Source organism: Helicobacter sp. 23-1044, assembly GCF_053654695.1.
Window position 1 is genome coordinate 1 of sequence record NZ_JBSIUQ010000016.1, and the last position, 45,779, is coordinate 45,779.

The 45,779-nt window shown below is 41.6% G+C and carries 50 protein-coding genes and 1 pseudogene; 19 read left to right on the forward strand and 32 right to left on the reverse strand.

The window, feature by feature from the left end; all coding sequences use genetic code 11:
* Positions 1–79: 79 nt before the first annotated feature.
* The 23 genes and pseudogenes from ACWIUD_RS11020 to rpmH all read right to left on the reverse strand — a co-directional run bounded on the left by ACWIUD_RS11020 (position 80) and on the right by rpmH (position 24,060).
* Positions 80–2,362, reverse strand: a complete 2,283-nt coding sequence (locus ACWIUD_RS11020; RefSeq protein ID WP_454149067.1) for a DUF7494 domain-containing protein — start codon at positions 2,360–2,362, stop codon at positions 80–82.
* On the reverse strand, positions 2,363–3,802 hold the full coding sequence (gene nuoN, locus ACWIUD_RS11025) for an NADH-quinone oxidoreductase subunit NuoN (RefSeq protein WP_454149068.1): 1,440 nt from the start codon (positions 3,800–3,802) through the stop codon (positions 2,363–2,365).
* Entirely contained in the window at positions 3,802–5,316 is a 1,515-nt protein-coding gene (locus ACWIUD_RS11030; RefSeq protein WP_454149070.1) for an NADH-quinone oxidoreductase subunit M, read from the reverse strand. The genes nuoN and ACWIUD_RS11030 overlap by 1 nt, the downstream gene beginning before the upstream one ends.
* Positions 5,317–5,325: 9 nt before the next feature.
* Complete coding sequence (nuoL, locus tag ACWIUD_RS11035) at positions 5,326–7,227, reverse strand: NADH-quinone oxidoreductase subunit L (protein WP_454149072.1); 1,902 nt, start codon at positions 7,225–7,227, stop codon at positions 5,326–5,328.
* A 1-nt stretch (position 7,228) separates the two neighbouring features.
* Complete coding sequence (nuoK, locus tag ACWIUD_RS11040) at positions 7,229–7,531, reverse strand: NADH-quinone oxidoreductase subunit NuoK (RefSeq protein WP_454149074.1); 303 nt, start codon at positions 7,529–7,531, stop codon at positions 7,229–7,231.
* Positions 7,528–8,052, reverse strand: coding sequence for an NADH-quinone oxidoreductase subunit J (locus ACWIUD_RS11045; RefSeq protein ID WP_454149076.1), 525 nt, complete (start codon positions 8,050–8,052; stop codon positions 7,528–7,530). The genes nuoK and ACWIUD_RS11045 overlap by 4 nt, the downstream gene beginning before the upstream one ends.
* Positions 8,053–8,756: 704 nt before the next feature.
* A pseudogene (nuoI, locus tag ACWIUD_RS11050) lies at positions 8,757–9,320 on the reverse strand (NADH-quinone oxidoreductase subunit NuoI); the annotation flags it as partial.
* 9 nt (positions 9,321–9,329) lie between these two features.
* On the reverse strand, positions 9,330–10,304 hold the full coding sequence (nuoH, locus tag ACWIUD_RS11055; protein WP_454149078.1) for an NADH-quinone oxidoreductase subunit NuoH: 975 nt from the start codon (positions 10,302–10,304) through the stop codon (positions 9,330–9,332).
* A complete protein-coding gene (locus ACWIUD_RS11060; RefSeq protein ID WP_454149080.1) occupies positions 10,301–12,712 on the reverse strand; it encodes an NADH-quinone oxidoreductase subunit G in 2,412 nt (803 codons plus the stop codon). Before ACWIUD_RS11060 ends, nuoH begins: the two co-directional genes overlap by 4 nt.
* Entirely contained in the window at positions 12,633–13,403 is a 771-nt protein-coding gene (locus tag ACWIUD_RS11065; RefSeq protein WP_454149082.1) for a hypothetical protein, read from the reverse strand. The genes ACWIUD_RS11060 and ACWIUD_RS11065 overlap by 80 nt, the downstream gene beginning before the upstream one ends.
* The gene (locus tag ACWIUD_RS11070) at positions 13,400–13,828 is read right to left on the reverse strand and encodes an NADH-ubiquinone oxidoreductase subunit E family protein (RefSeq protein ID WP_454149084.1); all 429 of its coding nucleotides are present in this window, start codon (positions 13,826–13,828) and stop codon (positions 13,400–13,402) included. Before ACWIUD_RS11070 ends, ACWIUD_RS11065 begins: the two co-directional genes overlap by 4 nt.
* Positions 13,829–13,847: 19 nt before the next feature.
* On the reverse strand, positions 13,848–15,077 hold the full coding sequence (gene nuoD / locus ACWIUD_RS11075; protein WP_454149086.1) for an NADH dehydrogenase (quinone) subunit D: 1,230 nt from the start codon (positions 15,075–15,077) through the stop codon (positions 13,848–13,850).
* Position 15,078: 1 nt separating this feature from the next.
* A complete protein-coding gene (locus tag ACWIUD_RS11080; RefSeq protein ID WP_454149088.1) occupies positions 15,079–15,849 on the reverse strand; it encodes an NADH-quinone oxidoreductase subunit C in 771 nt (256 codons plus the stop codon).
* Positions 15,850–15,864: 15 nt separating this feature from the next.
* The gene (locus tag ACWIUD_RS11085) at positions 15,865–16,344 is read right to left on the reverse strand and encodes a NuoB/complex I 20 kDa subunit family protein (protein WP_454134481.1); all 480 of its coding nucleotides are present in this window, start codon (positions 16,342–16,344) and stop codon (positions 15,865–15,867) included.
* Positions 16,326–16,715 (reverse strand): NAD(P)H-quinone oxidoreductase subunit 3, encoded by a 390-nt coding sequence (locus tag ACWIUD_RS11090; RefSeq protein ID WP_454149090.1) that lies wholly within the window; start codon positions 16,713–16,715, stop codon positions 16,326–16,328. Before ACWIUD_RS11090 ends, ACWIUD_RS11085 begins: the two co-directional genes overlap by 19 nt.
* A 78-nt stretch (positions 16,716–16,793) precedes the next feature.
* Complete coding sequence (locus ACWIUD_RS11095) at positions 16,794–17,030, reverse strand: hypothetical protein (protein ID WP_454149092.1); 237 nt, start codon at positions 17,028–17,030, stop codon at positions 16,794–16,796.
* 9 nt (positions 17,031–17,039) lie between these two features.
* Positions 17,040–18,461, reverse strand: a complete 1,422-nt coding sequence (locus tag ACWIUD_RS11100) for a hypothetical protein (RefSeq protein ID WP_454149094.1) — start codon at positions 18,459–18,461, stop codon at positions 17,040–17,042.
* Positions 18,446–19,789, reverse strand: a complete 1,344-nt coding sequence (gene mnmE, locus ACWIUD_RS11105) for a tRNA uridine-5-carboxymethylaminomethyl(34) synthesis GTPase MnmE (RefSeq protein WP_454149095.1) — start codon at positions 19,787–19,789, stop codon at positions 18,446–18,448. Before mnmE ends, ACWIUD_RS11100 begins: the two co-directional genes overlap by 16 nt.
* Positions 19,761–20,684 (reverse strand): Jag N-terminal domain-containing protein, encoded by a 924-nt coding sequence (locus ACWIUD_RS11110; RefSeq protein WP_454149097.1) that lies wholly within the window; start codon positions 20,682–20,684, stop codon positions 19,761–19,763. The genes mnmE and ACWIUD_RS11110 overlap by 29 nt, the downstream gene beginning before the upstream one ends.
* The gene (yidC, locus tag ACWIUD_RS11115; protein WP_454149099.1) at positions 20,681–22,450 is read right to left on the reverse strand and encodes a membrane protein insertase YidC; all 1,770 of its coding nucleotides are present in this window, start codon (positions 22,448–22,450) and stop codon (positions 20,681–20,683) included. The genes ACWIUD_RS11110 and yidC overlap by 4 nt, the downstream gene beginning before the upstream one ends.
* 2 nt (positions 22,451–22,452) lie before the next feature.
* On the reverse strand, positions 22,453–22,767 hold the full coding sequence (gene yidD / locus ACWIUD_RS11120; protein WP_454149101.1) for a membrane protein insertion efficiency factor YidD: 315 nt from the start codon (positions 22,765–22,767) through the stop codon (positions 22,453–22,455).
* On the reverse strand, positions 22,764–23,876 hold the full coding sequence (rnpA, locus tag ACWIUD_RS11125; protein ID WP_454149155.1) for a ribonuclease P protein component: 1,113 nt from the start codon (positions 23,874–23,876) through the stop codon (positions 22,764–22,766). The genes yidD and rnpA overlap by 4 nt, the downstream gene beginning before the upstream one ends.
* A 49-nt stretch (positions 23,877–23,925) precedes the next feature.
* Positions 23,926–24,060 (reverse strand): 50S ribosomal protein L34, encoded by a 135-nt coding sequence (gene rpmH / locus ACWIUD_RS11130; protein WP_454134467.1) that lies wholly within the window; start codon positions 24,058–24,060, stop codon positions 23,926–23,928.
* A gap of 112 nt (positions 24,061–24,172) precedes the next feature.
* On the opposite strand from rpmH, the gene ACWIUD_RS11135 reads away from it, so the two are divergent.
* Positions 24,173–24,739 (forward strand): glycosyltransferase family 39 protein, encoded by a 567-nt coding sequence (locus tag ACWIUD_RS11135; RefSeq protein WP_454149103.1) that lies wholly within the window; start codon positions 24,173–24,175, stop codon positions 24,737–24,739.
* Between the two features lie 47 nt (positions 24,740–24,786).
* Entirely contained in the window at positions 24,787–25,704 is a 918-nt protein-coding gene (locus ACWIUD_RS11140) for a hypothetical protein (protein WP_454149105.1), read from the forward strand.
* A 9-nt stretch (positions 25,705–25,713) separates the two neighbouring features.
* On the opposite strand, the gene ACWIUD_RS11145 is transcribed toward ACWIUD_RS11140, so the two are convergent.
* The 8 genes from ACWIUD_RS11145 to napA all read right to left on the reverse strand — a co-directional run bounded on the left by ACWIUD_RS11145 (position 25,714) and on the right by napA (position 33,617).
* The gene (locus tag ACWIUD_RS11145) at positions 25,714–25,875 is read right to left on the reverse strand and encodes a hypothetical protein (RefSeq protein WP_454149107.1); all 162 of its coding nucleotides are present in this window, start codon (positions 25,873–25,875) and stop codon (positions 25,714–25,716) included.
* A gap of 43 nt (positions 25,876–25,918) precedes the next feature.
* Positions 25,919–27,058, reverse strand: coding sequence for a lipopolysaccharide heptosyltransferase I (gene waaC, locus ACWIUD_RS11150; RefSeq protein ID WP_454149109.1), 1,140 nt, complete (start codon positions 27,056–27,058; stop codon positions 25,919–25,921).
* Complete coding sequence (locus ACWIUD_RS11155; RefSeq protein ID WP_454149111.1) at positions 27,059–27,421, reverse strand: chaperone NapD; 363 nt, start codon at positions 27,419–27,421, stop codon at positions 27,059–27,061.
* Positions 27,422–27,431: 10 nt separating this feature from the next.
* Complete coding sequence (locus ACWIUD_RS11160; protein ID WP_454149113.1) at positions 27,432–28,421, reverse strand: hypothetical protein; 990 nt, start codon at positions 28,419–28,421, stop codon at positions 27,432–27,434.
* A 291-nt stretch (positions 28,422–28,712) separates the two neighbouring features.
* Positions 28,713–29,252: a nitrate reductase cytochrome c-type subunit gene (locus ACWIUD_RS11165; protein ID WP_454149115.1), complete on the reverse strand. Its 540-nt coding sequence runs from the start codon at positions 29,250–29,252 to the stop codon at positions 28,713–28,715.
* Positions 29,249–30,061, reverse strand: a complete 813-nt coding sequence (napH, locus tag ACWIUD_RS11170) for a quinol dehydrogenase ferredoxin subunit NapH (RefSeq protein ID WP_454149117.1) — start codon at positions 30,059–30,061, stop codon at positions 29,249–29,251. The genes ACWIUD_RS11165 and napH overlap by 4 nt, the downstream gene beginning before the upstream one ends.
* A gap of 1 nt (position 30,062) precedes the next feature.
* A complete protein-coding gene (napG, locus tag ACWIUD_RS11175; RefSeq protein WP_454149119.1) occupies positions 30,063–30,833 on the reverse strand; it encodes a ferredoxin-type protein NapG in 771 nt (256 codons plus the stop codon).
* Positions 30,834–30,860: 27 nt separating this feature from the next.
* The gene (gene napA / locus ACWIUD_RS11180) at positions 30,861–33,617 is read right to left on the reverse strand and encodes a nitrate reductase catalytic subunit NapA (protein WP_454149121.1); all 2,757 of its coding nucleotides are present in this window, start codon (positions 33,615–33,617) and stop codon (positions 30,861–30,863) included.
* A 219-nt stretch (positions 33,618–33,836) separates the two neighbouring features.
* On the opposite strand from napA, the gene ACWIUD_RS11185 reads away from it, so the two are divergent.
* The 7 genes from ACWIUD_RS11185 to ACWIUD_RS11215 all read left to right on the forward strand — a co-directional run bounded on the left by ACWIUD_RS11185 (position 33,837) and on the right by ACWIUD_RS11215 (position 36,354).
* Positions 33,837–34,205, forward strand: coding sequence for a hypothetical protein (locus ACWIUD_RS11185; RefSeq protein WP_454149123.1), 369 nt, complete (start codon positions 33,837–33,839; stop codon positions 34,203–34,205).
* Positions 34,202–34,921, forward strand: a complete 720-nt coding sequence (locus ACWIUD_RS11190) for a hypothetical protein (RefSeq protein WP_454149125.1) — start codon at positions 34,202–34,204, stop codon at positions 34,919–34,921. The genes ACWIUD_RS11185 and ACWIUD_RS11190 overlap by 4 nt, the downstream gene beginning before the upstream one ends.
* 48 nt (positions 34,922–34,969) lie before the next feature.
* On the forward strand, positions 34,970–35,311 hold the full coding sequence (locus ACWIUD_RS11195) for a hypothetical protein (protein WP_454149127.1): 342 nt from the start codon (positions 34,970–34,972) through the stop codon (positions 35,309–35,311).
* Positions 35,308–35,661, forward strand: a complete 354-nt coding sequence (locus ACWIUD_RS11200) for a hypothetical protein (RefSeq protein ID WP_454149129.1) — start codon at positions 35,308–35,310, stop codon at positions 35,659–35,661. The genes ACWIUD_RS11195 and ACWIUD_RS11200 overlap by 4 nt, the downstream gene beginning before the upstream one ends.
* Positions 35,645–36,028, forward strand: a complete 384-nt coding sequence (locus ACWIUD_RS11205; RefSeq protein ID WP_454149131.1) for a YtxH domain-containing protein — start codon at positions 35,645–35,647, stop codon at positions 36,026–36,028. Before ACWIUD_RS11200 ends, ACWIUD_RS11205 begins: the two co-directional genes overlap by 17 nt.
* A gap of 66 nt (positions 36,029–36,094) precedes the next feature.
* The gene (locus tag ACWIUD_RS11210) at positions 36,095–36,235 is read left to right on the forward strand and encodes a hypothetical protein (protein ID WP_454149133.1); all 141 of its coding nucleotides are present in this window, start codon (positions 36,095–36,097) and stop codon (positions 36,233–36,235) included.
* On the forward strand, positions 36,184–36,354 hold the full coding sequence (locus ACWIUD_RS11215; RefSeq protein WP_454149134.1) for a hypothetical protein: 171 nt from the start codon (positions 36,184–36,186) through the stop codon (positions 36,352–36,354). The genes ACWIUD_RS11210 and ACWIUD_RS11215 overlap by 52 nt, the downstream gene beginning before the upstream one ends.
* 167 nt (positions 36,355–36,521) lie before the next feature.
* Here the strand turns inward: ACWIUD_RS11215 and ACWIUD_RS11220 are convergent, their stop codons facing one another.
* Complete coding sequence (locus tag ACWIUD_RS11220) at positions 36,522–36,773, reverse strand: hypothetical protein (RefSeq protein ID WP_454149136.1); 252 nt, start codon at positions 36,771–36,773, stop codon at positions 36,522–36,524.
* 158 nt (positions 36,774–36,931) lie between these two features.
* Here ACWIUD_RS11220 and ACWIUD_RS11225 point away from each other — a divergent pair, with 158 nt between their 5' ends.
* From ACWIUD_RS11225 to ACWIUD_RS11270, 10 genes are all read left to right on the forward strand, one after another.
* Positions 36,932–37,468, forward strand: coding sequence for a hypothetical protein (locus tag ACWIUD_RS11225; RefSeq protein ID WP_454149138.1), 537 nt, complete (start codon positions 36,932–36,934; stop codon positions 37,466–37,468).
* Positions 37,465–37,983 carry a hypothetical protein gene (locus ACWIUD_RS11230; RefSeq protein WP_454149140.1) on the forward strand — a complete coding sequence of 173 codons (519 nt, stop codon included), beginning with the start codon at positions 37,465–37,467 and terminating at the stop codon, positions 37,981–37,983. The genes ACWIUD_RS11225 and ACWIUD_RS11230 overlap by 4 nt, the downstream gene beginning before the upstream one ends.
* A 98-nt stretch (positions 37,984–38,081) precedes the next feature.
* A complete protein-coding gene (locus ACWIUD_RS11235) occupies positions 38,082–38,768 on the forward strand; it encodes a tetratricopeptide repeat protein (protein WP_454149141.1) in 687 nt (228 codons plus the stop codon).
* Between the two features lie 249 nt (positions 38,769–39,017).
* Positions 39,018–41,129: a heavy metal translocating P-type ATPase gene (locus ACWIUD_RS11240; protein WP_454149143.1), complete on the forward strand. Its 2,112-nt coding sequence runs from the start codon at positions 39,018–39,020 to the stop codon at positions 41,127–41,129.
* A complete protein-coding gene (locus ACWIUD_RS11245) occupies positions 41,129–41,251 on the forward strand; it encodes a hypothetical protein (protein ID WP_454149145.1) in 123 nt (40 codons plus the stop codon). Before ACWIUD_RS11240 ends, ACWIUD_RS11245 begins: the two co-directional genes overlap by 1 nt.
* A complete protein-coding gene (locus ACWIUD_RS11250) occupies positions 41,248–41,580 on the forward strand; it encodes a hypothetical protein (protein ID WP_454149147.1) in 333 nt (110 codons plus the stop codon). The genes ACWIUD_RS11245 and ACWIUD_RS11250 overlap by 4 nt, the downstream gene beginning before the upstream one ends.
* Positions 41,581–41,732: 152 nt before the next feature.
* Positions 41,733–42,845 carry a GDP-mannose 4,6-dehydratase gene (gene gmd, locus ACWIUD_RS11255; RefSeq protein WP_454149157.1) on the forward strand — a complete coding sequence of 371 codons (1,113 nt, stop codon included), beginning with the start codon at positions 41,733–41,735 and terminating at the stop codon, positions 42,843–42,845.
* 121 nt (positions 42,846–42,966) lie between these two features.
* Positions 42,967–43,635, forward strand: coding sequence for a Crp/Fnr family transcriptional regulator (locus tag ACWIUD_RS11260; protein WP_454149149.1), 669 nt, complete (start codon positions 42,967–42,969; stop codon positions 43,633–43,635).
* A gap of 37 nt (positions 43,636–43,672) precedes the next feature.
* Positions 43,673–44,791 carry a tRNA guanosine(34) transglycosylase Tgt gene (gene tgt, locus ACWIUD_RS11265; RefSeq protein ID WP_454149151.1) on the forward strand — a complete coding sequence of 373 codons (1,119 nt, stop codon included), beginning with the start codon at positions 43,673–43,675 and terminating at the stop codon, positions 44,789–44,791.
* Between the two features lie 85 nt (positions 44,792–44,876).
* On the forward strand, positions 44,877–45,779 hold a 903-nt coding region (locus ACWIUD_RS11270), incomplete at its 3' end, for a hypothetical protein (protein WP_454149153.1).

Sequence of the window (45,779 nt, forward strand, 5' to 3'; positions counted from 1 at the left end):
TAAAAACTCCGCGCCGTTAAATCCTCCCATCATATACGGGAAAGTCCCACTGCTCGTGCTATCTATCATCCTCAATCCTTTAAAATTTTTCTAACGCCATTTTGCAAACGCCTTCAAACTCCCCCTTAATCTTGGCGCACTTCTCAAACTCCGCCTTTGCGCTTTTATTATCGCCTAGCTCATAATGCGCTGAGCCACGCAAATAATGCGCCTTTTGTGCTTCGGCACTATTTGCGTTATGCAAAATTGAGAGCACTTTTAGCGTTTCGCTAAATCGATTGTCGCTAAAAAGCACATCAGCATAGCTTAACTCCGCAAAGGGCGAAAATTCATAAGTTTTATGCGCCTTTTGCAAGGCAATCAAATCTTTTGCGTATTTTTCAATCGCGATATTATCATTATCATTTAGCGCAAAGTGCAACATTTCTTTATATAGCGGGATTAGAGCGCGATTTTTGGGGGAGAGATTTTGCAATATATTAAATGTGCTTTTTGCATCATTTTTTTGATTGAGCTGAGCTTGTGAGAAAAATAAAATTTCGCCCATTTTTAGCTTCGCTTGAATATTTTTTGCCAAACTCATCGCATCTCTACTCGCCGATTTTGAGCGTTCAAAGTCGCCAAGCGCAAAATGCACCCTTGCTTCATTATGCAACCACTGCGCTTTGTCGCCATCACGCATTTGCGCGTTTAAATCCCGCGCTTGTGTGAATGCCTTTGCGCGAAATAGGCACTCAAAGACAGATTCTGCGTTTTTGGTGACTAGTGGCATTTGCTCCCAAAGTGGGATAATTTTTTCACATAGTTTTTCACGCTCAATTAGCGCGGCGTAGGACTTTTTTAACGCGTCGCTATCTTTATCCAAATGCGCTTTTATCGCCACCACCTCCGCATACCGCCCTAAATCAAATAGATTCTGCGCTTTTTTGGCGTAGGCAAGTTTGGCATTTTGGCTATTTGGGTAAGTTTGGATAATGTAATCAAACTGCGCGATTTGCTTTTCTTTATCGCCTTCATTTGTGGCAAAGAGCAAATTATCAGCGCGAGTTTTTACGCTATCTTTTTGATTTGATTCAGCAAAGATTTTTAGAAACTCGCTATTTACGCGATATGCGTCATCTGGCATTTTCGCGCTCTCATACCACTGCGCGATTTGTAGCATTAAGTGCTCTTTAAAAGCGTCATTTTCTAAATTTGGTAGCATAAACTCTCCCGCCATAGCACTCAAATCATAAAATCCATAATTTGCCCACAGCTCGAAGTTTTTCACGCTTTTTTTTGTATCATCTAAAAAATATTTTGGATTTGCATTTAACACTTTGCTAATCAAATTTCTTGCATTTTTTTTATCATCATTTGCTAGTAAAAACTCCACCCAAGCAAGTGCCACAAAACTCGCTGAATCCAAATCCCTTGCATTTTGATATGCCTTTGCATACAAAATGGGCGGTTGGCGTTTATCGCCGTTTTGAGCGAGATTCTGCGCCAAACCTACAAGCGCGTATTGCGCGTATTTGGAGCTTTCATACTCATCTAAAATGCGGTTAAAATAATATTTTGCCTCCGCATAAATGCGAAGTTTGCTGTAATTGCTACCGATGATATAAAGCACTTCGGGCACATTTGTATCCGCGCCAAATGCCTTAATCCACGACTTTGCGAGAGTTATCACATCATCTGGCGGATTGTCTATTTTATCCATCGCGCGAATCTTATAAAGTAGCGCATCGCGTGAAAATATGCTCTCTGCGTAGTTTTGCGTAATATTATCGGCGAGATTGATTGCCTCTGCGTAGTTTTTGTTTTCAAAATTATTGCGAAGTGCCAAAAACGCGCTAAAATCCGCGCCCTCTTCAAACGCGAGCGGACTTGCATCAATATTCAACTCCCCGATGACAAAAGGCGCAGAATCTACGATATTTATGGGGAAATTTAGTCCGCTATATTTTTGATTCGACAAAAATGGGATTGCGTTTTCATACCCTATAATTTGCCAATTTTGCGCGGTTTGGGGACGCTCTTTTGGTAGCGCAATATCGCTTTTTAAATCAAAGGCATTTGCAAAAAGGCGCATTTTTTTAGTGGGTTTGATAAACAAATGAAATTGCTTATTTCTAACCTCGCTATAAATTTCAAAAAACTCTAATTTTTGCCTGTGCTGTGGCTTTGTGGGGACTTTGTTTATGGTGCATTGAATCAAAATCACATTGCCATTTATATCGCTAGATTCAGCGCAGGGGATTGCATTTGGCGACTTTATGGTGAGAATTGCAAAACGCGCATTTTGCTCCACGCCATAATCCACCTGCAAATCCACCGCAAAAATCGCGCTAAAAAGTCCCACCAAAAGCAACAAACGCATCTAAAACCCCAAAAACTGCCCCAAATGCGATAAAATCGTGCCAAGAAGCAAAAGCGAAACGAGACAAACGATGAATGAAAGTGCGATGATAGTGGTGATTGCAAGAGTGGATTTTGCGATTTGTGCGCTGTCTTTTGGCGATAAAATATTTGAATCTGAATCTTTTAAAAACATAAAAATTATTAACTTCATATAATAATAAATCGCAATCGCGCTATTTAGTAGCAAAATAATCGCAAGGGCGATGTGTCCGCTATTTATCGCACTTGAAATGACAAAGATTTTACCCCAAAATAATCCAAAAGGCGGTATCCCGCCCAAAGATAGCATAAACACCGCAAAGCAAATGGCAAGTAATGGCGCGGTTTTGATTAGTCCGCTAAATCGCTCAAAAGGCGCACCCTTTTTATTATGCACCACCCAAAGCAATCCAAACGCCCCCAAATTGCTAAACGCAAACAAAATCCAATACAAAAATAGCGCGCTAACGCTTTGCTCTGTGCCTACCACAATGCAGGCTAGTCCAAATCCCGCCTGTGAGATGGAGCTATACGCTAGCATTCTTTGCACATCGCTTTGCCGTAGGGCGATGATGTTTGGGATTGTCGTAGTTAGCGCAACGATGATAAATAAAATCACTTGCGCAAATGCAAACTCTAAAAATATCCCAAAAATACGCAACGCCACGATAAATGCGGCGATTTTAGTGGCAACTGACATATAAAACGCCAAAGGCGGATTTGAACCTTCATAAATATCTGGCACCCACGAGTGAAACGGGACAAATGATAGTTTAAACCCAAGCGCACCAAGCAAAAACACAAATCCAAGCAATAAAAACTTCGAATCGCCCCCCGCCGTGCTAACCGCAAATGCCAAATCCGCGATATCCAAACTCCCCACACTCGCATAAATAAACACCAATCCAAATGCGAATAATCCACTGCCAAATGCGCCAAGTGTGAAGTATTTTAACGCCGCTTCTAATCCTTTATCCGTGCGATTCAGCGCAATCATCGCATACAGCGCAAGAGATGACGCTTCAAGTGCGATGAAAATAAGCATTAGATTACTTGCGGCACTCATAAATTGATACCCCGCAATCACAAATAAAAATAGCGCGTAAAACTCCGCATAGCGAAACTCTCTATAATCGCCCTTGCTTAAAAGCACGAAAAATATGGAGGTTGAAAGAATGATAATTTGCGCCACCACGCTAAATCCATCAATCTCCACAAAGTCAAAAAATCCACTCCCATAACTATCCATATAAAGTAGCGAAAACAAACCAAGCGCGATAATTATCACACTCAAAGCAACATAAATCCCTTGATAAAATTTACCCAAAATCATATCAAGGCACAAAATCCCAAGCGCACCAAGCACAATTACAAGCATAGGCAAAATGCTAATAATATTTAGCGAAGCAAAATCTGGCATTATTTCACCTCCAAAAATTTACTTAAAAATGCTTTGTTTTCATCGATGAGTGCTTTTTCGCTCATAAAGGTGACGAGATTCTGCACGGAGGCGTCAATCTTGCTTAAAATGGGCTTTGGATAGACGCCAAGCCAAATCACAACGATGACAAGCGGGATTACAGCGCAAGATTCGCGCACATTTATGTCGCTTAAATTTGTATTGTGCGGTTTTAGCTCATTTAAAAACACATTGCGAAATAAATTTAGCATATAAATCGCGCCCAAAATTATCCCACTACCAGCCAAAAATGCGATAAATTTATTCACCCCAAAAAATCCTAATAAACTCAAAAATTCGCCTACAAATCCCATCGTAAGGGGCAATCCCACGCTTCCCATTAGCAAAATGCTAAAAATCAAAGTGTATTTTGGCATAACACGCGCGATACCCCCATAGTGCGCTATCATTTTGGTATGCGTCCTATCATAGAGCATTCCTACCATCATAAAGAGCGCACCGCTGATAATCCCGTGGCTTAGCATAAAAAACACACTTCCACTAATCCCCTCCACATTTAGCGCAAATGTGCCTAGCACGATAATCCCCATATGCGAGATTGAGCTATATGCGATAACTTGCTTCATATCATCTTGCGCAAATGCGATGAGTGCGGTATAAACTACCATTATCACACACAAAATCGAAATCGGCACGATAAAAGCCACACTTGCATCGGGGAATAGTGGCAAAGAAAAGCGCACAAACGCATAAGTCCCCATTTTCAGCAAAATCGCTGCGAGTATCACAGAGCCTGTGGTGGGGGCTTGTCCGTGTGCGTAAGGTAGCCAAGTGTGAAGCGGAAACATAGGCACTTTTACAGCAATGCCGATAAAAAACGCCACAAATAGCACTTTTTGCAAATCGACATTCAAAGGCAACGCATACCAATCAAGCAAGTCAAAGCTCCACACCCCAGCACTTTGCGCGTAAATATATGCAAAATACAAAATGCCAAAAAGCATCACAAGCGAGGCGCAAAATGTGTATAGAAAAAATTTGATAGAAGCATAGATTCTGCGTTCGCTCCCCCAAGCGCCGATAATATAAAGCATAGGCACGAGTGATAACTCCCAAAAAATATAAAACAAAATCATATTTAGCGATACAAACGCCCCAATCATAATGGTTTCTAAAAATAAAAGTGCGATTAAAAAATGCTTGATATTTTTGATATTATCTAAAAAAATGATACACAAAAGCGTGATAAACGCACTCAAAACCACCAAAAATAGCGAAATCCCATCCACGCCGATGAAATAATTTATGCCACTTGTGATTGGGATAATCGTCACAAACTGAAATCCCGCATCCGCCCCATCGAATAAAAACCAAAGCATTAGGCATAGTCCAAACTCGATGAGTGCGATGATTGTAGCGTAATATTTGAGTGCGACCTTATCCATCATATTGCTAAACATTAGCAAAGTTGAGAGTGCCGGTAAAAATAAAATGATATTTAACAAATGCTCCATTTTCTCCCCCTAAATCCCAGCGATAGCGAGAATCGCCAACATTACAAATATCCCAGCGCTAATTAGCATAAGACTTTGCGTCAAAATGCCACTTTGCAATTTTCTCGCACTCTCGCCACTTTGCAAAAAGATTTTTGCGATTAAATCCACCACAAAATCGATGATTTTTAAGTCGATTTCTTTCCATAAAAATTCCGCGATTGCTTTGTATGAGCGGACAAAAACTATGTCATAGATGTGCGGGATATAGTATTGATTTTTTAGCAATTTGTAGATGAAATTTTCTTGTATTTTTGCTTTGTCGATTCGCCACCATTTGCTTTGTGGGCGATAAACAAAAATGGCAAAAATAATCCCAGCGATTGCTACAAATAGCGCGACAGCGATTAGAATCGCAAAAGTTGTCGAATCTAAATGTGCTTCTTTTGGAGCGATGAATTTAGCAATAAAATCCATAAAACTATGCTCAAAAAATCCAGCGATGATGGCTAAAAATGCTAGTGGAGTCATAGAATAAAGCATAATTTTTGACGCTTCGTGTGGATTTGAATGTGCGTTGTCTTGTGCGTTAGATTCGTGCGAATTTACGCCAGATTCGGCATTTTCATAATTTTTCGGCGCAAAAAATACCAGCATTATTAGTCGAAAACTATAAAACGCCGTTAGAAACGCACTAAATATTAGCACAGCATAAATCCCAAAATTCCCCTCCACAAAGGCACTTTCCAAAATCTTATCTTTGGAGAAAAATCCTGCAAATGGGTAGATTCCAGCCAAAGCCACCGATGCGATTATCATTAAAATCGCACTGAATCGCAACGGCTTCCACAAAGCTCCCATTTTGCTTATGTCTAGCTTGTCATTCATCGCGTGCATTACATTTCCTGCGCCCAAAAATAGCAGTGATTTGAAAAATGCGTGAGTGGTGAGATGAAAAAGCGCGATTGCATAGTATCCCAAACCCCCAGCCACAAACATATAGCCAAGCTGTGATAGCGTCGAATAAGCGATAATGCGCTTTAAGTCGTTATTGACTAATGCCATACTTGCGGCAAAAATCGCCACAAACGCGCCCAAATACGCAATCATTAGCCCGATATGTGGGATTGCATCATAAATAGGATTTGCGCGAATCACCAAATAAACTCCCGCCGTTACCATTGTAGCAGCGTGGATTAGCGCAGATACAGGCGTAGGACCCTCCATCGCGTCTGCTAACCAAGTGTGGAGCGGAAATTGCGCAGATTTTCCCATCGCACCGATAAAAAGCAAGATTCCAATCCACATCAAAATCACGCCATCAATATCGCCCACACTCCCAAACACCACGCTATATTTCAAACTACCGCATACATAAAAGATTAGAAAAATGCCTAGCAACAGCCCCAAATCGGCAATGCGATTCATTATAAAGGCTTCATTTGCCGCAAAGGACGCACTTTTGCGATTATGCCAAAAGCCAATTAGCATCCAAGAGCAAAGCCCTACGCCCTCCCAGCCGATAAATAATCCCAAAAAATTATCGCTCATCACAAGAACTAGCATTGAAAACACAAACGCACTCAAAAACGCAAAAAATTTATTGAAACATTCATCGTGCGACATATACCCAACCGAATAAATATGCACAAACAGCGAGACAATCAGCACCACCAAAATCATCACACACGAAACGCCATCAATCACAAAGCCAAAGTCGATATTAAATCGCCCAGCCACAATCCACTCGCTTAAAATCGCGCTAATTGCGCCATTTTGCATCACTTCAAAAAGGGCGATAAATGCGCAAACTAGCGCAACTCCAAGCGCGAGTATCGGCACGAGCGCAGATAAAATATTTTTCTTGCTAAATGCAAAAAGTGTCGCAAATAGCGAGCCAAACAGCGGTGCAAAAAGTATAATTTCAACCATATTAACCCTTCATAGAATTTAGATTATCCAAATCTAAACTTTTCTTTTTTCGATATAGCAAAATCAGCAGTCCAAGTCCCACAGCGACTTCACTTGCGGCGATTGCGATGATGAAAAGCGCGAAAATCTGCCCATCCAAATTACCATAATATTTGCTAATCGCTACTAGCGCGATATTTGCGGCATTTAGCAGAATCTCCGTTGAGAAAAATAGCATTAGCAGATTTTTGCGTCGCATAATGCCAAGTGCGCCGATTGCAAACAAAATCGCACTTAAAAGTAAATAATGATTTAACCCTATCATAGATTGTCCTTTATATCGCCTGAATCGCTCAAATCTTTTTTAACTAAAATAATCCCCGCAACCATCGCAATTAAGAGCATTATTGCCGCTAGCTCAAAGGGCAAAAGATATTTTGTAAAAAGTAGTTGCCCTAGTGACTCAACATTGCCTAGATTTTGCGCACTAGCGGTGCTTTGCAAGATTAGCACTCGTGGCATTAAAATGATGATTGCCACAAGAAGCGCACTGCCTACGCTTAAAAAGGCGATTGTCTTTGTGTGCTTGCGGTATTCGCACACTTCTTTGCTACTATCAAAAAACATCATACCAAAGGCGTATAACGCCATCACCGCGCCCGTATAAACGGCGATTTGCACCACGCCTAAAAACTCCGCTCCAAGCGTGAAAAACAGCCCCGAGATAAAAATCATACCCGCCGCTAGCGCACTCATCGAATACAAAATATTCGCACTCAAAACGGCAACGCTAAATGACGCGATGACTAAAATCGCAAAAAGATAAAATGAGATGAATTCTAACATTACTCGCCCCCTTTTTGCGCGATGGTGCTTTGCGGATTAGATTCTGCGAATTTTGCAGATTCTGCGCTTTTTGTGCGATTCGCAGAATCTACCTCCATATTGTCATTCTGAGCCGTAGGCGAAGAATCTCTTTTTAGATTCGCAGAATCTACGATATTTTCGCCATTTTTAGCATTTGATTCGCTTATTTTTTCTCGCAAAAGGGCTGCACCCCCCTCCCCGCTCCCCCTACGCGCCAAAAGCTGCCGCTTTTCGCTTTTAGGGGGAGAGCCTCGCTTTTCCGCTTCTAGCAAAAAATCGGCGGACGCACTACTGCGTCCTTGCTCCCGATTTTTTGCACCACGAAGCGGGCGAGTTTTGGGTGCTTCGCACGATTGATTTTTATTAGATTCTGCATTCGCAGAATCTACCCACCCCCTAGCCCCCTCCGCAAGGGAGGGGGGATTTTGAGATTCTGCGAATTTTACAGATTCTGCGCTTTTTGTGCGATTCGCAGAATCTAGCGTAGAATCTGCATTTTTTTCATTAGATTCTGCGGACGCAGAATCTACAACGGAAGGAATCGCAGTAGTGCTTTCGTAGTTTTCGGCAAATTTTGGGTGTGAGACTAGACTAGCGGTCTGCGAATGCCCGAAATTTGCCGAATCTGCGGAATGATTACCCGAGAACGAATTGCGCGACTCCAAAGACGAATTGCCCGCAATATACCCCGTAGGCGTTTGTTTGACGCACTCATCCGCATTCTCACTCACAGCCCCATATCCAGCAAACTCGCAAATATCCCCACGCAGTGCCAAATCAAGGGGCGTTAGCATTACTTCTTTATTCGCAAAATGCGCCCTTTGCTCGCTTGAATTTTCATACCGCTCTCCGTGAATGATGGCAATCTCAGGGCACACCTCCGCGCAAAATCCGCAATAAATGCACCGCCCAAAATTTATCGTGTAGCTAGTGATTTTCTTGCGCGAATCTGCCCCGTAACTCGTCTCAATCTTTATGCAGTTGCTAATGCAGATTTTCTCGCACAGCCCACAGCCGATGCACCGCTCATTGCCACTTTCTAATAGTCGCATTAGCTTATGAATCGCGCGGTAGCGTGGGGATAGCGGGATTTTTTCTAATGGATATTTGATGGTGGCGATAGTTTTTGGGCTAAAAAACTCAACTAGCGTGATTTTTAGCCCTTTTAGCAAGTCAAGTCCAAATGTGCGCTTTACAAACCGCATAAAGCTTGGCTTTTCTGGCGAATTTATTAGTTTATAGCTCATTTTCTCCCCCTAAATTAGCACAAAGCCTGTGATTAGGATATTTGCGATGGCAAGGGGCATTAGCACCTTCCAGCACAAACTCATAAGCTGGTCAGGGCGAATGTGCGGGAAAGTCGCCCTAGTCCAGCAAAATAAAAATATAAAAAACGCCACTTTTAGCAAAATCGCAATGCCCCCCGGGATTATCCAAATGGGGTTAAATCCACCGCAAAATACGAGACTTACGATAAATGAGAGAGTGAACATATTTGCATACTCGCCGATGAAAAACATACCCCATTTTAATCCGCTGTATTCGGTGATGTATCCCGCGACAATCTCTGCTTCGTGCTCTAACAAATCAAAGGGCGTCCGATTTGTCTCTGCATATCCCGCGATTAAAAATAGCAAAAACGCCACAGGCTGGTAGCAAATAAGCCAAAGTCCATCTTTTTGATAGTTGTTTAAATCAATAAGCGAAAGTGAGCCAACCACCATAATGGGCGATAAAATCGCTAGTCCGCTTACTACTTCAAAGCTCAAAAGTTGCGAAACCGCCCTAGCTGCGCCGATGAGCGAGTATTTATTCGCCGAGCTTAACCCCGCAAGTAATGGTCCATACGCGCCCACCGCCCCCACGCTTAAAACAAACAAAATACCGACATTGATGTCCGCGACAATGGGGCGAATAGTCTCTCCAAAAAGCGTAAATTCTGGCAAAAACGGCACGGGAGCCATCGCTGTAAATGCCGTAGCGGCGGCGATTATCGGTGCTAGACAAAATAAAAAGGCATTTGCATTTTTGGGGATAATATCTTCTTTTAAAAAGAGCTTAATCCCATCTGCTGGGACTTGCAAAAGTCCAAAGGGTCCTACATAAGTGGGACCTAAACGCTTTTGCATAAATCCTAAAATCTTTCTATCCAAATATGTCCCATATCCCGCAAACGCCGAGAATACCGCCAAAATCACTAGGATTTTTATGATAATTTCTAAAAAGCTCATTTTGTATTATCCTTTTTTATACTCTCAATCTGCGCGAATTTCGCGCCTTTGAATGCCAAAATCGCGCCATCTATTTGTGGCGAGATGGCAAAAAAATCGCCCTCCATTTCAAAGTCAATGTAGATTTTTGCGCAAATCTCTGCGCCATTTATGGTTAGCGCAACTTCATCGCCTACGCTTGCGCCGATGCTTAATGCCAAATCTTGCATTTTAGATTTTGAGACATAGATTCCAAAAGGCGTGGTGAAGTGAGCGCAAAATCGTGTGTAGGGGTAAAAATGTGGCGTAATGTCGCGCAAATAGGCAATATGCGCACTTTGCGTCATTGCGAGATTTTGCGTAGCGAAATCGAAGCAATCTATTTTATCTGTTTTGAATTCTTCGCTATGCTGAAAATGACGGATTTTAGGTAGAATCTCTCCGCGTTTGTCCGCTCCGCTATTATCATAAAAATTTTGCAATTTTGGCACTCTCAAATCGCACTCCAAATTTAGCGATTCGCAAAGCATTTCCAAATATTTTGGCGCAGAAAATAGCGCGTTTATCGGCAAGATTCGATTATCCAAATTTACAATGCTATCATTTATCGCGCTAAAATAGGGCAAAACAAAGTCCGCATTTATGCTATCAAAGGTAAATTCGCCCTTTGTGCGCCATCCGATAATGCTTTGCGATTTGCCATTAGATTCGCCCAAATCGCCCAAAGATTCGCAAGATTGCGCCGAATCTAACGATAGATTCATATAAATCCCATTTGCATTGCTACTTGGTGGATTTAAAAGAATTTTGATTTTATTTTGCTTTGCTAAAATTGCCAAAAGATTCGCGATATAAGGTGCGTTTTTGTTGCTATAAAAATCACTGCCGATAATTAGCAAAGGCGCGGTATTTTCAAGCATTTTTTGCAACTCTAAAAATGCTTCATATTTTATATTTGCATTTTCAAAAATCTCATAATATTCATTTTCGCCAATTTGAATCTTTTTTAAATTATCCAAAATCGCAGAATCTAAAATCCCACAAATCGCCAAAATCACGGCAGATTCTGCGTTTGGCGTGTGGATTATCTCTAAAAATTTTTTGCTTAGATTTGCCATCAAATTATCGCGAATCGCACTTGCAAAAATAAACGCACAATCCTTTTGCATTTTTAGCGCGTTGTTGATTTTGTAGCGCACAAGGGGATTTTCGTATTTTGGATTTCCGCCTACGCTAATAATTAGCTTTTGTGTGGCAATCGATTCAAGCGTGGCAAGGGGCGAATCGCCAAAAATCTCCAAAATCTTAAAGTAATTTTCCAACTCATCATTTATCAGCTTCAACCCAAGCGCGTTTTTTAGGCTTTGCAAAAATTTTGCTTCGTTGTTTGTGGTGTTTCCGCCAACTTTGATTGCCTTTGCATTGTGAATTGCATTTATCGCACGGTGCAACGATTCATCGCTCAAATCTATGGGCAATTCGCCACTAATTTCTTGCCCAAATCGCCCACCCGCGCATATAGGATTGAAATTAAAATCATTTGTTACGCGATAAAGGCGCGTTTTGTTTTTGGCGTCCTTTTTGCCCTCTAACACTATTTTGCACCCCGCAGGGCATAGATTGCAGGTGCTATCCACTTTTTGCAACTCCCACGCGTTTGTGGTATATTGAAAAGATTTCACGCCAAGCGCACCCACAGGGCACACGCTCACGCACTCTACGCAGTCATTGCAGGGATTTTCGCCGACAAATCCTATCACGCCTTTTTGGGCGCGATTCCACACGCTAAATGCGTCTTTTGGCATTTTTTCTTTCCATTTTGCCGAATCTAATTGCGGGATTGAATCGCTTTTTATGACTTTTAGATTCGCTTCGCCCAAATTGTCCTTACACGCCGTTACGCACCGCTCACAAAGGATACAAAGGCTCGGGTCATACTTCACCTGCCCCCACGAATCAAGTTTTTGCAACGAATCTGCCACAAAATAGCTTTGATTATCCACGCCAAATAAAAGCGTAAAGTCCTGCAACTCGCACTCGCCACTTTTATCGCACACGCCACATTCTAACGGGTGATTGACACAATAGCTTTGCATTATCGCTTTGCGCTCAGCATTGATTTCAGGCGTGTTTGTGGTAATTGTCATACCATCTTTTACCTTCGCGTTGCACGAATACACGCGCTTTCCATCCGCCTCAACCATACATAGCTTACACGCCAAAGTGGGCGAACAGCCGCTCAAATAGCAAATCGCGGGGATAAAAATGCCATTTGCCCGAGCGACATTTAGCAAGTATTCGCCCTCGTTTGCGGTGATTTTTTGATTATTGATTGTGATTTCTGCCATTTTAATGCCTTTGTATTGCGATAGTTTTAAATGGATAGCTTTTAGATTCTGCGCCACCAAAAACGCCAATAACCCCGCCAAAATCCTTATCGATTTTGCAAGTAGCGCAAATCTCTTGCGAATCTAATGCAAATCTAATCTCTTGCAAATCGCTCAATCCCCACGCACGGGCAAATTCGCGTGAGATTTTTAGTGTGGGATTCGTATTTGATTCGTGCGAATCTTGCTTTGAATCCGCGCTTGATTCGCGTGAAACCGCATTTGAATCTTGCGCCACAAAAATCACGCAACCATTATATTCGGGGAGATTCGTAGGCAAATTTAGCACAAAATCGCTTGGCAAATTTTCAGCGCAAATCACTTCTAAATTTGAATGCGATTTTAGCGCGGATAGCATATTTAAAATATTGCTTTTTTGCGCGTGGTGCGAAATATCATCGCCTACCAAAAGCAAAGGTTTTTTGTGCGTGCGGATTTGATTTTTGATTTCGCTTAATTCCTCTTCGCTTACATTTGATTCCGCGCTCAAATAGCCGTAATCAAGGGCGTTTATAAACTCTCTCAACTTTGAATCCGCGCTAATGTCGGCAAATTCATATAGCAACAACGCCACAACGCCCTCTTCTGTGCCGACTTCATAGCGCACATACAAATCCGCTTCGCAATCTAAAAATGGATAAAAGCACACATTGCATTTTGAGAGTAGCGCGGGGCTGTAAAAGCCAAGTGTAATGATAAAATCATAATTTTTTAGCGCGGATTTGCTAATCATTTTTCACTCGCTTTTGGAGATTCTGCGGATTCTGCGTTAGATTCTGCGGATTTTTTGTCATTCTGAGGGAGCGAAGCGACCGAAGAATCTCTTTGAGATACTTCGCTACGCTCAGTATGACAATGTGGGGCGGATTCTGCGCTAGATTCTGCGATTTTTGCATTAGATTCTGCGCTAGATTCTACCGAAGAATCTTGCGGGGCTTTTTTCACCACAATACTCCAATCCACTTCATTAAAACGCAATGAATTCATCAGCGTCCAGCCATTTTGCGCCACTAAATTCGCGCTTTTTTCTACGCTACTAAAATCTCCAATTTCAAAAAGAAAAATCCCAATTTCGCCATTTTTTAGCTCTGCCTCCACAATCTCACACATTCTCACCCCAAAGTCCGCTCCCAAATGCCGTAAATCAAATCGTTTCATCGCTTCGCCCTACCTAATCTCACCTGTCAATCTCGCCAAATACGATATTTGTCGAGCCAATGATTGTCACCACATCAGCCAAATAATGCCCGGGCAATAAATCCTGCAACAATCCACAATGATAAAAGCTTGGCGCACGGACTTTTAGGCGATATGGATATGGCTCTCCATCGGAGTTTATGAAAAATCCTAACTCGCCTTTGGGCGATTCGGTGGGGGCGTAGGATTCGCCCTTTGGTGGGCGCATTCCTTGCGTGGTTAGCACGAAATGCTGCATTAGCGAGTAATTTTGCGTCATAATCTGCTCTTTTGGCGCGGAGATAAATTGTGGCGAATCTGCGATAATCTCTTTTGGCGATTTTGGATACATATCAATTAGTTGCCGTAAAATGCGCGAAGATTGGCGAATCTCTTCCATATACAGCAAATACCTTGCATAGCAATCGCCATCATTCGCATAAGGCACATCAAAATCCACTTCGCCATAAACTTCATAGGGCTCTTCTTTGCGAATATCCCACTTAAAGCCACTAGCACGGAGCATTACGCCACTTAACGCCCACTTTTTTGCCATCTCTGCGCTAACCTTGCCGACATTTTCTAATCTCGCTCGCCAAATGCGATTTTTATCTAGTAGATTTTCGATACGCCCGACTTCTTTTGGTAGTCTATCCAAAAATGCGCTTAAATTCTCGCACCAATTTTGCGGTAAATCAAGCGGGACACCGCCGATTCGAATGCTTGAATGCGTAAGTCTCGCCCCGCAATAATCTTCGATTAAATCTAGTCCATATTCTCGCTCTTTAAATCCATAAAGCATAATCGATAGTGCGCCCACATCCATCGCGTGCACGGAGATGAAAAATAAATGCGAAATAATGCGATTGACTTCTAAAAGCATTGTGCGGATTATTTGCGCGCGGAGCGGGATTTGCAAATCAAGCAGTTTCTCCACACTCGCGCAAAAGGCATAATTATTTGAAGTGGCGTTGATATAGTCCATTCTATCGGTGGTGGGGATAAATTCGCTATAAATCATATTTTCTGCCATTTTCTCCATACCCCGATGCAAATATCCAATATCAGGCGTGGCTTTGGTAACTAGCTCGCCATCTAATTCTAAAATCAGCCGCAACTGCCCGTGTGCGCTAGGGTGCTGGGGACCGAAGTTTAATATCATCTTATCATCATCGCGCTCAAAGGCGATATTTTCAAATTGCGGTTTTAGCTTCGTGTAAATTTGCTTCATCTTATCGCCTTTTGTCTAATTGCTTTTGCTTTGCTTTGTCAAATTTGGTAACGACAAAAACGCCATCTTTTTCTTGGTAGCGGATTTCTGTGGGCTCATCACTTGCGCTTTTTGCTTTTGCGCCCTTTGGCACTTCAAATCCCGCAAGGGCAAAATTCATCGTATCGCTTTCATCGACAAACGCAGAATCTCGATTTTCCGCGCCCACGCTATCCCTATGCTCCACGCCAAATATTTTGTCAATCTCATACCACTGCGCGTCTTCATCGCCTTGCAATGGATAATCCTTTCGCAAGGGGTGTCCGCTCCAATCATCAGGCATAATTAGTCGCTTTAAATGCGGGTGATTTAAAAAGCGAATGCCAAACATATCATAAGCTTCTCTCTCGCACCAAAGGGCGTTTCGATAGATTTTAGTCGCTGAATCTATTTCTTTATCAGTGATTGTTTTTACGCGCACACGGGCGACTTTATCCATCGATAAAAGTTGATAAAAAACTTCAAATCTATCATCGCTCAAATGAATTGCGCTTAACTCGCTCAAAATATCAAATCCATAATCCTTCAAAATCTCTAATGCCTCCAAAATATCGTGTCGCTCCACACGCACGACTAAATTGCCTAGCTCGATAAAGGATTCAATAATCTTTATGCGACTATCCATTAGCGCCAAAATGCCTTCAAATTTGCTATTTTTCACGCTTACTTTTGGCGTCTCGCAGGGCGTTTGAAAGCGATTTTTATGATAGACTTTTTTTTGTAGATTCTGCATTTTTATACCTTGAAATTAAATCATTCGCTTTTTTTGCGGGGTTTTCACCGCTTTTGTAGCGCGAATCTTTTGCTGTAAAATCATTAGCGCGTATTGCAAAGTCTCAGGGCGCGGAGCACAGCCGGGCAGGTAAATATCAACAGGGATAATCCTATCAACGCCCTGCACGGTGGCATAAGTATTAAACATACCGCCTGTATTTGCGCAGCTACCCATCGAAATCACCCATTTTGGCTCAGGCATTTGGTCATATAAACGGCGCACAAATTCGGCGTGCTTTTTGGTAACCGTCCCTGCGACAATCATCACATCGCTTTGACGCGGAGACGCCCTAAAAATAATGCCAAATCTATCGGTATCATAGCGAGATGCGCCTGTCGCCATCATCTCAATCGCACAGCACGCAAGCCCATAAGTCATCGCCCAAAGCGAGTTTGTAGTCGCCCAATTTATCAGTTTATCCACGCTAGTTAGCGTTATTTGAGACTCTGCCATAGTAATGCCCCCTTTCTCCACGCATAAATAAATCCAAGCGTTAAAAGTGCGATAAATAAAATCATCTCAACAAATCCAAACATCCCTAATGCCTTGAAATTCACCGCCCACGGAAACATAAAAATGATTTCTACATCAAAAAGTATGAAAAGCAAAGCGATTAAATAATAATGCGTGGATATGCGGTTTTGCTGGCGGTTTGCGATGACTCCGCATTCATAGGTGCTGACTTTTAGCTTCTCGCGGGATTTTGAAGCGAGTTTATTACTCAAATACCGCTGAATCCAAAGCGTAGCACTAAATGCCCCAATCGTAATCACAAATAGCATAAATGCCCCAAAATACGGGTGCGCGAATGTTGAATGTGTCATTTTTATCCTTTAAAATTAAACTTGCGATTGTAAAATAAAAAAACTTAAATATGCAAGGGATTTTCATAATTTTGCAGTTTAGATTCTGCGAAATTCGCAGAATCTTATATTTCGCAGAATCTGCTTTAAATTTTGGCGTAAGATTCTGCGATTTTTGCGTAAGATTCTGCGATTCGCAGAATCTAGTGCATTATTTTCAGTCATTGCGAGATTCTGCGATAGCAGAATCGTGGCAATCCATATAATTTGCGAGCGTAGCGAAGCAACCATCCATATTATTTTTTGGACTGCTTCGTTGTTTTCACTTCGCCCCAAATCCCATTTTTACACCCCAAGTTCTGAAAGAAATGGCGCAGTATCGTAATTTTTGATATGCTTTGCGAGTGCGTTTAAATAATCATCGATATTTTGCGGTGTCAAAATGTGCGATTTATCCGCAATCGCACGAATTTGCGCTAAGTTCATATCCACATTATAATGCGCCCAATCGCAGTAGTTTGCGAGATTATCGGCGTATTTCAAATCATCAAATCCGTAAATTTTCGCATTTTTAAGGTTTGCCACTTCGCCCACCAAATATCGCAGAATCTCCGCAGATTCTGCGAAAATTTCATTTCCATTTCGCCCTTTGTGATACATTTCCTGCATTGGAAAAAGTGCGTAAAAAATGCGCGGATAGGGCGGGAAAATGAGATGAAATTCACTCTGCGGATTTGCGCGAATGGTTTGCAAAATATTTTTTTGCAAATAGATTTTTTGTGCTTCAAAATTTAGTCGCGTTTTTTGCGTGCTTTGCGGATGAAAGTCATTTTTTAGATATTGCCTAATTGCGGTTTTAGCGGTATTTTTCTGCCACTCTCCCCACCGCGAAACTCCGCCAAAATGCGCTTTATTTGAGCGATAAATATCATTTGTTAGCGTCTCTAAATCCTTTTTATCGCCCACGCACTCGGCACTTTTACTCCAAAAAATCGCGCATTTTATGGATTTCATATTCAAATATTTGGAGATTCTGCGGTTATAAGTCGCAGAATCTAGGCGATTTTGCCCCTCAATATCGCCATTTAGCAGAGTGTAGATATCAAGCGAAAGTATAATCTGCCTAATTTTTTTGCGCTTCATCGCAGAATCTAGCACAATTTTTCGCTCCGCAAAATCGCTTCCTTGAATGCTTAAATTTACCCACTTTCCGCCAAGTATCGCCCCCGCCTCGCTAAGTGGGGTATTTTCTAGCATCGAACTTCCCAAAATAACGCTATCAAACTCCGCAAATTCAATTATGCCCCTTGCTTGCAGGCGAATGTCGCTATGAAAGGTCTGCGCGCGAAAAATGGGTCTGTGAAACATTTGCAGTGGGTCATAAAGATAAAGCAAAATAAGAATTAGGGCAAAGCACAAGCAGTTTGCGCCAAAAATCACGGCAAAGGAAAGTGCGAAAATTTTGTGATTTTTGTCATTTTGAGATATATTTTTGTCATTCTCGCGCGGAGGCAAAGCACAAAGCGAAGAATCTCTGTTTTTTTGAGATTTTTCGCTACGCTCAAAATGACAAAGTGAATAAAAATTCGCAGAATCCAAAGATTCCCCCTCCCTTGCGGAGGGGGTTAGGGGGTGGGTATTTTGCGAATTAGATTCTGCGAAAATATCGCAATTCGCAGAATCTCGCACGAAATTCGCAGAATCTAGCGCATTTTTATGTAATTCCCCCCCCCCCGATTTGCTAATGGCATTTATTTCCCCAAGCAAAAATTGCCAAACATTTTATCTAACATTTCATCGTAATTATAGGGCTTTGTGATAGATTGAAGTGCTTTAATCGCGCAATTTATGTGGAGTGAAAAAATCTCAAAATCACCCAAATTCTCCCGCGCTGATTGCAAGGCATTTATCGCACCCTCGACGCATTCTAACTGCCTTGCCGAACCTAAAATCACGCTTTCATCATTTTGTGGTTTTAGCGAAATCGCCTCTGCAATAACTTCGCGAATCTCAAAAACGCTATCATTTTTTGTGCTAACGAAAATGGGCTGATACACGCTAAAATGCGACATATCAAGCCGTCTATCCAAATCGCTTTTGTTAATCGCTACGATGATGATTTTTCCCGCATTTTCGCCTAAAATCTGCAATATTTCCCTATCATCAAAATCCTTGCTTCCATCAAATACCGCCAAAATGATACTTGCTTCCCTTGCGATTTCTTTGCTTTTTGCGATGCCCAATGCTTCGATTTCCTCGCTACTAGCGCGAATCCCAGCTGTGTCGATTATCGTTATGACTTGATTTTCGATAGTGATTTGCGCCTCAATGCTATCTCTCGTAGTCCCCGCAATCTCGCTAACAATGGCGCGATTTTTTAAAGTGAGTGCGTTTAAAATGGAGCTTTTGCCGACATTTGGTTTGCCGATGATTGCAAGTTTGTGCCCGTTTATAATGTGCTGCATTGATTTGGAGTGCGCGTGAATTGCGCGAAGTTTAGATTCAACTGCGTCTAGATTCGCGCCTAAATCTTGCGGAATCTCATCTTCGGCATAGTCGATTAACGCCTCGCTTTGGGCTAAAATGCCAAGTAATTGCTCCCTAAAATCATCGATGGCATCTTGCAAATCGCCTTTTAGATTTTGTGCGATGAGATTTAACGCGCTCTCATTTTGCGTGGCGATTAGGTTTGCGACATTTTCTAACTGCGATAAGTTCATTTTGCCATTTAGAAGCGCGATTTTGCTAAATTCGCCACTTCGCGCCTCCCTTGCGCCAAAGTGTTTGCAAAGTGCCACAATCTTTTTTTGCAATGCGATTCCGCCGTGGCACTGAAACTCTACAATATCCTCGCCATTAAAGCTATGCGGGGCTTTGAAATAAATCACAATGCCCCTCTCGATAACTGCGCCATTTTCATCGTAGAGATATTTCAAATGCGCGTATCGTGGGGCGATTTCTGGCGATTTTGTGATTTGCTTTGCTATGTTTAGCGCGTCTGCTCCGCTTATTCGCACAATGCCAATCGCGCTAACGCCGATTGCAGTGGAGATTGCGACTATTGTGTCAAGTGATGATGATGTAGTTTTCGCCATACTCGTTTGTGTGGAGCGTAATGCTTTTATTTCGCAATTTGCTTCGTAGCTCTTTTAGCGCGATGTAGGCAAGAATCCCATCAAATGTTTTGGTGGTAAAACTCTCATTTGAATAGCGCAAATCCTCGATGATGGGCGCAAGATAATTTGCCATTTTTGCCTCTTGCTCCACCAAAAAATGCTCAATCTCCAAGCGGACGCCAAAGTCGTATTTATTGCTTATCCAATTATGCAAAAGGTAAGAAATCGCCTTGTAGCGGTAGCCTCGCTCGCCAATTAAAAGCGCAGCGTCCCGCCCACCGAAAAAAACAAAGATTGTGTTTTTATTTAGCGCGGTAACTTGAATCTCATCGATATCAAGCGGTAGATGTGAAAAAAGCTCATTTATCTCATCTTTGATTTGCGTAATCAGCGCAGAATCTAGGGCGTTTGCAGAATCTGATATATTTGACGCAGAATCTAGGGCGAAATTTGTAGAATCTGTCGAGAAATTTATAGAATCGGGCGTAAAATCTATATTGTCGTTTTGAGAATGCGAAGTGGGCGAAAAATCTCTTTTATTTTTTTGAGATATTTCGCTACGCTCAATATGACAAAAATTGGAGGATGAAGAATCTCTTAGATTCTGCGAATTTGAGCGAGATTTTGCGTTTAGATTCTGCGAAAATGGGCGAGTTTTGGGTGCTTCGCACGGATTATTATTTGTTTTGAACGAATTATTTGCTCCATTCGCTTTCACACTTGCCACGATTACCGCATCTTTTTTGCCAATGCCTAAAAATCCCTTGCTTGGCTTCTCTACGATTTCATATTCTAAATCCACGCATTGGCAGTTTAGCTTTTTGCCGGCTTCTAATAATGCTAATTCAACGCTTGGGGCAGATATCTTTATCATTTTTTATCCTTTTTTTTGGATTTTGCGCTAGATTCAGCGGTAGATTTTACGCTAGATTCTGCGCTGTGCTCGGCAATTTCTAATGCCTTGCGCTTTGCCATCATTTTATTTATTATCATTTGTTGCAATATTGAAAAAATGTTATTCACCGTCCAATACAGCATAAGCCCCGCAGGGAATGTAATCAAAAAGATTGTAAAAACAAGTGGCAAAAATTTAAAGATTTTTTCTTGCATAGGGTCGTTAAATGTCGTGGGGGAGAGCTTTTGTTGCAGATACATACTGCCACCCATTAAAATAGGCAAAATAAAATATGGGTCCATCGCACTCAAATCCTTAACCCACAACAGCCACGCAGCGTCTTTTAGCTCAACGGCATTGTAAAGCACTCGGTAAATCGCAAAAAACACAGGGATTTGCAAAAGCAAGGGCAGACAGCCACCCATAGGATTGACTTTGTGCTTTTTATACAGCTCCATAATATGCAACTGCATTTTTTGTGCATCGCCTTTGTATTTCTCTTGAATCTCTTTCATTTTTGGCGTCAAATCTTTTAGCTTTTGCATTGATACCATACCTTTGTAAGTGAGCGGATACAGCACGATTCGCACAATCAGCGTTAGTCCAATAATCGCCCACCCCCAATTTGCAAAAATGCCAAAAAGCCACGCAAGTAGCAAAAATAGCGGTTTTGCAAAAAATGTGATGATGCCATACTCCACGACATCAGTGAGGCTAGGCGAAATCGCCTTTAAATCCTTGTAATTTTTAGGACCGATATACCCGCTAAACTCCGCGCTGTCCGTTAGATAAATGTATGATAAATGATTGCCATTGCTACCTGTATCGACTATCGCATTTACCGCTCCGCTTTTGTTAAAAAGAAGCGTGGTGTAATATCTATCCGCACTTGCGATAAAATGCGCGTTGCTAAATGCGGTATTTTCGCCCTTTATATCATCGCCCTCTTCGATTTTTTCAAGCGTTTCATCGCTTTTTTTGACAATCACACCTTTAAACACATACGCACTTGAATCTGCCACAGGGCGCGAACCATTCGCCACATAGTAATTTAGCGGTTTGCTTAACTCAATCTTTATGTCATAGCTAAAATCATCATAAAAAGTTAGGATTTTTTTGATAGTGATTGCGCCAAGTCCCTTAATTTCGCCTAAATTCTGTGTCAAAGTGATTGTTTTTGCTGAATCTCCGCTAAAATCCGTGCTTTTATCTAGCGAAACTTCCGCAATATCCGCGCTGTAAGGCGTAGAAAACGCTTTGGCATTCACTTCTTTGTTTTGAAAGCGCAGTTCTAAGGGCTTTATGCTTTTGTCATCAAACAAATTTAGTGGCGTCCCATCGTCATTTGCGAACTTATGCTCTTTTAAAAGTGCCTTGTGAATGCGCCCAAACTCATCGATGTGAAATTCAGCCTTATCGCTTTTCACCACGCTAATGATTTTTGTTGAATCATCGCTAATTGGGGCATTTGGCGCACTTGCATTTTGGATTTTAGAATCAGGCGCACTTGGCGCATTTGAATTGCTTGGTGCAGAAGTCGCTTCAAAATTTGGCGTATTCGTAGAATCTGTCGCATTTGGTGCAGAATCTAGCGCATTATTTATATTATTTACGCTTTTTATCGTGGCATTCGCATCGCCATCTAGCTCCGTCTGTGGCGCGAAAAAATACATATACGGGACGATAAAAATTAGCGACAAAATTATCGCCGTAAAAATGCGTGTATTGGGTGTTTTGTTATTCATTTTTATCCTTTGAGTGATTTGATGATGTAAAATTTTTGCTTGTCGCAGGGGACAAAATAAAATGCGATTTTATCCCTGTGGCACTGCCTTTGCCAAAAAATCGAGTGTGAAAAATCTACCTTTATTTTTGGATAGGCAATGCCACCTTTAAAAAGCTGATTGCACTTTAAAATCCGCGCAAACGACTTAAAGAGCGCGATTGCAGGACTTTCAAAGCGAAAGCAAAGTGCCGCATACTCCGAGCAGGTGGGATAAAACCTACACGCCGGTGGCAAAAATGGCGAAACAAAGCGTTTGTAAAATGCTAAAATTTTCATATTTTGCCCTTTTGTGCTTTGTGACGCAAAATCGCAGAATCTAATGCGATATTTTTTCGATTAGCAGAATCTCGCCTATTTTTGGGTAAATTCGCAGAATCTAGCGCATTTTTTGTTTGATAAGCATTGCGATTCATAAACAAAACTTGCCTTTTTAGCGTGGCAAAAATGCTCTCTTTTAGCGCACTAAAGGGCATTTGCAAAATCCCATTTTTTGCAATAAAAATGCAGATGAGATTCGTGCGATTTTTGTCATCGCAAAATTTGTTTTGCAAATCGTGGCAATTTGCACTCACTTCGTCATTGCGAGGCGATTTATCGCCGAAGCAATCCACAGGATTTGCGAACGCAGTGAAGCAACCATCCAAAACCCGCGAATCTGCATTATATGAATCGTAATTTTGCAATGATGAATCTGCATTAGATTCGCCATTTTGCCATTTTGATTCACTTGAATCTTCTCGCAAAAGGGCTGCACCCCGCTCCCGCTCCCCCCGACTATTAAATTGTGTCCCCAAAAGCTGCCGCTTTTCGCTTTTAGGGGGAGTGCCTCGCTTTTCCGCTTCTAGCAAAAAATCGGCACTCGCACTACTGCTCGTTTGCTCCCGATTTTTTGCACCACGAAGCGGGCGAGTTTTGGGTGCTTCGCACGATTGATTTTTATCATTTTTGCTATCGCAAAAATTTGTAGATTGCTTCGGCGAATCTATCGATTCGCCTCGCAATGACGAATCTTTTGAATCGTTCGCAATTCTAGTATCTTGCGTGAGATTCGTGGGTTGCGCCGAAAAATTCGATTGAGATAAGACTAGTCGCCTATCGAATGAGAATTTTTCAAGCTCCCGCGAAGGTCGCGCAAGAGACGAATTGCCATTATTAAAAAATTCTCTGCAAATAGCGCGTAATCGCCTTTTGATTAGATTCCTCTCCACCGCAATGCCCACTTTTTTACTCACACTAAATCCTACAAAATCACTAGAAATCCGCCCAAATTTCGCGCAAAATTGCGCCACCAAATTTGGCTTTAAGGCGCAAACATCAAGCGTTTCTGTGCGGAATTTATAGGAATTTTTATACACAAAGTCAAATTCTTTTGTAGTTTTTAGCATTTGCACGATTCGCCTTTATTTTAAGTCCAATTTTGCGCTAAATTGCGCCCTAAACTGCAAGTCGCTTTCTGCCTTTTGCGCGTCTTGCGCGAATCACTCGCTGTCCGTTTTTTGTTTTCATTCTAGCGCGGAAGCCGTGCGTGGTCTTGCGCGGTTTGTTGTGTGGCTGATAGGTTCGTTTCATCATTTTTCCTTAATTTTTGAAATAAAAGTCGCTATTGTAGCACAAAAAATAGCGCAAAAATCTTAAAGATGTTATAATTTCGCCTTTGATTTTTTGCAAAAAGGTGGATTAAATGCCGTATTTACTAGGTTTGGTGGCGATTATTTTAAGTGCGCTAATGCTTTATAATGGGCATAATTGGGGTGGCGATTTTTCGCAATATATCGCTCAAAGTATCGCACTTGTCGATGGAAATATCCCATTGCAGGTTCAAAACAACACTTACATTATAAAAAATAGTGCTAGTGGGTTTGGTCCATATATTTATCCGTGGGGGACTAGCTTGCTTCTTGCGCCGATTTATAAAATCTTTGGATTTAATTTGGTGGCGTTTAAGGTGCTATTTTGCGTGCTTTATGGGATTTTTATTGTGATTTTTTATAATTTTTGCAGACGATTTATGAGTGCTAAAATAAGTGCCATCGCAGTGCTGTTTTTCGCGCTAAATCCTATCTTTTTGGAGTTTAATAATAATATTTTAAGCGATATCCCTTTTATGCTTTTTAGTTTTATTTCTGTGATTTATTTTGGAAGTTTGCTAGATTCTACAAATCAAATTAAAACGCAGAATCTCGCGAATTTCGCAGAATCTACGCTAGATTCTGCGAAAATAGCAAATAGGGGGGGCAGAATAGAGTAAATTTTAAGTATGCGATTTTTGGTGGGATTTTTGCTTCATTTGCGTATTTGACGCGAAATAATGGCATTGTTATTATATTGGCGTTAATGCTTTGTCAAATCATCATTTTGCTTCGCTATAAAGGGCAGATTCTGCGTTTTATGCCAAAATCGCAGAATCTAGCGCAAAAAAATCTATTTTGCGTTTTTCCGCATATTTTGCCATATATCATTTTTGTGCTAATTGTGTGGATGGCAAATACTATGCTTGGCGTGGGCGGGAGTGGGCATATCGAGATTTTATCGCAAATTAGTGTAAAAAGCATTGTTAGGAATTTTATTTATTACATTTTTATTTTTGGTGATTTTTTTGCCCTGCCAAAGTTTGACTTTAAATACAGCTATTTAGTCCCGCAAATGGGGTTTATTTTTGTGATTTTTGGCATTTCATTATTTTTGCGTGGGATAAAATTGCAGTTTGAAAAGGCAGCAATGCAAACGATTTTTATCGCACTTTTTATGCTTGGAAGCATAGGAATGCTAATCCTTTGGCCCCCGCTGCAAGGGATTAGATTTGTATTTTGCGTGTTGCCATTTATGGTGTTTTTTAGTGCGATGGGATATGAGAATATACCAAAGTATAAAATGCTATTTTGTGTGGTGATTGCGTGGTTTGCGCTGAAAGATTGCGTTTATATCACGCAAAATATCAACAATAATTTTGCCTATAAAAAATATGACGCATTTAGCGAAAATGCGAAGGGTGCGTATGATTTTATCAAGCAAAGGACGCCAAAGGACGCTGTGATTGCATTTTTCAAACCTCGTGTGCTGTATTTAAATACAAATCGCATAAGTGTTTATCGAAGCGATGATTTTAGCGGGTGCGACTTTGCTTTGGCGTATAATGGGGATTTTTCAAAACAAGAAAATTTTGTTGAAATATATAAAAATGATGAATTTATTTTGTATAAGATTTTGCGCTAGATTTTGCAACTAAATCGCAGAATCTAAATTTAAAATGCGCTTAGATTCTGCGTTTTTAGTGCAATTCGCAGAATCTTGGATTTGCAAGTGTGGGTCGGTGCTTCGCACAGACGCCACGCTCTCTTCACTCGCTCGCAATGACGACATAGGAATTTCGCAGAATCTACTCAAAAATCGCAGAATCTACTCAAAAAATCACAAAAAATCGCAGAATCTACTCCATATTCCGCGCCACACACGCAAAAATCGCACTTGGCGCAATCGTGCCAATCTCAAAATCCCCGCTTTTGCTTAAAACATAAGGATTGCCAAGCAAAATGCGTTTTAGTCGCGTGTGGCGCATATTTTTGCCACTAGATTCCCCTGCATTGCCTAGCAGTGTGATGGTTTTTGCGCCAAGCACCCATCCTAAATGCGTAATCCCCGTATCTCCGCCAATCACCACATCCATATTTTTTAGCACAAATTTTATGTTATTAAAGTCAAGTTTTGGGAGTTTTGTGGCGTTGATATTTTGTGATTTTAGTTCGCAAACAAGGGCATTTGCGCCACTTTCATTTTCACTCCAAACTACATAAATATTTATGTTTTCAAAGTGCTTTTTTAGCATTTTTGCTAGGGCGATAAATTTGGCGATTGGATAGATTTTTTCCGTGATTGACGCCTCGATGATAAATAAAAATCTTTTTGCTTTGCTTGAAAAATCGCTACTTTTATTTTGCAATGCGAGTTTTTGGTGCATTAAAAATTCATCGCCAAAGTCCGCTAGATTCTGCGAATCTATCCCAAATCCATCGCTTTTTAAATGGCGCATTTTGCGAAATTTATCTAAATTCATAATGGCGTTTTCTTGCGACTCTGCGTCCTTATTTCGTAGAATCTCGCCTAAATCCCCCACTACTGCGCTAAAAATTAGCGCAAAATTTCTCGCCAAAATATTTGCATCATAGCAAATATCCACGCACTGCGAATATAGCGCGCTTGCCACACGCTCACGGCATCCACGAGCACCAAACCCCACAAATTTTTTGCTTTTTAGCATTCGCCCAATGAGTGCTGATTTTAGCAGTCCTTGCATATCAAGCACGGCGTCAAAATCCCCGCATTTGCGCATATAGCGATAGATTCTGCAAATGCCAAGCGGGGATTTTAGATATTTTTTAAATGGCAGTGCGTGGAGCACATCAATGCAAGGCGAATCGCGCAAAATCCCGCTAAATCGCTCATCGACAAACCACTCAATTTTCGCGCCTTCGCCCAAGCACTCGCGCAAAAGTCCAAGCACACTCGCTGAAATAACGACATCGCCTAGCGCACTTAATCGCACAATGGCGATTCTGCGGAGATTTTGCATTTATTTTTCTCTTTTTTCTCTACTTTTTTTCAAGAGTCGCTCGACACTCCCGCTGTAAGGCATTTGCTCGATTGGGATTGAATCATCGTTGAGTTTATCAGGCGCCTCCGTGCTATTCATCTGCGCTATTTCATCACGCAAATCGTCCTCAAAATAAGTGTAGTGCATAGCCGCACTTATCACGCCCTGCGTCTTTTCAATGCGCTCTAATAGGGCGATTTCGCCACTTGTATCCTCCGCTTCGATTGTGGCAATGATTGTATTGCCCTCCATTAACGCCACTTCTACGCCTTCGATTTTGCGCAGATTGTCCGCCGTGCGCTCCAAATCGTTTGCTTTTATGATAATGCTTGAAATATTCATATTTTGCTCCCTATTTTGCGCTAGATTCTGCGTTTAGATTCCAAAATAGCACTTCATTGCCACCAAAAATCGCCAAAACCATATTGCTACCGCTAAAAAGCACTTGATTTAGTGGCGCATTTCCGCCTGAAAGAAGCGCAATTTTATCTAGTGAATCTACGCCAAATACCAAAATATCGCCATTTTCGTTATATCCAACCGCCCCACGCAAAGGGTGCGCCCGACTAATCGCCACGCTATATGCCATAAATTCCGTTTCCACGCGCTTAAAATTGCCACTTATTAGATTATAAGCACCACAGATTTTATCGCGTCCTGCGGTAAGTGCCACGCCTTTTGCTGTGCTAAGCGCATAGATATAATCCAAATTCGCACCATTTAAAATGCGCTCCACTTTGCCGCTTTGCAAATCAATAATATAAATCGTCCCGCCCTCTGTGGATGACAGCACTTTGTCATCATAGATTTGTAAATCCGTGAAAACCTCAAAATCTGGCTTCACACTCCACACAACCGCGTTTGTGCGGACATTATAGCGCACAATCTCAAAGCTACGAAGCCCTAGCACCACCTCATCATCGCTCACAAAAAAGGCGTTTTTGATAATGCCGTTTCGTTCGCCCAAATCGATATTTTGCAATTTGCCGTTACTAAAAATATGCAGATTCGACTTATCGGCGGTGGCTTGACTGACAATCAAAATCTTTTTGCCATCAATTGTGTGCGTGTTAAAAACGCGTGGTGGGTTAGATTCGCCCCACAAATCCACAATATTTGGCAAACGAATCAAATCCACTTTTTTGCGCGAATTTAGATTGTAAATCTCTACTTCTCCGCTATTTGTGGAGGCGTAGAGATTGTTTTTATAGACGCTAATATAATTTACCGAATCTTTGGCAGTGATTTTGTGAGATGGATTTATTTTTGGCAAATCTTTTTTAGTTAAATCCTCGCCAAAAACCGCGCTTATTAGCGTTAGTAGAAGTATAAATCTTTTCATCTGTCGCTTCCTTTTAGTGAATGATTTTAGATTCTAGCGAAAAATTAAGCGCGAATCTAGGATTCGTGGATTGCTTCGTTGCACTCATTGCATTCGTGCGCCTCGCAATGACGAAATTACAGATTCACGCAAATTTTGCAAAATTGCGTGAAAAACAATCGAAGTAATGGCGGTATGGCTTTGCACGGCGTGAAAGCCCCTTGCAAGGAAATAAGACTAATAGTCTATTGACGAAGCAAGGGGTTTTACGCCGTGTGAATTGCATACCCCAGAACAAATTGCCAAACGCATTTATTTTATTTTCGCACCTTCGTTTAATACATCCAACAAATTCGACTTAGTCTTATCTGTCTCACTTCTAAAATCTGGCTTAAAAGTATTGCCAATCAGCGGTTTAGCGTTTGTCATAGGCGCGTGGCAAAGATTGCAATTATAGCGACTTGCCACAATTTCTTTGCCGACTTTTTTGCCTTTGCCAAATGTATCAAACAAATGCGAAGCTGGCACAGGTGTGGCTTTCATCGCCTTTGCATACTCTGGCGCGTGGCAAGTTACGCACATATTCATATCCTTTGTAATATCCATCATTCCCTCAACATCGTGAGAAATCATCGGTGGCGCATTCTCAAATGCGCGCTCAATGACTTGGCTCTCCCCCGCAGTGGGCGCATTGTAGGCAAAATCACCAAGCGTTACACTTTCATCATCCACAGGCGCGGAGCGAAAGCCAATCTCTTCATCACTAATCCCACTGCCACCGCAACCAATCGCAACAACTCCCAAAAATACCCCAAGCACCAAAGATAGCACTTTCATCACTATTTCTCTCATTTTTCCTCTCCTTTTTTATTAAAATCAAAAATCCCAAATTTCATCGCGCCTTCACTGCATACTTCTATGCAACGACCGCACTTTATACAATCAACGCCATTTATCGTCCCACTTTTTGTGCCGATTAAATCCAGCACTTGCGATTCAGGGCAAATCACTATGCACTTATCGCATTTGGTGCATTTTTTGGCATCGTGGCGAATCTTTAATAAGCTAAATTTCCCCACTAATCCATACGCCGCACCAAGCGGACAGATATACCCACAAAAGCCGTTTTTCACAAAAAACAAGTCAAATAAAAACACACACAAGATTCCAAACACGCCAAAGCCCATACCAAAGATAATGCCACGATGAAGCATTGCGATAGGGCTTATCAAATCAAATGCCGCTGTCCCTAAAATCGCACTCAAAACCAAACTCAACGCCAAAACGCCGTATTTTGCGCGTCTGCCGACATTTAGCTTTTTGGGTGCGGTTGTTTGCGAAAAGATTCGGCGCAAAAAGTTCGCCAAATCTGTGATTAGATTCATAGGGCAGACAAAGGCGCAATATCCGCGTCCCAAAATCGCCCCATAAATAAAAAGCACGATGACAAAGCCAATCACAGCTTCACTGCCTATAATGCCACCAGCTAAGAAAATCTGCGCGATTGATAGCAAATCGCTGAGTGGCACACTCCAAAAAATCGTGGATTGACTCAAATTGCCTTGAAAAAAGCGATATGAATAATGCGCACACACCGCAAACGCCACCAAAATCGCAATTTGGCACACGCGCCTAAGAATTAAAAAACGATATTTTTTCATTTTACAATTCCCCCTTGTTTAGGTAATCAATCGCGCCTTTTGCCTTTTCATCTACTGCTTTTGGGGCGGTTTGCTGAACTCGATTTTCATCATCAACCTCCCAGCCTTTTATGTAATGATTGCCAATGCTACCTAGCACTTGCGTTCTAGGCAACACCATAATCGCAGCTTTTTCTGTGATACAAGCCCGTTCACACTTTCCGCAACCCGTGCAAATATCGCTATCTACGATAGGTAGCAACATTGCGTGTTTGCTACTGCGCTCATTGCTTTTGTATTCCAATTTGATTGCCTCATCGATAAGCGGACAAGCACGATAACACGCATCGCATTGAATCCCCCAATACGCTACGCAATTTTTCTCATCGACAATCGCCACGCCTATTCTAGCCTTGCGAATATCCATTTTTTCTGCACTAGATTCGCCAAGCAAAGCCGAATCGAGCGCACCAGTAGGACACACAGGCACACAAGGCACATCTTCGCACATATAGCAGGGGACTTCTCGGGGGATAAAATACGGTGTCCCCGTAGGCAACGAATCTTGCGGCTTTGCAAGTTTTAGCGTATCATAAGGGCAAAATGTCGTGCATTTGCCACATTTTATACATAGCTTTATAAACTCAGATTCGGCTTTCGCACCCGGTGGGCGCAAAGCCAAAGGCGCGGATTTTGCCTTGCTTACATAGCTACTCCAAACAAGCCCACTAAAAGCAAAGATTCCAACGCCTTGCGCCGTTTTTAGTAAGAGACTTCGCCTATTTTTATCCATTTATTTTCCCCACTTTTGCGCTAAAAACTATGCTTTATAGATTTTTACCGCGCATTTTTTAAAGTCTGTTTCATTTGACAACGGACAAGTCGCATCAAGGCAGACTTTATTTATAAAGACATTCTCATCAAACCACGGCACATAAATTAGCCCTTTTGGTGGGCGATTTCGTCCGCGTGTATCGATTTTTGCCTTCACTCTGCCTCGCCTTGATTCAATCCAAATGGTATCGCCTTGTTTTAGATTCTGCGCTTTTGCATCCTCATCATTCATATAACAAAGCGCGTTTGGCACAGCACGATAAAGCTCAGGCACACGCATAGTCATTGTCCCACTATGCCAATGCTCCAAAACGCGCCCTGTGCATAGCCACAATGGATAGTTGCTATCTGGCATTTCCGCTGGGTCCATATATGGGCGGAAAAAGATTTTTGCTTTGTTATCAATAGCGACTTTTTTGTCTGCATTTGGTTTGCTTAAATCGCCCTCAGGGATTGCTTTGCCTTTATTGCCGTAGAATGCAAATGCTCTGCCTTCTTTTTTGGCATAAAAGTCATATTTTGCGTTGAATCGCCACAAAGTTTCTTTGCCATCAACCACAGGCCACCTAAGCCCACGCACTTTGTGATAAGTATCAAAGTCAGCCAAATCGTGCGCGTGTCCTACGCCAAATTTGCGATATTCCTCCCACAAATATTTTTGGACAAAGAATCCGCAACCTTTATAGACTTTGCCATCAGTGCCGACAACATTGCGTTCATCGCCAAAAACCTCCGTATTATCCACGCCTTTTAGCATTTTGTCATTAACGCTAAATTTTTTAGCGTCCGCATTTGCGTAAAGCACATCATAAAGTGTGTCAGTTTCTTTATATCCCATCGCTTTCGCAGAATCTAGCACGGATTTTAATTCTAGCGCAGGATATGCTTTGCCCCACACATCTTTTAGTGTGAATCGTTTCGCAAACTCCATATATTGCCAAGTGTCGCTCATCGCTTCACCCTGTGGCAAAACTTGCTGTCGCCAATGCTGCGTCCTGCGCTCTGCGTTACCATACGCGCCCCATTTTTCATAAATCATCGCCGTTGGCAAAATCAAATCCGCCACTTTTGCCGAAATGCCCGGATATGGCTCACTAACGACAATAAAATTATCCAAATCTCGCGCTGCATTTATCCAGTGATTCGCATTTGCGGAGTTGTGCCACGGGTTATTTACATGCACCCAAATCCACTTAATCGCCGAATCTTCCAAATCGCGCAAGATTTTCATATACGGCGCACCGACTTTGCCATTTAGCGTCCCAGCGGGGAGCTTCCAAATTTTCTCAGTGATTTCTCTATGCTTTGGATTTGCCACAACCATATCCGCAGGTAAGCGGTGGCAGAATGTCCCTACTTCACGCGCTGTCCCACACGCACTAGGCTGTCCTGTAAGTGAAAACGCACCACTACCGGGCAATGATTGTTTGCCTAGCAACAAATGCACCATATATGCTTGTTCATTTACCCAAGTCCCGCGCTGATGCTGATTCATACCCATAGTCCAAAAGCTAATAATTTTGCGATTTTTTTCAATGTAATAATCCGCAAGTTGTTTTAGCTTCGCTTTAAACGAATCTACGCTCTCACTCGGGTCGCCTTTGGCAAGATTCGCCACAAAATCAAGCGTATAAGGTTGCAGAGCCTTTTTGAAGTCCTCAAAGCTAATGCTCCAATGATTTCCGCCCTTTGTAGCGTTGTCATTTTTTAGTGTATCGCCCTCTTTTAGCCCCAAGTATTGCAAAGTTACGCCCTCATCTTTGCTTAAAACTTTGCTAACTTGCTTTGCAACGGTGTCTTTTTCGCTATCTTTGAATTTTGGGTGGTTTGGATTATTTCGCATACCATAGCCCAAATTCACAAATCCCGTAGCAAATACGCAGTTATCCTCTACGAATTTTTTGTCATAAGCATTGCGTTTGATAATCTCATTTGCGATATAGTTGAAAATCGCTAAATCCGTGTGTGGCTTAAAGATTATCTCAATGTCCGCCAAATCGGAGGTGCGATTCGTGTAAGTGGATAGATTTATGACTTTGACTTTTGGATTTGAAAGTTTGCGATTTGAAACGCGACTCCAAAGCACAGGGTGCATTTCAGCCATATTCGCGCCCCAAGTTACAATCGTATCGGTTAGCTCAATGTCATCATAGCACCCAGCAGGCTCATCGATTCCAAAAGTCTCCATAAACGCCACAACCGCACTTGCCATACAATGCCTTGCATTTGGGTCGATATTGTTGCTTCTAAAACCGCCTTTGATTAGCTTTACAATCGCATAGCCTTCCATAATCGTATATTGCCCAGAGCCAAACATACCAATGCCTGTGGGTCCAAGCTCATTGTAAGTTTTTCTAAACTGCTTTTCCATCTCATCAAAGGCTCTTTTCCACGAAACGGGCTGAAACTTGCCCTTTTTGTCAAACTCGCCTTTGCTATTTACACGCAAAAGTGGTTGCGTGATTCTGTCTGCACCATACATAATTTTGGCGCAAAAATAGCCTTTGATACAATTTAGCCCACGATTCACGGGCGATTCAGGGTCGCCTTTGACGGCTACGATTTGCTTATCTTTCGTAGCCACCATAATCCCGCAACCTGTCCCGCAAAATCTACACGCTGCTTTGTCCCATTTCCAGCCCTTTTCGCCGCTACTCGCGTCTAGGGTTTTTGGGATAGCAATCCCCGCAGTGGCTGCAGCACTAGCAACCGCCGCACTCTTTAAAAACTCTCGTCTTTGCATATTTTCTCCCTTCTTTAAATATTTTTAAAGTAGATTCTGCGCTAGATTCTGCGAATCCACTTTAAAACGCGCGAATCTTAACAAAAATCAAAAAAAATTTTTTGACGCAAATCAAAAAAAGTTATACAACTTTTTATATAACGCAATTTTGCCGTTTTCAAAAATCACATTTTTATGATAAAATCCGCAATTTTTTATAAGGATTTTCAAAGGACAAAAATGCAGGTTTCAACCAATGATATTTCGCAGGTGGCGGAGTTTTTTAGCATTGTTCATCATATACCCGGGCGCATTCGTATTCGCGTAAAAGTCGCAAAAATCCCCGCGATTAAAAAATGGGCGAAAGAGACGCCGTTGCGGGAGATTTTAGGCGGGAGTGAGAGTGAAAGCGTTATCATCGCATTTTTGCAGAATCTCCCTTTGGTGCGAAAGATTAAGGTAAATGCGCTAATTGGCAGTGCGACAATCGAGTATGATAAGACGCTTTTTGCGCCGAATTTGTGGGAGAGCTGGGTAAAAAAAGAGAGTTTAGATGAGATTGCGAAATGCCTTAATGAAATGCTAAAAAAGGTAGATTCTGCGCGATGACAAAGCAAAATGCCCAAGCAAAAATTTTATTTTTAGCAAAAATTGAGAGAGAAAAATCGCTTGAATTTTATGAGTTTTTTAGCGAAAAAAATGCGATTTTTGGCGTGATTGCTAAAAAAGAAAGGGCATTTTTAGATGAAATATTCGCAGAATCTAATGAAAATTTAAGCGAAAACGCAGAATCTAGTGAATTTTTGAACGCAGAATCTAATGATTTTTTGAATAAAAACGCAGAATCTACGCAGATTCTGCTCCCAAGTGCGTTACCGCAAAATATCGCAGAAGAGTTGCAAAATGAAATGGGTGCGGTGGATTTAAAATCGCTAAATATTTTGGCAATAGGCGTTGAATCGCATCATTTGAAAACCTGCGATTTTTTAATCAAAAAGGCGCAAGAGTTGGGAGCGAATCTAAAAATTATCGACATTCTTTATCAACTTCAAGCATTAAGCTACAATCATCATATCGCGCTTTTGCAGGGCGAATCGCCAAAAGAAAATACAAATCCCGCAAATCCAAATGCAAATCAAAATCCCGCAAATCCGCCCCAAATCACGGATTTGCTAAATCAAAGTCCGCTTTTTGCTGAAATAAAAACCGCATTTGATAGTTTTGAGCGTTTTTACGCCGAAACAAAGGGCATTGTGAGTAAATTAGAAAAGGGCGATTTGAGCAAAGAAGAGTTAGTGAAATTTTTGCAAAAATTGCGATTTTAAAATTTTATGCTAAAATTCGCGCCACATTTTAAAATAAAAGGAGAAAAAATGGCATTACCATTTGTTTTAGGACTAATCATCGGCGGCGGGGCAGTTTATGCGTATAACAACAGAGAGCAACTTGCAAAAAAGCTCAATAGCGCGGACTTAAAAGCGGGGCTAAAAAGTGGCGAAAAGAAATTGCGAAATGTTTCAAACGCGCTAAAAGCGGGAGCAAAAACAACACTTGCAAATCTTAAAAGCGAAGAGAATAAAGAAGCAAAACCAAAGCGCACAAGGGCAAAAAGCACAGGCATAAAGCGAGCTCGCCGAGCAAAAAACACACCAACCACGCAAACGCAGAATCTACCGCAGAATCCAACACAAAATCCTAGCGTGGATGCACAATGATATTAGATACAGGGGCACCTCGCTCGGTTGTAGGAAATGCGGTAAGCGGTGGCGTAGCGGGACTTTTGGTGGCGTCATATATGAATTACAAAGCATATAAAAATGGCGCGATTTCGCAGGATAGGGCATTAAGAGATACACTTGCGGTAAGCGCACAAGCGGCGGTGGCGACAGGGTGTGCGATTGGCGTGGCAAATGCGCTTGGCAATAATAAAGGTGCGTTTCAATCACTGCTTGAATCAAGTGCGTATATTTTGGCTGGAATCGCAGGTGTGTATGCGATTGACAAGCTAAGCGAAATGGGCGAAAATCAAAAATTATTAGGAGCAAAAAATGGCAAATCAAAATAGTGAAAATTTGGATACACTGCAAACTAATCCATATATAAATAACGGCGCACAATGCGAAAAATGTGCGACTTGTGGGGCGAATTTGGGGGCGAATCAGGGTGCAAATCAAAATAATTTTGGCGCGAATCAAAATACACAAAATACCACAACAAGCGCGATTAGCTCGTTTTTAAACTCTGGCAATTCGCAGACAGATTTTCTAAAAGGCGCGTTTATCGGCGCGGTGGCGACTTTTATTTTGACAAACAAGGACGCGCAAAAGGCGATTTTCAAAGGATTTGCCAAAATTTCAAGCCTTTTTGAGATGGGCATAGAAGAGATAAAAGAACGCTATGAGGACGCAAAAGCGGAAGTGGATTCAGAGTAAATTTTGCGTCCGCAACGCCCAAAATATCAAGCGTAAAATCGTGGCAATCCAAAATAAATTTTCATTATGAGCGAAGCGAAATCTCAAACTTTCCCCCTCCCTTGCGGAGGATTCACGCAAAACTTCCCCCTCCCTTGCGGAGGGGGATTAAGGGGGTGGGTTTTGTTTTTTATTGTAAGATTCTGCGAATCGCAGAATCGGGCGTGATTTTTCTCATCATTGCGAGAAGTCGCACTTTTGGGCGACTTCGTGGCAATCCAAAAATAAATTTCACAAGTTTCACGCCCATTTTTTCACAAAAATTTCAAATTTTCTTAAATCTTTAAGTTAAATTTAAATCAAAAACTACTAAAATCCGCAAATATTTTTTGAAAACAAATGGGAAAAATGGGGCAAAATTTGAAACGAACTGATTTTATAAAACCGCATAAAACCTCGCTGGGGGGGGGGATTTACACCTTCTAACTGACTTTTTACGCCTTTTATCCAAAACTCACACATTAAAACACAAAATATTTTTAGATTGCCAGAAATTTGCAAGAAAATCTCGCAATGACAGCAAAAATTCCCCCTCCCTTGCGGAGGGGGATAAAGGGGGTGGGTTAGATTCTGCGAATCGCAAAAATTTCGCAGAATCTAGTGCGAAAAATACCCACCCCCTAACCCCCTCCGCAAGGGAGGGGGAACAAAATACAAAATCCTCCGCAAGGGAGGGGGAATTTTTCACTTCTCTAACCTTACTCACAAAGGACACCAAATGATTACTTAAATCTATATTTCGCGCTTTTAGATTCGCGTGTCAAAAATGGCAAAGCAATCTTTTGGATTTTAAGTCGGCGGTTAGGACAGATTCGCCCCAAAATCAAAACAAAAGGGGCAAAATTTACATTTTAAGGAGTAAAAATGGAGCAAAACACAAAAAAACTCATAGACTATGCACTAAATTGCATAGAGGAAAATAATTGTCTGCCTACGACAAAGCAAAGCGCAGAGGCATTAGGCATAAGCGAGGGCGAAGTTGATAAAATCAAAGCAGACGCCAAATACAAAGATTTTGTCAAACTACGCAAGAGATTTAGCAGCTTTGATAAAGAGCGCAAAGATGATTTTGGCGGATTTAGGGCGTTTTATGAATGGTATAGCGCACAAGAGCCAAAGTGTCATTATTGTGGGACTACACAAGCGCAATTAGAGCAACTCTTTGACGATGAGCTGATTTCATCAACTAAATTTAATGCGACTTTGCACATCGAGCAAAAAACACCAAAGCAAGGCTATAAATCTACAAATCGCGTCCTAGCCTGTGCGCTATGTAATAACGCCAAAAGCGATATGATTAGCGATGAGAATTTTAAGGCGTATTTTGGGAAGCAAATGCGCGAATTTATCAGCGATTTGCTTAAAGGCAAAATCACAAATAACATAAGGGGGAGAGAATGAAAAATCTAATCAAATGCCTTTTATTAGGCTTTGTAATGGTAGGATTCGTAGGGTGTGATAAAGTAGCTGGAATGTTTGATAAATTTAGCTATGATGAGATATTTGAGTATGTGAGTGAAAATAAAAAGCATTTGTGTAGCGAATTAGGAACTGTAAGAGAATTTTATTCAGGACGAGTTATTGAATATAATTACGAATTTATCCCACCTAGTGAGCTGACAGATGAGGACAAAGGGCTTATCGGCGTTTGTATTTATACAAAAGAATCATCATCAGGTGGGGTATATGGTATGCAAGTTGTCGATAGATTTAAAGGAGAGTGTAAAACAGAAACGACAGAGAGTTACACAGGTTTTTCAAAGATAGACAAAAAAAGCGGTGCTTTGCTAATAGAAAATAAACACAAAGTAATTACCATAGTCGAATCTGCCGAGTTTAGTATGAAAAATAAATATAGAGGGCAATGTAAAAGGCGCGTAGTATATAAATTACAAAGAGGACAGCCAAACGAGTAAAATTTTATGTGCTTTGTTTGATTTGTGCGGATTGTGCGTGAAATTATATTTTGTTTGGTGGTGCAAATAGATTGTGATTGAAAATAGGGAGGATAAAAATGAAAAAGCTAATCTTTGCCCTTGTGGCGATAATGTGTGGCGTGTGTAGTGTAAATGCTGGTGAGGTGCAAGAAGCATTTTGTGGCGATAAAAGTTTGGGATATTGTATAAAGCACTATGATAGGCAATGCGAAGCTAAAAATTATCTTGCTTGTTTTGTTGTGGGAGCTTTGCACTTGAAGCAAGAGCAATATAGCGAATCTAAAAAATATCTTGAAATGGTTTGCGATAAGGCAAATAGCAAGGATAGCTATCAAGTAGAGTTTATAGATGGTAATTTGGGACCAAAAGTCCCTGCTATTAAAAATATGAAATCAGCTTGTGGCTATTTAGCAAAACACTATTACAATGGCTGGGGCGTTAGACAGGATTATGGCAAAGCATTGCACTATTTTAAAAAGGCTTGTGATTTTGGCAATGCAGTATTTTGCGCTTTGGCTGGGAATGCGTATGATTTTGGCAAAGGCACAAAAATAGATTATAAACTAGCAAAAAGCTATTATGAAAAATCCTGTGAAATGCAAAGTGGTTTGGGTTGCTTTTTGTTAGGTGGAATGTATTATGATGGTAATGGTGTCCCACAAAATCTATCCACAGCAAAAGAGCTATTTGGCAAAGCCTGTGATTTGGGAGACCAAAAAGGCTGTGATTTATATAAAGAGCTAAATGAAAAGGGTGTGAAGTAGGGTTTTGCGAATCTGTGTGGATTGTAAAAAAACTGCGTTTTGCTACAAATTGCAAGTGATGGCATTGGTGTTTCAATTCTCGCACAACAAAGCAAAGTCGCAATTTTTTAGTTTTGATAAAATATTTGAATCATTGTCTTGCGAAAAATTATTGGCGCAAAGAATGACATTTATTAGAAAATGTAAATTTGTCGCAAAATCTCGCTATAATTGCAAATCTTAAAAGCCAAAATTCTAAAAAGGTGATAAATGAAGCCCATTTACCTTAAACTCATTCATAGCACGGCGAATCGTGCGCGGTTTTCTTATATGTTTAAAAAAGGCGGGGCGATTCAAGCTGTGCCTTTGCGCCTAGCTGTGGAGGCAATCGATGGCGTGAAATCCGTGCGTGTCAATGATATTTTGCATAATATCATCATAACTTATGATGGCGATTTGGCGCACATTACACGCGAGATTTTTGCTGTGCTTACAAATCTGCTGACTACTTCAAAGCGCAAGGTTTCAACGGCTAGTATTTTCACTCTGCGTGATGAGATTCCTAGCTCTGCGGAGGTTGTCCGCTCTGCTACTGCGCTTATAAGCGAACCATTTTTAACGCCAAAGGCAAAAGCCGCATTTAGCACAATCGCGGCATTTCCATTGCTAAAAAGTGGGGTAAAAGAGGCATTTAGCGAAGGCGTAACTTCGCGTGTTTTGGAGGCTATGGCGGTGGCGATTTCGCTGTATCGCGCAGATTTTCGCACGGCAAATTCTACGAATTTTATGCTGACTTTGGGCGAATATATCGAAGAGATGACAATGTATAAAAGCGATGATTTGCTCCAAGAGCTTAGCAAACCACAAGGTGGCGAAGCGTGGGTAGAGAAGCAAATCGATGGCAAGGCAGATTTGGTGCTAACCAAAAGTGAAGATTTGCAAGTAGGCGATATTGTCGTGGTGGGCGCAGGTGATAGCATTTTAATTGATGGACATATCATCTCAGGCGAAGCAATGGTAAATCAAATCTCAATGACAGGCGAAGCCACGCCTATAAGGCGCACACGGGGCGATAGAGTGCTATCAGGCACGATTGTCCAAGAGGGCAAAATCAAAATCTGGGCAGAGAGCGTGGGCAGCCAAACTGCCACCGCGCGAATCAAAAGCTATATCCAAGAAACGCTCACCCAAAAATCCGCCATTCAGCTCTCCGCCTCTAAAATGGCTGATAAACTTGTCCCCATAACGCTAGGTTTGGCGATAATGTCATATATTTTTAACCGCGACTTAACGCGCGTGGCAAGTGTGTTGCAGGCGGATTATTCTTGCGCACTCAAACTTGCAACCCCTGTGGCGTTTAAGTCTGCCATTTCTAGTGCGGGGAAAAATGGCATTATTATAAAAGGCGCAAAGAGTTTGGAGCAACTAAACGAAGCCGAAATCTTTGTCTTTGATAAAACAGGGACACTTACTAAAGGCGAATTAGAAGTGGTGGAAGTGCATAGTTTCTCGCCAAGCTGGGACAAAGAGAGCATTTTAAATCTTTCAGCAAGTATTGAAGAGCATTATTTTCACCCCGTAGCAGAGGCAGTTGTCAAAGCGGCAAAAGAGCGCGAATTTAATCACATTTACCACGATGAAGTAACTTTCATAGTCGCGCACGGCGTGAAAAGTCAAATCGATGGCAAAAAGGTGCTAATGGGGAATCGCCACTTTTTAGAGGACGATGAGGGCATAGATTTGAGCGCACACGAGAGCAAAATAAAAAGCATTTTAGATTCAGGGCATACGCCGTTATTTATCGCATACAATGGGGAGTTGCTAGGGCTTATTTTGCTAAAAGATTCGCTTCGCCCAAATGCCAAAAAAGCGATAGAGCGACTTCGCAAAAGTGGCGTGAAACAAATCATAATGCTAACAGGCGATGAGGAAAACAAAGCGCGTGAAATCGCAAACGAGCTAGGAATCGATAGATTTTATGCCAAACTTTTGCCCACACAAAAGGCTGAAATACTTGAAACCATAATGAACGAGGGGCATAAAGTCGCCTTTGTAGGGGACGGCATCAATGACGCCCCCGCACTCATCAAAGCACATAGCGGAATCGGAATGTGCAAAGGGGCTGACATAGCCAAAGCAAGCGCAGACATTGTGCTACTAAAAGATGACATAGAATCCGTAGCAGACGCCAAAGAATACGCGCTAAATTGCCTAAGCAAAGTCAATAAAAATTTCAAAATCACCGTTGTGGTAAATAGTGCGATTTTAGCAGCAGCGACATTTGGGAAGCTAACGCCGATTCAAACGGCATTTTTGCATAATGGCACGACAATCGGGCTACTGCTAAATGCGCTTCGTGGCATAAATCTAAGGAAAAAATAATGCCACTTATGCCCTTAGCGTTGATTGGTTGCGTGGTGCTGTTTTACAAAACGGCAAATAAAAGTGCCAAAAAACTTAAAATTTGGCGACTTAAACAAAATAGAAAGGAAAGAGAAAAATGAGAAATTCTAAAAATAGCGCGATAAAAGTGCGCGAATCTGGGCGAGAATCTAATCGCAAAATGCGCAAATCTAGCGCATCTATCGCTGAATCCAAAAGCGAATCTACTTTGAGCCTAAAAACCTTGCAAATCAAAGAATTGCTTTCATCGGTCGAATCAAAGAGAGAATTTGCCAAATTAGGAATGAGTGCGTCCTTGCTTCTTTGCGTGGGGAGCGCGTTTTTTAAGAGCAACTTCGCACGAAATTTGCATATCGCCTCTGGCGTGGCGTTGGTTGGATTTAGCATTTGGCATCATAGTTTGTATGATAAAAAGCGGGGCGAAAAATAAGCGCAATTAGGCGCGAATCTTTAAATTAGGCAAAAAATTCTGTCATTTTTAAGTTTTTTTAAAGTAAATTTTAACTTATCTTTGCCTATAATTCGCAAATTTTTTTGATTTTTTGCATTTTTTTAAAAAAATATAAACAAGGTAGGATTTTTATTGTGAAAAAAGCACTTATCACAGGGATTACAGGGCAGGACGGCGCGTATTTGGCAGAATTTTTGCTAAATAAGGGCTATGAGATTCACGGCATAAAGCGCAGGGCATCGCTCTTTAACACCGATAGAATCGACCACATTTACCAAGACTACCACGAGCAAAATTGCAATTTTTTCCTGCATTACGGCGATTTGACAGATTCGATGAATCTAACGCGCATTATCCAAGAAGTGCAACCAGATGAGATTTATAACCTTGCGGCGATGAGCCATGTGGCAGTGTCCTTTGAGACGCCAGAATACACCGCAAACGCCGATGGCATAGGGACTTTGCGTATTTTAGAAGCGGTGCGACTTTTAGGACGAACGCAAAAAACCAAAATCTATCAAGCCTCCACAAGTGAGCTTTATGGGCTCATTCAAGGCTGTCCGCAAAATGAAAAAACGCCATTTTATCCACGCTCTCCCTATGCGTGTGCGAAGCTCTATGCGTATTGGATTACGATAAACTACCGCGAGGCGTATAATATTTTTGCAAGCAATGGCATTTTGTTTAACCACGAAAGCCCCATTCGAGGGGAAACATTCGTAACGCGTAAAATCACGCGCGCAGTGGCAAAAATCGCGCTTGGCTTGCAAGAAAAATTATACTTGGGGAATCTAAGCTCCAAACGCGATTGGGGACACGCGAAGGACTATATTGAGGCGATGTATTTGATTTTGCAGCAAGAAAAGCCAGAGGACTTTGTCATCGCCACAGGCGTTACTACTGAAGTGCGTGAATTTGTGCGAAAGGCATTTGATTTTGTGGGTATAGAGATAGAGTTTATCGGCGAGGGCGTGAATGAAAAAGGCATCATAAAGCAATGCAGTGGCGACTACAAGATAGAAAATGGCAAAGTCGTAGTCGAAGTGGATAGCGGATATTTCCGCCCCACAGAAGTGGATTTGTTGCTTGGCGACTCTACCAAAGCGCGTGAGAAACTAGGGTGGAAGCCAAAATATGACTTAGATTCGCTTATCAAAGATATGATGCAAAGTGATTTGAAGCTAATGCAAAAGGACAAATTTTTGCAAGACAATGGCTATAAAATTTTGAGATATTTTGAGTAAAGCGCAGAATCTAAACGCAGAATCTATGGAAATTTCGCGCCATCGCTTGAAAAATTCACTTAAAAATGACAAATTCGCAGAATCGCAGAATCTATAAAATTTCGCGCAATCTAGGGGCAAAATGAAGCATTTAAATCGCAAAATCGGCTTTTACCATCCGCAATATTCAAATTCCTGCAAGTTATTTTGCTCGCTTGATTTGCCCTTTGTCTTGCGCGAGATGGCGGACTTTGCGGAGATTAGCGAGGCGAGTTTTACGCAGATTTTAGAGACTTCACACATAAAAGATTACGATAAAGACAATATTATTTGCTACAAAGATGACAAAATCGATGCGCTTTTTTACCTACTGCACGGCTCAATTAAGGTGTATAAAACAAATAAATTCGACAAAGAAGCGGTGATTGGCATTTATGCAAGTGAGTGTGCGCTGAAAAATACGCCACCACTGCTTAATTACGACTCTTTTGATGGCACCGCAAAAAGCACTTTGCACGCACTTGAACCCTGCAAAATTTTAAGCATTCCAAGCAAAGTTTTGCACTCTTTAATGCAAAGCGATATCGCACTGCTGCATAGCATTCTAAATCGCGCAAACTCCGCACTATACGAGCTAAACAACTTCATAGAGATGAATTTGATGGATACGCAAAGCAAGGTGCAAATGCTAATGCAAAATAATCCAAGCATTTTCAAAAATGTCAGCAAAAGTCTCATCGCAAGTTTGCTAAATATCTCGCAAGAGACGCTTTCAAGGGCATTAAAGGAACTAAATTCGCAGAATCTATAAAATCCTCGCTAGATTCTGCGATATAAAAAGGCAAAATATGACTTTTTCACTTCAAGCTGCCGATGGAAACGCCCGCGCAGGGGAGATGACACTCGCTCATAGCATCGTGCAAACGCCCGCATTTATGCCTGTCGGCACACAAGGGTGCGTGAAGGCACTTGATTTTAGCGACTTGCACGCACTTGGCGCGAAAATCATCCTTGCAAACACATATCATTTGTATTTGCGCCCAAGCGCGGAGGTGGTGAGAAATTTGGGCGGATTGCATAAATTTAGCGGATTTAGCGGGAGTTTTCTAACCGATAGCGGCGGATTTCAGGCGTTTAGTTTGAAGGGCAAAGCGCAAAGTGAGGGCATTGCCTTTAAAAGTCATATCGATGGGAGTGCGCATTTTTTCACCCCGAAAAAGGTGCTAGATATTCAATACGCCCTAAATAGCGACATTATGATGATTTTAGATGACTTAATTGCGCTCCCTGCGAGTAAAAAGCGCATCGCAGAATCTATCGCAAGGACGCTTTCTTGGGCGAAAACTTCGCTTTTATACCACGCAAAAATGCGCGATTTGCACCCCACAAATCATATTTTTGCAATCATTCAAGGTGGCACAGACGCGAACGCAAGGGAGTTTTGCGCAAAAGAGTTAGTCGCTATGGAGTGCGAAAATGCTAGATTTGACGGATTTGCAATCGGCGGACTTGCCGTAGGCGAGGAAAAAAGCGCAATGTATGACACAATCGCGCTCACAACGGACTTTATGCCAAAGGATAAAGTCCGCTACCTTATGGGCGTGGGGACGCCACAGGATTTACTTGAAGGAATCTCGCGTGGCGTGGATATTTTTGACTGCGTGATGCCGACACGAAATGCGCGAAATGGGACGCTTTTCACGCGCAGTGGGCGGATAAATATCAAATCTATGCGCTTTAAAAATAGCGATTTTGCGCTAGATTCTGCGTGTGAATGCTATGTGTGTAAAAACTTCTCACTTGGGTATCTAAACCACCTATTTCGCGCGGGTGAGGTGCTGTATGCGCGACTTGCTAGTATTCATAATTTGGCGTTTTATTTGGGACTTATGCGTGGCGCGAGGGAGGCGATTTTGCAAGGGAGGTTTGAGATTTTTAAAAAAGAGCGATTGGAAGAGATGAGGTAGATTCTGCGAAAATTTAATATTTTTACGCAATAATGCGTTTTATTTTTGCGGAGGTGGGAAATGAAAAGATTGTTATTTATGCTGATTGCGGGGGGGGGGGGGATTTTGCTTATTAAATGCGATTGAGTTAAGTGAAATTTGCAAATCGCCAGATTTTGAGTGTAAGATTAGCGATGATTACACACAAATTCAAAACACCGCCCCATTTTCTACATATAAAATCACAATCCAAAGCACAATCACGACTTTTACAAACACAAGTGAAATTACTTCCACAGATAATCAAACCTTTAACATAGAAAATAATGGCAAAAATGGCGCAATCACGCATTTTATAAATCGTGGCAAGATTTCAGGTAGCATTTTTATAACCACAAATAACGCACTAAATACGCTTGAAAACTACGGCGAAATGCGTGGCGTGTGGGCGTATAAACCACAGCAAATCACAATCCAAAACTTTGGCACGATAAACACCGTCGAAGGCAGTTATTTTAACAGCGATACCAAATATGCCGCACATTTTATTTTTGAGGATAGTAGCTCAAAGTTGCTTATAAAAAATTACGCGATAAAAATCACTGAAAGCGCGAGTGAATTTAATGCTTTTCAAGGCTATGTTGATATGAGAGGCTCGAATAAAAACTCGCATTTGCTGATTTATTATGGAAATGTGGCGTTCAAAGATGGCGATTCGAAAATTATATTAGACTTTGGCGATGGCTTTGAGTTTGGCGGATTATATAAAACAAAAATGCTCGTAACAAAGCAAGACGGCAATACAATCGATGATTTAGGCGTGGATTTCTCTCGCCTTGCGCTAAAAGACGCTGATTTTTATGATATTTTGGAGAGTGGCGAGTATTTTATTGTGAAAGTGAAAGAAAAGAGTGGCGATAAAAATGGCGATTTTGCCCTGCATACGCCAATTACCGAACTTTACAAAAGCAATCTCCGCACGATGAATAATTTTCAAACGATGACTAAT

What these genes read in the sequence shown, in the direction of transcription:
- ACWIUD_RS11235 (WP_454149141.1), top strand. Translation starts at nt 38,082, where the DNA reads ATGAAAAAGCTAATCTTTGCCCTTGTGGCGATAATGTGTGGCGTGTGT.
- rnpA (WP_454149155.1), bottom strand. Translation starts at nt 23,876, where the DNA reads ATGCTAAAAACTACAAAAGAATTTGACTTTGTGTATAAAAATTCCTAT.
- ACWIUD_RS11260 (WP_454149149.1), top strand. Translation starts at nt 42,967, where the DNA reads ATGAAGCATTTAAATCGCAAAATCGGCTTTTACCATCCGCAATATTCA.
- ACWIUD_RS11210 (WP_454149133.1), top strand. Translation starts at nt 36,095, where the DNA reads ATGAGCGAAGCGAAATCTCAAACTTTCCCCCTCCCTTGCGGAGGATTC.
- ACWIUD_RS11070 (WP_454149084.1), bottom strand. Translation starts at nt 13,828, where the DNA reads ATGAAACGATTTGATTTACGGCATTTGGGAGCGGACTTTGGGGTGAGA.
- napA (WP_454149121.1), bottom strand. Translation starts at nt 33,617, where the DNA reads ATGCAAAGACGAGAGTTTTTAAAGAGTGCGGCGGTTGCTAGTGCTGCA.
- ACWIUD_RS11250 (WP_454149147.1), top strand. Translation starts at nt 41,248, where the DNA reads ATGAGAAATTCTAAAAATAGCGCGATAAAAGTGCGCGAATCTGGGCGA.
- ACWIUD_RS11245 (WP_454149145.1), top strand. Translation starts at nt 41,129, where the DNA reads ATGCCACTTATGCCCTTAGCGTTGATTGGTTGCGTGGTGCTGTTTTAC.
- ACWIUD_RS11020 (WP_454149067.1), bottom strand. Translation starts at nt 2,362, where the DNA reads ATGCGTTTGTTGCTTTTGGTGGGACTTTTTAGCGCGATTTTTGCGGTG.
- rpmH (WP_454134467.1), bottom strand. Translation starts at nt 24,060, where the DNA reads ATGAAACGAACCTATCAGCCACACAACAAACCGCGCAAGACCACGCAC.
- nuoK (WP_454149074.1), bottom strand. Translation starts at nt 7,531, where the DNA reads ATGATAGGGTTAAATCATTATTTACTTTTAAGTGCGATTTTGTTTGCA.
- ACWIUD_RS11190 (WP_454149125.1), top strand. Translation starts at nt 34,202, where the DNA reads ATGACAAAGCAAAATGCCCAAGCAAAAATTTTATTTTTAGCAAAAATT.
- ACWIUD_RS11200 (WP_454149129.1), top strand. Translation starts at nt 35,308, where the DNA reads ATGATATTAGATACAGGGGCACCTCGCTCGGTTGTAGGAAATGCGGTA.
- ACWIUD_RS11165 (WP_454149115.1), bottom strand. Translation starts at nt 29,252, where the DNA reads ATGAGAGAAATAGTGATGAAAGTGCTATCTTTGGTGCTTGGGGTATTT.
- nuoH (WP_454149078.1), bottom strand. Translation starts at nt 10,304, where the DNA reads ATGAGCTTTTTAGAAATTATCATAAAAATCCTAGTGATTTTGGCGGTA.
- mnmE (WP_454149095.1), bottom strand. Translation starts at nt 19,789, where the DNA reads ATGGCGAAAACTACATCATCATCACTTGACACAATAGTCGCAATCTCC.
- ACWIUD_RS11160 (WP_454149113.1), bottom strand. Translation starts at nt 28,421, where the DNA reads ATGAAAAGATTTATACTTCTACTAACGCTAATAAGCGCGGTTTTTGGC.
- ACWIUD_RS11240 (WP_454149143.1), top strand. Translation starts at nt 39,018, where the DNA reads ATGAAGCCCATTTACCTTAAACTCATTCATAGCACGGCGAATCGTGCG.
- ACWIUD_RS11080 (WP_454149088.1), bottom strand. Translation starts at nt 15,849, where the DNA reads ATGCAGAATCTACAAAAAAAAGTCTATCATAAAAATCGCTTTCAAACG.
- nuoD (WP_454149086.1), bottom strand. Translation starts at nt 15,077, where the DNA reads ATGAAGCAAATTTACACGAAGCTAAAACCGCAATTTGAAAATATCGCC.
- ACWIUD_RS11030 (WP_454149070.1), bottom strand. Translation starts at nt 5,316, where the DNA reads ATGGAGCATTTGTTAAATATCATTTTATTTTTACCGGCACTCTCAACT.
- ACWIUD_RS11195 (WP_454149127.1), top strand. Translation starts at nt 34,970, where the DNA reads ATGGCATTACCATTTGTTTTAGGACTAATCATCGGCGGCGGGGCAGTT.
- yidC (WP_454149099.1), bottom strand. Translation starts at nt 22,450, where the DNA reads ATGAATAACAAAACACCCAATACACGCATTTTTACGGCGATAATTTTG.
- waaC (WP_454149109.1), bottom strand. Translation starts at nt 27,058, where the DNA reads ATGCAAAATCTCCGCAGAATCGCCATTGTGCGATTAAGTGCGCTAGGC.
- yidD (WP_454149101.1), bottom strand. Translation starts at nt 22,767, where the DNA reads ATGAAAATTTTAGCATTTTACAAACGCTTTGTTTCGCCATTTTTGCCA.
- tgt (WP_454149151.1), top strand. Translation starts at nt 43,673, where the DNA reads ATGACTTTTTCACTTCAAGCTGCCGATGGAAACGCCCGCGCAGGGGAG.
- nuoL (WP_454149072.1), bottom strand. Translation starts at nt 7,227, where the DNA reads ATGGTTGAAATTATACTTTTTGCACCGCTGTTTGGCTCGCTATTTGCG.
- ACWIUD_RS11135 (WP_454149103.1), top strand. Translation starts at nt 24,173, where the DNA reads ATGCCGTATTTACTAGGTTTGGTGGCGATTATTTTAAGTGCGCTAATG.
- nuoN (WP_454149068.1), bottom strand. Translation starts at nt 3,802, where the DNA reads ATGCCAGATTTTGCTTCGCTAAATATTATTAGCATTTTGCCTATGCTT.
- ACWIUD_RS11230 (WP_454149140.1), top strand. Translation starts at nt 37,465, where the DNA reads ATGAAAAATCTAATCAAATGCCTTTTATTAGGCTTTGTAATGGTAGGA.
- ACWIUD_RS11090 (WP_454149090.1), bottom strand. Translation starts at nt 16,715, where the DNA reads ATGACACATTCAACATTCGCGCACCCGTATTTTGGGGCATTTATGCTA.
- napH (WP_454149117.1), bottom strand. Translation starts at nt 30,061, where the DNA reads ATGAAAAAATATCGTTTTTTAATTCTTAGGCGCGTGTGCCAAATTGCG.
- ACWIUD_RS11110 (WP_454149097.1), bottom strand. Translation starts at nt 20,684, where the DNA reads ATGATAAAGATATCTGCCCCAAGCGTTGAATTAGCATTATTAGAAGCC.
- ACWIUD_RS11155 (WP_454149111.1), bottom strand. Translation starts at nt 27,421, where the DNA reads ATGAATATTTCAAGCATTATCATAAAAGCAAACGATTTGGAGCGCACG.
- ACWIUD_RS11225 (WP_454149138.1), top strand. Translation starts at nt 36,932, where the DNA reads ATGGAGCAAAACACAAAAAAACTCATAGACTATGCACTAAATTGCATA.
- ACWIUD_RS11065 (WP_454149082.1), bottom strand. Translation starts at nt 13,403, where the DNA reads ATGATTAGCAAATCCGCGCTAAAAAATTATGATTTTATCATTACACTT.
- ACWIUD_RS11205 (WP_454149131.1), top strand. Translation starts at nt 35,645, where the DNA reads ATGGCAAATCAAAATAGTGAAAATTTGGATACACTGCAAACTAATCCA.
- ACWIUD_RS11085 (WP_454134481.1), bottom strand. Translation starts at nt 16,344, where the DNA reads ATGGCAGAGTCTCAAATAACGCTAACTAGCGTGGATAAACTGATAAAT.
- ACWIUD_RS11185 (WP_454149123.1), top strand. Translation starts at nt 33,837, where the DNA reads ATGCAGGTTTCAACCAATGATATTTCGCAGGTGGCGGAGTTTTTTAGC.
- napG (WP_454149119.1), bottom strand. Translation starts at nt 30,833, where the DNA reads ATGGATAAAAATAGGCGAAGTCTCTTACTAAAAACGGCGCAAGGCGTT.
- ACWIUD_RS11045 (WP_454149076.1), bottom strand. Translation starts at nt 8,052, where the DNA reads ATGTTAGAATTCATCTCATTTTATCTTTTTGCGATTTTAGTCATCGCG.